This is a genomic window from Streptomyces sp. NPDC005485, from assembly GCF_040606085.1.
In the GTDB taxonomy this organism is placed as follows: domain Bacteria; phylum Actinomycetota; class Actinomycetes; order Streptomycetales; family Streptomycetaceae; genus Streptomyces.
The window spans coordinates 1-55,615 of sequence record NZ_JBEXDZ010000033.1 but is presented as its reverse complement, the minus strand read 5'-3'; the positions used below and the strand labels follow the sequence as shown (position 1 = coordinate 55,615).

Annotated in this window: 54 protein-coding genes and 2 pseudogenes (1 of these 56 cut by a window edge); 24 read left to right on the top strand and 32 right to left on the bottom strand. The window is 72.2% G+C overall.

Going from position 1 to position 55,615, the window contains the following annotated elements:
• From mug to ABZS97_RS14255, 5 genes are all read right to left on the bottom strand, one after another.
• Nucleotides 1-427, bottom strand: the 5' portion of a protein-coding gene (mug, locus tag ABZS97_RS14275) for a G/U mismatch-specific DNA glycosylase (protein ID WP_356137321.1). It extends 71 nt beyond the left edge of the window; the window shows 427 of its 498 coding nt (coding positions 1-427); the start codon lies at nucleotides 425-427; the stop codon falls past the left edge of the window.
• A 44-nt stretch (nucleotides 428-471) separates the two neighbouring features.
• Nucleotides 472-1,914: an adenylosuccinate lyase gene (purB, locus tag ABZS97_RS14270; protein ID WP_356137319.1), complete on the bottom strand. Its 1,443-nt coding sequence runs from the start codon at nucleotides 1,912-1,914 to the stop codon at nucleotides 472-474.
• A gap of 59 nt (nucleotides 1,915-1,973) precedes the next feature.
• A complete protein-coding gene (locus ABZS97_RS14265; protein ID WP_356137317.1) occupies nucleotides 1,974-2,324 on the bottom strand; it encodes a DUF4326 domain-containing protein in 351 nt (116 codons plus the stop codon).
• A gap of 24 nt (nucleotides 2,325-2,348) precedes the next feature.
• Nucleotides 2,349-3,131: an SGNH/GDSL hydrolase family protein gene (locus ABZS97_RS14260; protein WP_356137315.1), complete on the bottom strand. Its 783-nt coding sequence runs from the start codon at nucleotides 3,129-3,131 to the stop codon at nucleotides 2,349-2,351.
• Nucleotides 3,132-3,323: 192 nt separating this feature from the next.
• Entirely contained in the window at nucleotides 3,324-4,343 is a 1,020-nt protein-coding gene (locus ABZS97_RS14255; RefSeq protein ID WP_356137313.1) for a DUF4349 domain-containing protein, read from the bottom strand.
• Between the two features lie 158 nt (nucleotides 4,344-4,501).
• On the opposite strand from ABZS97_RS14255, the gene hemG reads away from it, so the two are divergent.
• Both hemG and hemQ read left to right on the top strand, forming a co-directional pair.
• The gene (gene hemG, locus ABZS97_RS14250; RefSeq protein ID WP_356137311.1) at nucleotides 4,502-5,959 is read left to right on the top strand and encodes a protoporphyrinogen oxidase; all 1,458 of its coding nucleotides are present in this window, start codon (nucleotides 4,502-4,504) and stop codon (nucleotides 5,957-5,959) included.
• A gap of 4 nt (nucleotides 5,960-5,963) precedes the next feature.
• Complete coding sequence (gene hemQ, locus ABZS97_RS14245; RefSeq protein ID WP_356137309.1) at nucleotides 5,964-6,695, top strand: hydrogen peroxide-dependent heme synthase; 732 nt, start codon at nucleotides 5,964-5,966, stop codon at nucleotides 6,693-6,695.
• 11 nt (nucleotides 6,696-6,706) lie between these two features.
• Here hemQ and ABZS97_RS14240 read toward each other — a convergent pair whose 3' ends face one another.
• From ABZS97_RS14240 to ABZS97_RS14205, 8 genes and pseudogenes are all read right to left on the bottom strand, one after another.
• Nucleotides 6,707-8,347 (bottom strand): alpha/beta hydrolase, encoded by a 1,641-nt coding sequence (locus tag ABZS97_RS14240; protein ID WP_356137307.1) that lies wholly within the window; start codon nucleotides 8,345-8,347, stop codon nucleotides 6,707-6,709.
• 128 nt (nucleotides 8,348-8,475) lie between these two features.
• The gene (locus ABZS97_RS14235) at nucleotides 8,476-9,270 is read right to left on the bottom strand and encodes a TIGR04222 domain-containing membrane protein (RefSeq protein ID WP_356137305.1); all 795 of its coding nucleotides are present in this window, start codon (nucleotides 9,268-9,270) and stop codon (nucleotides 8,476-8,478) included.
• A gap of 113 nt (nucleotides 9,271-9,383) precedes the next feature.
• Nucleotides 9,384-10,163, bottom strand: coding sequence for a DUF4142 domain-containing protein (locus ABZS97_RS14230; RefSeq protein WP_356137303.1), 780 nt, complete (start codon nucleotides 10,161-10,163; stop codon nucleotides 9,384-9,386).
• 277 nt (nucleotides 10,164-10,440) lie between these two features.
• Entirely contained in the window at nucleotides 10,441-11,808 is a 1,368-nt protein-coding gene (locus ABZS97_RS14225) for a DUF692 domain-containing protein (protein ID WP_356137344.1), read from the bottom strand.
• A gap of 152 nt (nucleotides 11,809-11,960) precedes the next feature.
• The gene (locus ABZS97_RS14220; protein WP_356137301.1) at nucleotides 11,961-12,626 is read right to left on the bottom strand and encodes a TIGR03086 family metal-binding protein; all 666 of its coding nucleotides are present in this window, start codon (nucleotides 12,624-12,626) and stop codon (nucleotides 11,961-11,963) included.
• Between the two features lie 81 nt (nucleotides 12,627-12,707).
• Entirely contained in the window at nucleotides 12,708-13,352 is a 645-nt protein-coding gene (locus ABZS97_RS14215; RefSeq protein ID WP_356137299.1) for a TetR/AcrR family transcriptional regulator, read from the bottom strand.
• A 171-nt stretch (nucleotides 13,353-13,523) separates the two neighbouring features.
• Nucleotides 13,524-13,642: pseudogene (locus ABZS97_RS14210) on the bottom strand (cupin); the annotation flags it as partial.
• A gap of 114 nt (nucleotides 13,643-13,756) precedes the next feature.
• Complete coding sequence (locus ABZS97_RS14205) at nucleotides 13,757-14,494, bottom strand: peptidyl-tRNA hydrolase (RefSeq protein WP_356137297.1); 738 nt, start codon at nucleotides 14,492-14,494, stop codon at nucleotides 13,757-13,759.
• Between the two features lie 69 nt (nucleotides 14,495-14,563).
• On the opposite strand from ABZS97_RS14205, the gene ABZS97_RS14200 reads away from it, so the two are divergent.
• Both ABZS97_RS14200 and ABZS97_RS14195 read left to right on the top strand, forming a co-directional pair.
• On the top strand, nucleotides 14,564-15,478 hold the full coding sequence (locus ABZS97_RS14200) for an ATP-binding cassette domain-containing protein (protein WP_356137295.1): 915 nt from the start codon (nucleotides 14,564-14,566) through the stop codon (nucleotides 15,476-15,478).
• Entirely contained in the window at nucleotides 15,475-16,146 is a 672-nt protein-coding gene (locus ABZS97_RS14195) for an ABC transporter (RefSeq protein ID WP_356137293.1), read from the top strand. Before ABZS97_RS14200 ends, ABZS97_RS14195 begins: the two co-directional genes overlap by 4 nt.
• Before the next feature lie 11 nt (nucleotides 16,147-16,157).
• Here ABZS97_RS14195 and ABZS97_RS14190 read toward each other — a convergent pair whose 3' ends face one another.
• From ABZS97_RS14190 to thrS, 4 genes are all read right to left on the bottom strand, one after another.
• A complete protein-coding gene (locus ABZS97_RS14190) occupies nucleotides 16,158-16,352 on the bottom strand; it encodes a hypothetical protein (protein WP_356137291.1) in 195 nt (64 codons plus the stop codon).
• Nucleotides 16,353-16,383: 31 nt separating this feature from the next.
• Nucleotides 16,384-17,268, bottom strand: coding sequence for a polysaccharide deacetylase family protein (locus ABZS97_RS14185; protein WP_356137289.1), 885 nt, complete (start codon nucleotides 17,266-17,268; stop codon nucleotides 16,384-16,386).
• Nucleotides 17,269-17,393: 125 nt separating this feature from the next.
• Nucleotides 17,394-18,281 carry a PPK2 family polyphosphate kinase gene (locus ABZS97_RS14180; protein WP_356137287.1) on the bottom strand — a complete coding sequence of 296 codons (888 nt, stop codon included), beginning with the start codon at nucleotides 18,279-18,281 and terminating at the stop codon, nucleotides 17,394-17,396.
• A gap of 135 nt (nucleotides 18,282-18,416) precedes the next feature.
• Nucleotides 18,417-19,694, bottom strand: coding sequence for a threonine--tRNA ligase (gene thrS / locus ABZS97_RS14175; RefSeq protein WP_356137285.1), 1,278 nt, complete (start codon nucleotides 19,692-19,694; stop codon nucleotides 18,417-18,419).
• A gap of 197 nt (nucleotides 19,695-19,891) precedes the next feature.
• Between thrS and ABZS97_RS14170 the strand changes: the two genes are divergently transcribed.
• Nucleotides 19,892-20,368, top strand: a complete 477-nt coding sequence (locus ABZS97_RS14170) for a spore germination protein GerW family protein (protein WP_356137283.1) — start codon at nucleotides 19,892-19,894, stop codon at nucleotides 20,366-20,368.
• Between the two features lie 56 nt (nucleotides 20,369-20,424).
• Here ABZS97_RS14170 and ABZS97_RS14165 read toward each other — a convergent pair whose 3' ends face one another.
• The 6 genes from ABZS97_RS14165 to zapE form a co-directional block, all read right to left on the bottom strand.
• Nucleotides 20,425-21,834, bottom strand: a complete 1,410-nt coding sequence (locus ABZS97_RS14165) for a PhoX family protein (RefSeq protein WP_356137281.1) — start codon at nucleotides 21,832-21,834, stop codon at nucleotides 20,425-20,427.
• An 88-nt stretch (nucleotides 21,835-21,922) separates the two neighbouring features.
• On the bottom strand, nucleotides 21,923-22,825 hold the full coding sequence (locus ABZS97_RS14160) for a slipin family protein (RefSeq protein ID WP_356137279.1): 903 nt from the start codon (nucleotides 22,823-22,825) through the stop codon (nucleotides 21,923-21,925).
• A gap of 139 nt (nucleotides 22,826-22,964) precedes the next feature.
• Nucleotides 22,965-24,458 carry a SulP family inorganic anion transporter gene (locus ABZS97_RS14155; protein ID WP_356137277.1) on the bottom strand — a complete coding sequence of 498 codons (1,494 nt, stop codon included), beginning with the start codon at nucleotides 24,456-24,458 and terminating at the stop codon, nucleotides 22,965-22,967.
• A gap of 8 nt (nucleotides 24,459-24,466) precedes the next feature.
• A complete protein-coding gene (locus ABZS97_RS14150) occupies nucleotides 24,467-25,045 on the bottom strand; it encodes a carbonic anhydrase (RefSeq protein WP_356137275.1) in 579 nt (192 codons plus the stop codon).
• A 146-nt stretch (nucleotides 25,046-25,191) separates the two neighbouring features.
• Complete coding sequence (locus ABZS97_RS14145) at nucleotides 25,192-25,593, bottom strand: hypothetical protein (protein WP_356137273.1); 402 nt, start codon at nucleotides 25,591-25,593, stop codon at nucleotides 25,192-25,194.
• 199 nt (nucleotides 25,594-25,792) lie between these two features.
• On the bottom strand, nucleotides 25,793-26,893 hold the full coding sequence (gene zapE / locus ABZS97_RS14140; RefSeq protein WP_356137271.1) for a cell division protein ZapE: 1,101 nt from the start codon (nucleotides 26,891-26,893) through the stop codon (nucleotides 25,793-25,795).
• Between the two features lie 37 nt (nucleotides 26,894-26,930).
• On the opposite strand from zapE, the gene ABZS97_RS14135 reads away from it, so the two are divergent.
• From ABZS97_RS14135 to msrB, 4 genes are all read left to right on the top strand, one after another.
• Entirely contained in the window at nucleotides 26,931-27,725 is a 795-nt protein-coding gene (locus ABZS97_RS14135) for a pyrimidine reductase family protein (RefSeq protein WP_356137268.1), read from the top strand.
• A gap of 133 nt (nucleotides 27,726-27,858) precedes the next feature.
• A complete protein-coding gene (locus tag ABZS97_RS14130) occupies nucleotides 27,859-28,332 on the top strand; it encodes an indole-3-glycerol phosphate synthase (RefSeq protein ID WP_356137266.1) in 474 nt (157 codons plus the stop codon).
• Between the two features lie 84 nt (nucleotides 28,333-28,416).
• Nucleotides 28,417-29,805, top strand: coding sequence for a UDP-N-acetylmuramate--L-alanine ligase (gene murC, locus ABZS97_RS14125; protein ID WP_356137265.1), 1,389 nt, complete (start codon nucleotides 28,417-28,419; stop codon nucleotides 29,803-29,805).
• 13 nt (nucleotides 29,806-29,818) lie between these two features.
• Nucleotides 29,819-30,226, top strand: a complete 408-nt coding sequence (gene msrB / locus ABZS97_RS14120) for a peptide-methionine (R)-S-oxide reductase MsrB (protein ID WP_356137263.1) — start codon at nucleotides 29,819-29,821, stop codon at nucleotides 30,224-30,226.
• Nucleotides 30,227-30,424: 198 nt separating this feature from the next.
• On the opposite strand, the gene ABZS97_RS14115 is transcribed toward msrB, so the two are convergent.
• From ABZS97_RS14115 to ABZS97_RS14105, 3 genes and pseudogenes are all read right to left on the bottom strand, one after another.
• Nucleotides 30,425-30,568: a hypothetical protein gene (locus ABZS97_RS14115; RefSeq protein ID WP_356137261.1), complete on the bottom strand. Its 144-nt coding sequence runs from the start codon at nucleotides 30,566-30,568 to the stop codon at nucleotides 30,425-30,427.
• 145 nt (nucleotides 30,569-30,713) lie between these two features.
• Nucleotides 30,714-30,936 (bottom strand): annotated as a pseudogene (locus tag ABZS97_RS14110) (transcriptional regulator); the annotation flags it as partial.
• 226 nt (nucleotides 30,937-31,162) lie between these two features.
• Nucleotides 31,163-32,164: a helix-turn-helix domain-containing protein gene (locus ABZS97_RS14105; protein WP_356137259.1), complete on the bottom strand. Its 1,002-nt coding sequence runs from the start codon at nucleotides 32,162-32,164 to the stop codon at nucleotides 31,163-31,165.
• Nucleotides 32,165-32,446: 282 nt separating this feature from the next.
• Between ABZS97_RS14105 and ABZS97_RS14100 the strand changes: the two genes are divergently transcribed.
• Genes ABZS97_RS14100 through ABZS97_RS14080 form a run of 5 tightly spaced genes read left to right on the top strand, consistent with a single transcriptional unit; the run spans nucleotide 32,447 to nucleotide 36,572 of the window.
• A complete protein-coding gene (locus ABZS97_RS14100; protein ID WP_356137257.1) occupies nucleotides 32,447-33,841 on the top strand; it encodes an ATP-binding protein in 1,395 nt (464 codons plus the stop codon).
• On the top strand, nucleotides 33,838-34,251 hold the full coding sequence (locus ABZS97_RS14095; protein WP_356137255.1) for a roadblock/LC7 domain-containing protein: 414 nt from the start codon (nucleotides 33,838-33,840) through the stop codon (nucleotides 34,249-34,251). The genes ABZS97_RS14100 and ABZS97_RS14095 overlap by 4 nt, the downstream gene beginning before the upstream one ends.
• A complete protein-coding gene (locus ABZS97_RS14090; RefSeq protein WP_356137253.1) occupies nucleotides 34,248-34,607 on the top strand; it encodes a DUF742 domain-containing protein in 360 nt (119 codons plus the stop codon). Before ABZS97_RS14095 ends, ABZS97_RS14090 begins: the two co-directional genes overlap by 4 nt.
• Nucleotides 34,585-35,226: an ATP/GTP-binding protein gene (locus ABZS97_RS14085; RefSeq protein ID WP_356137251.1), complete on the top strand. Its 642-nt coding sequence runs from the start codon at nucleotides 34,585-34,587 to the stop codon at nucleotides 35,224-35,226. The genes ABZS97_RS14090 and ABZS97_RS14085 overlap by 23 nt, the downstream gene beginning before the upstream one ends.
• Entirely contained in the window at nucleotides 35,223-36,572 is a 1,350-nt protein-coding gene (locus ABZS97_RS14080; protein ID WP_356137249.1) for a cytochrome P450, read from the top strand. The genes ABZS97_RS14085 and ABZS97_RS14080 overlap by 4 nt, the downstream gene beginning before the upstream one ends.
• 20 nt (nucleotides 36,573-36,592) lie before the next feature.
• On the opposite strand, the gene ABZS97_RS14075 is transcribed toward ABZS97_RS14080, so the two are convergent.
• Nucleotides 36,593-37,837: a cytochrome P450 gene (locus ABZS97_RS14075; protein WP_356137247.1), complete on the bottom strand. Its 1,245-nt coding sequence runs from the start codon at nucleotides 37,835-37,837 to the stop codon at nucleotides 36,593-36,595.
• 347 nt (nucleotides 37,838-38,184) lie between these two features.
• Here ABZS97_RS14075 and ABZS97_RS14070 point away from each other — a divergent pair, with 347 nt between their 5' ends.
• Complete coding sequence (locus ABZS97_RS14070; protein ID WP_356137245.1) at nucleotides 38,185-38,640, top strand: hypothetical protein; 456 nt, start codon at nucleotides 38,185-38,187, stop codon at nucleotides 38,638-38,640.
• 48 nt (nucleotides 38,641-38,688) lie between these two features.
• On the opposite strand, the gene ABZS97_RS14065 is transcribed toward ABZS97_RS14070, so the two are convergent.
• Genes ABZS97_RS14065 through ABZS97_RS14055 form a run of 3 tightly spaced genes read right to left on the bottom strand, consistent with a single transcriptional unit; the run spans nucleotide 38,689 to nucleotide 43,474 of the window.
• Nucleotides 38,689-39,966 (bottom strand): alpha-glucoside ABC transporter substrate-binding protein, encoded by a 1,278-nt coding sequence (locus tag ABZS97_RS14065; RefSeq protein ID WP_356137243.1) that lies wholly within the window; start codon nucleotides 39,964-39,966, stop codon nucleotides 38,689-38,691.
• Complete coding sequence (locus tag ABZS97_RS14060; RefSeq protein ID WP_356137241.1) at nucleotides 39,963-41,126, bottom strand: hypothetical protein; 1,164 nt, start codon at nucleotides 41,124-41,126, stop codon at nucleotides 39,963-39,965. The genes ABZS97_RS14065 and ABZS97_RS14060 overlap by 4 nt, the downstream gene beginning before the upstream one ends.
• A 47-nt stretch (nucleotides 41,127-41,173) precedes the next feature.
• Nucleotides 41,174-43,474 carry a tetratricopeptide repeat protein gene (locus ABZS97_RS14055; RefSeq protein ID WP_356137239.1) on the bottom strand — a complete coding sequence of 767 codons (2,301 nt, stop codon included), beginning with the start codon at nucleotides 43,472-43,474 and terminating at the stop codon, nucleotides 41,174-41,176.
• A 139-nt stretch (nucleotides 43,475-43,613) separates the two neighbouring features.
• Here ABZS97_RS14055 and ABZS97_RS14050 point away from each other — a divergent pair, with 139 nt between their 5' ends.
• From ABZS97_RS14050 to ABZS97_RS14030, 5 genes are all read left to right on the top strand, one after another.
• Entirely contained in the window at nucleotides 43,614-43,952 is a 339-nt protein-coding gene (locus ABZS97_RS14050) for a nuclear transport factor 2 family protein (protein WP_356137237.1), read from the top strand.
• A 184-nt stretch (nucleotides 43,953-44,136) separates the two neighbouring features.
• Nucleotides 44,137-44,913, top strand: a complete 777-nt coding sequence (locus tag ABZS97_RS14045) for an NPP1 family protein (RefSeq protein ID WP_356137235.1) — start codon at nucleotides 44,137-44,139, stop codon at nucleotides 44,911-44,913.
• A gap of 252 nt (nucleotides 44,914-45,165) precedes the next feature.
• The gene (locus tag ABZS97_RS14040) at nucleotides 45,166-46,362 is read left to right on the top strand and encodes an MFS transporter (RefSeq protein WP_356137233.1); all 1,197 of its coding nucleotides are present in this window, start codon (nucleotides 45,166-45,168) and stop codon (nucleotides 46,360-46,362) included.
• A 65-nt stretch (nucleotides 46,363-46,427) separates the two neighbouring features.
• Complete coding sequence (locus ABZS97_RS14035; RefSeq protein ID WP_356137231.1) at nucleotides 46,428-48,863, top strand: beta-galactosidase; 2,436 nt, start codon at nucleotides 46,428-46,430, stop codon at nucleotides 48,861-48,863.
• A gap of 110 nt (nucleotides 48,864-48,973) precedes the next feature.
• Nucleotides 48,974-50,056: a LacI family DNA-binding transcriptional regulator gene (locus tag ABZS97_RS14030; protein WP_356137229.1), complete on the top strand. Its 1,083-nt coding sequence runs from the start codon at nucleotides 48,974-48,976 to the stop codon at nucleotides 50,054-50,056.
• Nucleotides 50,057-50,062: 6 nt separating this feature from the next.
• Here the strand turns inward: ABZS97_RS14030 and ABZS97_RS14025 are convergent, their stop codons facing one another.
• The gene (locus tag ABZS97_RS14025) at nucleotides 50,063-51,550 is read right to left on the bottom strand and encodes a HAMP domain-containing sensor histidine kinase (protein ID WP_356137227.1); all 1,488 of its coding nucleotides are present in this window, start codon (nucleotides 51,548-51,550) and stop codon (nucleotides 50,063-50,065) included.
• Nucleotides 51,547-52,245 carry a response regulator transcription factor gene (locus ABZS97_RS14020; RefSeq protein WP_356137225.1) on the bottom strand — a complete coding sequence of 233 codons (699 nt, stop codon included), beginning with the start codon at nucleotides 52,243-52,245 and terminating at the stop codon, nucleotides 51,547-51,549. The genes ABZS97_RS14025 and ABZS97_RS14020 overlap by 4 nt, the downstream gene beginning before the upstream one ends.
• 152 nt (nucleotides 52,246-52,397) lie before the next feature.
• On the opposite strand from ABZS97_RS14020, the gene ABZS97_RS14015 reads away from it, so the two are divergent.
• From ABZS97_RS14015 to ABZS97_RS14000, 4 genes are all read left to right on the top strand, one after another.
• Complete coding sequence (locus tag ABZS97_RS14015; RefSeq protein WP_356137223.1) at nucleotides 52,398-53,735, top strand: ferredoxin reductase family protein; 1,338 nt, start codon at nucleotides 52,398-52,400, stop codon at nucleotides 53,733-53,735.
• Nucleotides 53,736-53,745: 10 nt separating this feature from the next.
• The gene (locus tag ABZS97_RS14010; protein ID WP_356137221.1) at nucleotides 53,746-54,441 is read left to right on the top strand and encodes an FMN-binding protein; all 696 of its coding nucleotides are present in this window, start codon (nucleotides 53,746-53,748) and stop codon (nucleotides 54,439-54,441) included.
• Nucleotide 54,442: 1 nt separating this feature from the next.
• Nucleotides 54,443-55,204, top strand: coding sequence for an FAD:protein FMN transferase (locus tag ABZS97_RS14005; RefSeq protein WP_356137219.1), 762 nt, complete (start codon nucleotides 54,443-54,445; stop codon nucleotides 55,202-55,204).
• The coding region (locus ABZS97_RS14000) for a DUF6086 family protein (protein ID WP_356137217.1) at nucleotides 55,201-55,615 on the top strand (415 nt) is incomplete at its 3' end. The genes ABZS97_RS14005 and ABZS97_RS14000, both read left to right, overlap by 4 nt.

The window sequence follows — 55,615 nt, the reverse complement described above, 5'->3', positions numbered from 1 at the left end:
GCCCACTGGGGTTGGGCAGCACCCACACCCGGGTGGCGCCGATCGTCCGCTCCTGCGGGCCGACCTGGGCCTTGCGGTCACCGAAGGCCGCACGGTACGCCGTCACGCCCACCACGGCCAGCCACCGCGGCCGCAGCCGCTCCACCTTGGCGCTCAGCAGCCGCCCGCCCTCCAGGTACTCCTCGGAGGTCAGCTCGTCGGCGCGCGCCGAGGCCCGCGCGACCACGTTCGTGATGCCCAGCCCGTACGAGAGCAACTCGCCCTGCTCCGACGGCTTCAGCAGCCGCGGCGTGAACCCGGACAGATGCAGCACCGGCCAGAACCGGTTGCCCGGACGGGCGAAGTGATGGCCCGTGGCCGCCGTCATCAGCCCCGGATTGATGCCGCAGAACAGAACATGGAGACCGTCCGCGACGACATCCGGCACGAGCCGGTCGCGAGCGGCCTCCAGGTCCGCCGGGGTGAACCGGGTCAGAGGATCGCCCCCGGCGTGTAACCCGCCGCCACCGGGTGCTGCTTGACGATCTCCTCGATACGACCGACGACGACGGCGACCTGGTCGGCGGCGGCACCGGTGAAGGACAGCTTGTCGGCCATCAGCTCGTCGAGCTGAGCCCGGTCGAGCGGGATGCGCTCGTCCGCGGCGAGCTTGTCGAGCAGCTCGTTGCGCTCGGTGCCCTGCTCGCGCATGGCGAGGGCCGAGGCGACGGCGTTCTCCTTGATGGCCTCGTGCGCGACCTCGCGGCCCACACCCGCACGCACCGCGCCCATCAGCACCTTGGTGGTGGCGAGGAACGGCAGGTAGCGATCCAGCTCACGGGCGACCACGGCAGGGAAGGCGCCGAACTCGTCGAGCACGGTCAGGAAGGTCTCCAGCAGCCCGTCCAGCGCGAAGAAGGCGTCCGGCAGCGCGACGCGGCGCACCACCGAGCACGACACGTCGCCCTCGTTCCACTGGTCGCCCGCCAGCTCGCCGGTCATCGACGCGTAGCCGCGCAGGATCACCATCAGGCCGTTGACGCGCTCGCAGGAGCGGGTGTTCATCTTGTGCGGCATCGCGGAGGAACCGACCTGGCCCGGCTTGAAGCCCTCGGTGACCAGCTCGTGTCCGGCCATCAGCCGGACCGTCTTGGCGAGCGAGGACGGCGCGGCGGCGAGCTGCACCAGCGCGGTCACGACCTCGTAGTCCAGCGAGCGCGGGTAGACCTGGCCGACGGAGGTGAACGCCTGCGAGAAGCCCAGGTGCCCGGCGATCCGCTGCTCCAGCTCCGCGAGCTTCGCCGCGTCCCCGCCCAGCAGGTCGAGCATGTCCTGCGCGGTGCCGACCGGGCCCTTGATGCCGCGCAGCGGGTAGCGGCCGAGCAGCTCCTCGACGCGGCCGTACGCGACGAGCAGCTCGTCGGCGGTGGTCGCGAAGCGCTTGCCGAGGGTGGTGGCCTGCGCGGCCACGTTGTGCGAGCGGCCGGCCATGACCAGCTCGGCGTACTCACCCGCCAGCTTGCCCAGCCGCGCCAGCACTGCCACCGTACGGTCGCGCATCAGCTCCAGGGAGAGCCGGATCTGCAACTGCTCGACGTTCTCGGTGAGGTCCCGGGACGTCATGCCCTTGTGCACCTGCTCGTGCCCGGCGAGGTCGTTGAACTCCTCGATCCGCGCCTTCACGTCATGCCGCGTGACCTTCTCGCGCTCGGCGATCGAGGCCAGGTCGACCTGGTCGAGCACTCGCTCGTAGTCGGCGAGGGCGGCGTCCGGCACCTCGATCCCCAGGTCCTTCTGGGCCCGCAGCACGGCGAGCCACAGCTGACGCTCCAGCTTCACCTTCTGCTCGGGGGACCAGAGCAGGGCGAGCTCGGTGGAGGCGTAACGTCCGGCGAGGACGTTCGGGATACGGGGCTTTGCAGGCGCGGCAGTCACGTGTACGGATTCTACTGGCGATTCGTGCAGGCCAGCGCCGCAGGGTTCTTCGTCGGAACCTACGAGCCCGGCCCCGAGCCGTCCGCGATCTCGGCCAGGATGTCGCCGTGGCACAGCTCGGGTGCGCACCAGCAGGCCAGCGTCATCCCTCGCAGGGCGGGCACCTCGGCCAGCAGTTCCGGGCGTTCCAGCAGGTACGCCCGGTACTTCCGCATGACCTCGGCACGCGTGCCGTCGCGCTTCTTCGTCGCCGTGTCCGGGGCGAAGGGGTTGTACAGCGCGTGCTGCGGCAGATCCCAGTGGCCCATGGTCCAGCGGCGGCCGACGTAGACGAGGTCGGCGGGGGCGTTTTCCAGCCGGGGGCCGAATTCGCGGATGTGGCCCTTGAGGTTGATCACGGTCGTGGTCATGCGGGGCTCCCTCGGCCTCAGGACCTATGCGACAGGCCCGTCGTACGGCAGCAGGTCCGGGCGCTTCGCCGGGAGTCCGTCGCCCGACGAGCGCCCCGTCAGCCGCCGTCCTATCCACGGCAGCAGGTACTGCCGGGCGAAGCGGGCGTCCGCGGTCCGGCGCGCGACCCAGCGCGGCGGCAGGGTGGCGGGCGGCGCCGTACGCCACTCCGTATCCTCCGCCTCGTACCCCAGCGTCTGCCACACGGCCTCGGCGACGCGGCGGTGTCCCTCGCCCGTGAGGTGCAGCCGGTCGACGTCCCACAGGCGGGGGTCGGCCAGCGAGGGTGCGCCGTACAGGTCGACGACGAGCGCTTCGTGCCGCTGCGCGAGGTTGTCCACGTGCTCGAAGAGCTCCTCCATGCGCGGCCGGAACCGCTCAAGGACCGGACCGGTGCGGCCCGGGCTGCGCATCAACACCAGCTGCTTGCAGGCCGGGGCGAGCTGCTCGACGGCCTCCTCCAGGAGCCCGCGGACGCGGCCCATGTCGCACTTGGGACGCAGTGTGTCGTTCAGGCCGCCGACCAGCGTGATCACGTCGGCCTCCATGGCGGCCGCGACGCTGACCTGTTCCTCGACGATCTGTCCGATCAGCTTGCCCCGCACCGCGAGGTTGGCGTACCGGAAACCGGGCGTGTGCGCGGCCATCCGGGCCGCGAGGAGATCGGCCCAGCCCCGGTAGGAGCCGTCGGGCAGGAGGTCCGACATGCCCTCGGTGAAGGAGTCGCCGATCGCGACGAGGCTGGTGTACGTGGCATTTGTCTGCATGGCGAAAGCGATGGTAACCCGGCCGCATACCCAGCGGTGGGGGGGGCGGGGGCCCCCCGCCCCCCCCCGGCGGCCCGGCGGCCCGGCGCCCCCCCCCCCGGCCCCCCCCCCGCCGATGACGACCAGCCGCTCTTTCGTCCCGCCCGTTCCGCTGCTCATGCTCATGCGAACACGCTACGGGGGCAGGGCATTTCAGTCCTGTTCGCCACTCTCCGGCCGTACGGGAGGAGCGACCGGAAGCCCGGCGGTCGCCGGTGCCGCCGGGGCCGGGCGGCGCGGCAGACGGGGCCGCACGAGCCGCAGCCACACCAGGACGAGCAGCGCCAGGCCCGCCGCGAACGGGAGCACCGCGCCGACCGCCAGCGCGAGCCAGCGCAGCATGGTGACCAGTACATGCCAGCCGCCCGCGAGCGCGTCCACGAAGCCGGGGTCCTCGTCCTTCTTCTCGGCCTTCTTCACCGGCGTCTCGGACAGGGACAGGGTGATCGTCGCCAGGCTGGTGCGGTCCTTCAGGGACGCCTGCTGGGCGAGCAGCGCCTCCAGGTCGGACTCACGGGTGCTCAACTCGCCTTCCAGGGTGACCACATCGCTCAGCTTGGTCGCCTTGTCCATCAGCTCGCGGACCCGGGCCACGCTGGCGCGCTGCGACTTGATCCGGCTGTCCACGTCCACCACCTGGTCGGTGACGTCCTGCGCCTTGGCCGTACGTTCGAGGATCTTCCCGGTGCCCTCCAGGCCGGCGAGCACCTCGTCGTACTGGTCGGTGGGCACGCGCAGGACGACCCGGGTGCGTTCATGGCCCCCGTCGTCGCGGGTGGTCGTCTCGTTGCCGACGAATCCGCCCGCGTTCTCGGTGGTGGTGCGGGCGTCGTCCAGCGCCTTGGGCACGTCCTTGACCTGCACGGTCAGTGAGGCGGTGCGGATGATGTGGCTCGCGGTGACCTTGGGAGGGGCGGTCGCCTTCGCGCCCGCGGCCCCGCCCCGGCTGCTGTCCGCGGCGCCGTCGCCGTCCGCCTGCGCGGCGCCCGAGTCGGCCTTCGCCGCGCTCTGGGGGGCCGCCTTGTCGTCGGAACCGCTGCCGGAGTCCGCCGAGTCGCCCGCGCCGCAGCCCGCCACCGCGAGGGCGGCGGCGAGGAGGACACCGGCCAGGGCCCGGCCCTGTCGTACGGAGCGTCGTCGTGGGCGCGCTTGCGTCCGGACCGTCTGTGCCATGTGGGCCTACCCCCGGGGAGTCGTCGTGACTGACGCTCCTTCGACGCCCGGCCGGGCCGGGACGTTGGCGGGATCCGGTCCCGATGCGGTCACGGTCGGGACTCGGCGGGGCCACATGCCCCGGCGGGTGTTTCAGCGGGCTCTGAGACAGTGGAGCCATGCGCGCACACAGCACTCGTACGGGTAACGGACACGTCGTCGTCATCGGAGGGGGGATCGCGGGTCTGGCCGCCGCCCACCGCCTCCTGGAGCAGGGCGCGCGCGTGACCGTCCTGGAGGCGTCCGGCCGACTCGGCGGCAAGTTGCTGCCCGGCGAGATCGCGGGCGCGCGGGTCGACCTGGGCGCCGAGTCGATGCTCGCGCGGCGCCCCGAGGCGGTGGGACTGGCCCGAGAAGTGGGCCTCACCGACCGCCTCCAGCCCCCCGCCACGGCGACGGCCTCGATCTGGACCCGCGGCGCCCTGCGGCCCATGCCCAAGGGCCACGTCATGGGTGTCCCAGGCACCGCCGCCGCGCTCTCCGGCGTCCTGTCCGCGGACGGACTGCACCGCATCGAGCGGGAGGCGGACCTGCCGCGCACCGAGGTCGGCGACGACGTGGCGGTGGGGGAGTACGTGGCGGCCCGCCTCGGCCGAGAGGTCGTCGACCGCCTCGTCGAGCCCCTCCTCGGCGGCGTCTACGCGGGCGACGCGTACCGCATCTCGATGCGCGCCGCCGTCCCCCAGCTCTTCGAGGCAGCCCGCACCCACGCCTCCCTCACGGAAGCGGTCCGCGCCATCCAGGCCCGCGCGGCCGCCGCCCAGCAGACCGGCCCGGTCTTCACGGGCATCGAGGGCGGCATCGGCCAACTCCCGCTCGCGGTCGCGGAGTCGGTGCGGGCGCGCGGCGGCGAGATCGTCCTGAACAGTCCGGTCCAGGGGCTGCGCTGCACTCCCGAGGGCTGGGAGGTGACGGTCGGCGACCGCCAGGTGGCGGCCGACGGCGTCGTCGTCGCCGTACCCGCCGCCCAGGCCGCCGCGCTGCTGCGGGCCGAGGTGCCCGCCGCGGCGGCGGAGCTGGGCTTGGTCGAGTACGCGTCCATGGCGCTCATCACGCTCGCCTACCGCCGCGCCGACACCGACCTCCCCGAAGGCAGTGGCTTCCTCGTGCCGCCGGTGGACGGGCACACGATCAAGGCGTCGACCTTCGCGAGCCGGAAGTGGGGCTGGATCGGCGCCGAGAACCCCGACCTGCTGGTGCTGCGGACCTCGGTGGGGCGCTACGGGGAGACCGAGGTCCTCGGCCGGGACGACGAGGACCTCGTGAACGTCTCGCGCCACGACCTGCGCGCGGCCGTCGGGCTGGCCGCCACCCCCGTCGCCTCCCGCGTCACCCGGTGGACCGACGGGCTGCCGCAGTACCCCGTCGGACACCACGCGCGCGTGGCCCGCATCCGCGAGCACGTCGGCAAGCTGCCGGGCCTCGCCGTGTGCGGCGCCGCCTACGACGGCGTCGGGATCCCGGCGTGCATCGCGAGCGCGAACGCCGCCGTGGACCAGCTGCGCGGTGACCGCGGCGCACTGGACGCCCTCGTCGCGAACCCGGTGCAGAGTCTGCACGGCGGCGCGGGAGAATAGCCCCATGAGTGACGACGCCCCCACCACCGAGTCCGGCAGGGTCCCCAACAAGGGCAAGCTGGCCAAGGACCTCAACGAGGTCATCCGCTACACGCTGTGGTCCGTCTTCAAGCTGCGCGACGTGCTGCCGGAGGACCGCGCGGGCTACGCCGACGAGGTCCAGGACCTGTTCGACCAGCTCGCCGCGAAGGACGTGACGGTCCGCGGCACGTACGACGTGTCGGGGCTGCGTGCCGACGCCGACCTCATGATCTGGTGGCACGCCGAGACCGCCGACCAGCTCCAGGAGGCGTACAACCTCTTCCGCCGCACGAAGCTGGGCCGCGCCCTGGAGCCGGTCTGGTCGAACATGGCGCTGCACCGCCCCGCCGAGTTCAACCGCTCGCACATCCCGGCGTTCCTCGCCGACGAGACGCCGCGCAACTACATCAGCGTCTACCCCTTCGTGCGCTCCTACGACTGGTACCTGCTGCCCGACGAGGACCGTCGCCGCATGCTCGCCGACCACGGCAAGATGGCCCGCGGTTACCCGGACGTGCGCGCCAACACGGTCGCCTCGTTCTCGCTCGGCGACTACGAGTGGCTCCTCGCGTTCGAGGCCGACGAGCTCTACCGCATCGTCGACCTCATGCGCCACCTGCGCGCCTCCGAGGCCCGCATGCATGTCCGCGAAGAAGTCCCGTTCTACACGGGGCGCCGCAAGGACATCGCCGAGCTGGTCGCCGGGCTCGCCTGACCGGCGACTGATCAGCGGGTGGGCCGGGCGGCCTTGTCCGAGGCGCTGTCCGGCGCCGCGGACTTGGCTGCCGCCGGCTTCGGCTCCTCGTGCGGTGCGCAGTCGGCGCTCCGCACCGGGAGCCTGCCCTCCAGGACGTATGCGTCCAGGTAGCCGTTGACGCACCGGTTGGGCCCGCCGCCGATGCCGTGCGTGCCGGCGCCGTTCTCGGTGACCAGGACCGAGCCGGACAGCCGCCGCTGCAGCTCGACCGCGCCGTCGTAGGGCGTCGCCGCGTCCCGCTCGGCGGCCAGGATCAGGGTGGGCGGCAGGGCGCCAGGAAGCGTCCGTACGTCGAGCGGCTGCTGCCGGGGCACCGGCCAGTACGCGCACGGCAGGTTCATCCAGGCGTTGCCCCACGTCTCGAACGGCGCGCTGCGGGCGAGCCGCGTGTTGTCGCGGTCCCAGGTGCGCCAGTCGGTCGGCCAGGGCGCGTCGTTGCACTCGACGGCCGTGTAGACCGCGGTGCCGTTCTCCTGCTCGACGGCCGCCTCCGGGTGCGGCTCGGCCTGCTGGATCAGCGGCTTCGGGTCACCCTTCAGATACGCCGAGAGGGCCAGCGCGCGCTGCGGCCAGTAGTCGTCGTAGTACCCGGCCTGCAGGAACGCGCCCTGCAACTGCCCCGGGCCGACCTTGCCGCCCGCGGGCTCGGCGGCGAGCTGGGCCCGCGCCTTGTCGTAGCTGTGCAGGACCGCTTCGGGCGTGGTGCCGAGGCCGTACACCTTGTCGTGCCGGGCGATCCAGGTGCGGAAGTCCGCCCAGCGGGCCTCGAACGCGGCCGACTGGTCGAGGTTGTTCTGGTACCAGATCTGCTCGGGGTCCGGGTTCACCGCCGAGTCGAAGACCATGCGCCGTACGTGCGAAGGGAAGAGGGTGGCGTAGAGGGCACCGAAGTAGGTGCCGTAGGAAGCGCCCATGAAGGTCAGCCGCCGCTCGCCGAGCGCGGCGCGCAGCACGTCCAGGTCGCGGGCGTTGTTCAGCGACGAGTAGTACCGCACGGCGCGGCCCGAGCGCCGGACACAACCGCGCGCGTACGCCTTCGCCTCGGCGATCCGCTCCTTCTTGTACGACTCCGAGGGGAACGTCGGCGCCGGCGAGGGCCCCTTCACGAAGTGCTTCGGGTCCTGGCAGGAGAGGGGCGCCGAGCGGCCGACGCCGCGCGGGGCGTAGCCGACGAGGTCGTACGCCGCCGCGATGCGCTTCCACTCGGGAAGGAAGCCGATCAGCGGGAAGTACATGCCGGAGGCGCCGGGTCCGCCGGGGTTGTAGACGAAGGCGCCCTGCCGGGGCACCTTGCGCTTGGAGTTGTGGGGGTCGCGGCCGGTGGCCCGGACACGGCTGACGGTCAGTTTGATCTGCTTGCCGTCGGGGTGCGCGTAGTCGAGGGGCACGGTGACCGTGCCGCACTGGAGCTTGCCCGGCACGTCCTGCTTCTTGGCGCACGTTCCGAAGCGGATCCCGGTGGTCGCGGCGCGCGCGGCGGCCACGGCGGTGCCGAGCGTCTCGGGGGAGCCCGTGGAGTCCGGCCAGGCGGGCCGGCCGTCCGCGGGGGCGGCGACGAGGGCGGTCAGGAGCAGGGCTCCGGCGGTTCCATGGAGGACGGCAGCTCTCATCGCAGATCCCTTCGGCGCGCGGCAGCGACAAAAAGGATGTTTCGTTTGACGGTTGGCGAAGTAAAGCACCGGCCCCCGGTGTCGGGTCCAATGACCCCGATGCGCCCCCTCGCGCGCCGGTCAGCCGGTCAGCCGTGCCGCTCGCGGCCCTGCGGCCCGTACTGCCGGTCGCGGTGCGCGAAGGCCGCCCGCAGCTCCGGCTCGCCGATCGCGCGGACGCCGCGCACGGCCACCGAGGTGAGGTACGTACGGTCGTCGCCGCTGCCGTCGGGGCGCCGGGCGAGCGTGCCGAGCAGCTGCTGCCCGGCCGGTGAGGCCCAGCGCGTGTAGGGGTGCACCTCGATACGGGCGATGGCGAGACAGCTCAGCGTGAGGATCAGCGGGAGCGCGAACCAGAGCGCGACCGGCACCTCGTCGGCGGTGGTCTGCGACGGCAGCAGCAGCGCTACGGTGCCCAGCGCGAGGACGGCCGCCGAGGCCGCCTGGACCTGGCGGACGGCGCCCGCGACGGTGGTGCGCGCCCCGTCGGGCACGGCGAGGCCCGCGGCGACGAGACGGTCGGCGAGTGTACGTACGCAGTCGGCGGCCGCCGCGGTGGCCCGTACCGGCGCTATCCGCGACTGGCCCTCCGGGCCGATGGCCCCTATGACCGAACGCTCCATGTCGTCGCGCCCGCGCGGGTCCACCACGGTCGCCCAGCCGGTGTGCGCGAGCAGCAGCCGGCGTTGCCGGGCCATCGACACCAGGGTCAGCTCGGCGACCCGGGCCGGACCACCGGACAGGAACGCGGCCTCGTACAGCGTGAGATCGTGCCCGCGCACGCCGTCCGCATCGGCGGCGGCGCGTACGGCGGCCAGGCACAGCCGCGTGCACGAGACACCGGCTGCGGCCCAGGCCAGGAGCAGAAGAAGGACCCAGAACATGGCGTGTTTGTATGCGACCGAAACGGGGGAGCGCCATGCCTTGTTCACGATATGGACGGAGTGTTGTGAGTATGTGACGTTCCGGTTGGCCCTCGCGTCGCGGCCCAGGAGTCCTAGGAGGCCTCGCCCTGCCCGGGCGGTGGGCTGGACTCGGCCGGCGGCAGCGTGTAGCTCGGCTCCGGCGACGGGCTCACGGGGACGGGTGTCCGGGGTGAGGTCTGGGGGCCGGGCGGGGCGGGCGAGTTGGTGAGCGGCGGCGGGCTCGCGGTAGCCGCGTCCCGGGCGAGCGCGTCGAAGTCGACGTTCCCGGTGGCCTCCAGGACCTTGATGTGGTCGAGGACGGTGGTGTTCGCGTCGTCGGCGAGGTCGCGGACCAGCGAGTTGCGGGTGTTCGCGCGGACGAGGGCGACGACGGAGAAGACCTTGCCGTGTGCCTTGCGCAGGATGTTGGCGAACTGGACGTCGAAGTCCTGGCCGTGCGCCGCGCCGAGCGTCGCGAGCCACTGACGCTGCTGCGGGTTGGGCTGGTTGGGCAGGTCCAGGCCGAGCCGGGCCGCCACGTTGCGGACCCTGGCGTCCAGGAACATGTGCCCCTCGACGAGGTGCTGTCCGGCGGTCCGTACGGCCTGTGTGGTGCCGCGTTCCTCGGCCTCCTGCCCCGCGGGCAGCTCCCACAGCCCGGCCAGCCGGACCTTGGTGATGAACTCCCGGTCCAGCCCGGACAGCGGCCCGAACTTCGTCGACACGGTCTCCGCGTTCAGGGTGTCCAGGCCGGTGCCGGAGCGGTCCGCGTACGACCAGATCGGAAAGACCAGGGCGATGAGGGTCGCCGTGAGACCGGTGATGATGAGCCCGGTCCCGCTGATCAGTCCGGTTCGGTTGATGGATCGCATGGTGCCTCCTGTTGCGGCACCGCACGCTAGTGCGCTTCGGGTGCGGCTTGGCATATTACCGAGGGTCCTACGCCAACTGCCGTACGAGCTAGGAGGGTCGGGAGGGCGGTAACGGGCGCCCGGATGCGGTACCGGTGAGGAGGGATGAATCATCAGATACAGTCGCAAAGTGAATGCGGTCCGTGTGGAGACCGGGGCATCTTGTTAACCGCAGCACATCAGGGCGTTTAAGCCCGTCCGGCGTTTGAGGACGAGCGCGTCAGCGCGATTCAACCCCTCAGTGCCGCAGCAACACGCGCCGCGTGACCCGGGCCAGCCGCGCCGCGGGCCGCTGGGACCGCGGCGCCGGCCCCGACCGCTCCAGCCACCACTCCCGCAGCGCCCGCCGCGCATCCGCGTCCTGCGGCCGCCCCGCGAGCAGCAGATGCTCCGCGAAGTCCAGCGCGTCGCGCCGGTACCCCCCACCCATCGGATGCCCCTGGGCGTACGCGAGGAACGCGGGCCGGTAGTCCGACGCGAGGATCTCCGGCAGCTCCGGGGCCACCTTCGCCACGACGTCCGCGCGCTTGGCGGCAAGCGCCCGCGCCTGCACGCCGAGGCGTACCCGGTCGAACCCCTCCGGCAACGGCGTCCCGGCGACCAGCGCGGAGAGCAGCGCGGCCTGAGCGAGGGCGACCCGCTGCCGGGCGGGCACGGGGTCGGAGGCCGATGCGTCGCCGGCACTCCCGGATCCCCCGGTGTCCCCGGCGCCATCGGGAGAGGAGGAGGCGGCTTCCCGTCCCCCCGTCGCCCTCTCCAGCGTCTCCCGAATGGCGTCCACCTCGCGCTCCAGCTCCCCGGCCTCCGGGAAGTTGTCGTCCCGCTCCAGCAGAACGCCCGGCGGGGTCACCCGGGACGCGAGGTCCGCGAGGATGTCGAGGACCGGCCGGGGCACGGGGTGGGCGTGGCTGTCGTGCCAGACGCCGTCGCGCTCGAAACCGCCGGCCACGTGGACGTAGGCGATGGCCTCGACGGGCAGTTCGTCGAGGGCCTTGGCGGGGTTCTCGCCGCGGTTGACGTGGTTGGTGTGCAGGTTGGCGACATCGATCAGCAGCCGTACGCCGGTGCGGTCGACCAGGTCGTACAGGAACTGCCCCTCGGTCATCTCCTCGCCGGGCCAGGAGATCAGCGCGGCGATGTTCTCCACGGCGAGCGGCACCGGCAGCGCCGCCTGAGCGATGCGGACGTTCTCGCACAGGACGTCCAGGGCGTCCCGGGTGCGCGGCACGGGCAGCAGGTGTCCCGCCTCCAGCAACGGCGACGCGGTGAGAGGGCCACCGGCCCGCACGAACGCGATGTGCTCCGTGACGAGCGGCGAGCCGAGCGCCTCGGCCCGCTCGGCCAGCGCCGTGAGCCGTGCCTGGTCGGGGCGGTCGGCGCCGCCGAGGCCGAGCGAGACGCCGTGCGGGACGACCGTGACACCGCGCTCCCGCAGTCGCAGCAGCGACTCGGGGAGATGTCCGGGGCACAGGTTCTCCGCCACGGCCTCGACCCAGTCGATGCCGGGCATGCGCTCCACGGCGTCGGCGATCTCCGGCCGCCACCCGATCCCGGTCCCCAGTCGCCCCGCCCGCCCGAGTAGCCCGGTCCGCTCCAGCCGCGTCATGCTCGTCATGGCCCCTCCTCCGTCACCGCTGCCCTACCGACCCTGCGTGTCGTCTCCTCACGACGGACCTGTGTTCCGGCGTGACGGAGTCATGGCCCCGGCAGCCGGGGCCGAACCCAGGGGAGCGGACGTTCAGAGCAACATTTGAGGTTTCAGCCCAGGGGCCACTTGTCCGGATCGCGGCCCAGCAGTCGTAGCGACTCGTGCAGCGGGTCCGCGCCCGCCGGTACGTCCAGCACCGGCGCGAAGGCGAATCCCTCGCCGCGTCCCGCCGGGTCCGTGGGCACGAACCGGGCGACGGCGAGCGCCGCGCGAAGGACGTGGTCCGGCAGGTGGAGCCCTACGCCCAGACAGGCCGCGACGTCCCAGGAGTGCACCACGTAGTCGACGAAGTGAAAGCTGACGGCGAGCCGCCCGGGGAACCCGCCGCCGAGTTCCGGCAGCGCGAACTCCCGCTCCGTGACGCCCGGTTCGTCGAAGGCGGCGAGCACGGTCGTCGCCGCCGCCCGATACGTCGGCCCGGGCGCGGTCATGTCCGCCGGCTCCTGCCAGTACGCCATCCGGTGCCCTGCCCCGCGCGCGGCCGCCGCGAATCCGTGGTGCTGCGCGGCCATGTGCGCCACCAGTTCGCGCAGCGTCCACCCCGTGCAGGGGGTGTCCCGCTCCCAGTCCGCGTCCCGCGCCAGAGCGACGAGCCGTAACGACTCGTGCACGGCGATCCGGTCGAGGGTGACGAAGTCCCGTTCGGTGGCGCCCGCTTGGGCCGCTCCCGATGAGGTGATGTCCGATGGGGTGATGTCCGATGGGGTGATGTCCATGGGCCGAGCATAAAACTAAGCGAACGGTCGTGCTACTTGTTTGGGAGGGTCAATCGACGTCGAGGCCGACATCCGGACGCATCAGGGGACTTCGGGCACCCAGGAGGGATCCGTTGCCGCTGCCCGCAGCCGGGACGCGATCGCGACGCGGGCCCTGCGGTACGCGGTGGTCTCGTCGTGCAGGACGGAGACGGCGTTGGCGGTCTCCATCAACGCGATGAGTTCGAAGGCGAGTTGGGGTGCGTCCGTACCGGGCAGCAGGTCGCCGGCGGCACGGGCGTCCTCGACGGTGCGCTCCACATGGGCGGTCCAGTCCCGCTGGGCGCGGGCGACGGCGTCGTGCACGGGGCCGGAACGGGCGTCGAACTCGGCGATCACCTCGTAGAAGAAGCAGCCGCCCGGGAAGACGCGGCCCTCGGAGTACTCCAGCCACAGGTCGCACAGCCGCCACACCCGGGCGACCCCGGCCGGGGTCTGTGCCGTCGGCCGGACCACCCGCTCCAGGTAGATGCGGGACGCCTCCCGCACCGTCGCCAACTGCAGTTCCTGCTTGGAGCCGAAGAGGGCGAAGACGCCGCTCTTGCTGAGGTTCAGTTCGGTGGCCAGCCGCCCCACCGACAACGCCTCAAGTCCTTCGACCGAGGCGATGGCGACGGTACGGCCCAGGACCGACTGCCGCGTACGGTTGCCGCGTTCGACCCTGCCGTCCAGCCGGGTCCCGGCCATCGTGACCTCCACAGATCCACAGATCCACACTTCCGCGTGTCCGGACATCCGGTCCGGGAGCATCCGTCAAGCCTAGCCTTCGCGGCCCGCGTGGCCGGTGCCGCTCAGCGGCGGTTGCCCCAGGCCGCGCTCTGCTCGCAGTACGTGTCGTACCGCGAAGGCGTGTGACTGCCCGCCCGTCGCGCTGCTGTCGGCGAGCAGCCGAAGCGTGGTGGGGCGAGGCCGATCACCTCGGCCTCGGCGGAGCGGACGATCACGGACTCGTCGAAGTCCGGCACGATCAACGACATCTCATGCCTGCTGTGGTGAGGACGGCTGTCTGCCCTGTGGAGCGGCCTTCTCGCCCCGATGCGCGGCGGTCAGGAGGGCGTCTCGGTGCCGGCGCCGGCCGCGCGGTATGGACGTCAGTGGCGCAGTGCCGGGTGGTCCGCGACGACCGTGCAGGAACCCGGCGCGATCTCCGTGAAGCCCGCGTCGCGGACCAACGGCAGGCCGCCGGAGGTGAGTTCGGGCCAGCGGGCGGGGTCGGCGGTGCGCACGGCGAGGGGGAAGCCGGCCTCGCGCCAGGCCCTGCGCTCCTCGTCCGAGAGCTCCCACCAGGCCAGTTGGGCGCCGTGGCCCGTCTGGGCCATCGTCTTGCCCGCCGACATGTCGAGCTCGGGGTTCAGCCACAGCACCGGCGCCGTCGCGTCGGCAGCCACGGGCGGCTCGGGGTCCTCGAGGTCGGTGCCGGAGACCTGGAGCCGGGCCAGGTCCTTGGGCCAGCCGTCCAGCGGGACGGGTGGGAAGACCCGTACCTCCGCGGACTTGCCCGCGACCGTGATGCCGGGCAGCGCCTCGGCCCGCCGCCACTCGGCGCCGCGCGCCCGCCGGACGACCTTCCGGATCCGGGCGTCCTGCCAGTCCCGCATCGCCGGTGCCCATGCGCCGTCCCCGAGCGAGCGCTCGTCGCTCAGAATCGTGAGGACGGCGCGGGCAGCCGTCTCCAGCGCGTCGGTACGGGCCGGGGGAGCATCCCGCTCGATGCGCACGACCAGAGGCAGTACGAACTGGGGTGCCTCGTCGCGCGCCGTGCGCTCGGAGCGGAAGGGGCTGTCGGAGTTGTCGGAGCCCTCGGTGGGAACGGCCGCATCGCTGATCACGTCCTCCAGTCTGCCAGGGGGAGGATTCGTTCTTCCGCGCACGGTCGTAGGGACGAGAGGATGCGGTGCATGCGAGGGGATCTGCGGCTGGAGGGCGTCGGCCGCCGCTACGGGCTACGCGGCCCCTGGGTGCTGCGCGGAGTCGACCTCACGCTCACCCCCGGCACGCTGACCCGCATCGAGGGCGCCAACGGCACGGGAAAATCAACCCTGTTGCGGCTTCTGGCCGGGATCGACGCGCCCACCGAAGGCCGGATCGGCGGGCGCCCGCGCACGGCGTACGTCCCGGAGCGGTTCCCGGCGGCGCTCCCCTTCACCGCCTCCGGCTACCTCACCCACCTCGGTGCCGTCCAGGGGCTCTCCCGTCCGGCCGCCGCCCGTGCGGCCGACGAGTGGCTGGAGCGCTTCGGCGCCGCCGCCTACGCCCGTACCCCCCTGTCCGAGCTCTCCAAGGGCAGCAGCCAGAAGGTCGCCGTCGCTCAGGCCCTGCTCGCGCAGCCGGAACTCCTCGTCCTCGACGAGGCCTGGACCGGCCTCGACACCGCCGCCCGCGCGGAACTCGAACGCGTCGTCGCGGAGCGCACGGCCGCCGGTGCCGCCGTCGTCTTCGTCGACCATGACCCGCGCCGCCTGGCGGGGGCACCCGACGCGACGTACGCCGTCGTCGAGGGCGCGCTCCGACTCCGTACGACGCCCGAGGCCGGACCGGTCGTCGCGCCGGACGCGCCGCACGTCGTCGTCGAGGTCGAGGGCCCGCCGGGGAGCGAACCGCCCGCCGACGCGGGGAAGTTCGCCACGGCCGTCGACGAGTCCGCGCCGGGCACCTACCGGCTGACCGTCCCGGGGACCCACTCGGACGTCGTGCTCCGCGCGCTGCTGGGCGCGCACCCGCCATGGCACGTGGTGAGCGTGCGCCAGGTCCCCGCGGACACCATCGCCGCCGCGGACGACGTAAAGCCCCTCGAAGCCGAAAGCCGCCGATGACCGCCCTCTTCCGCTATCAGGCCGACCTCCTCCTGCGCTCCCAGCGCTGGCTGCCTCCCTTCATCCTGTACGCCGCGTTCCTCGCCATCGGTGTGCAGGGCGGCCAGCCGGTGCTCGACTCGCTCGGCTACGCTGCCGCCGCCGTGCTCCCCGTGGCCGCCTGGCTCGTCCGTATCTGCGCCACCAACGAGCCGCCCGCTGCCCGGAGTTGCGTAGGGGCGGCGGCCGGTCCCGGACGGGCGCACCTGGCCTGTCTGCTCGTCGCGCTGTCGGCGTCCGCACTCATCGGCACGGCGTCGACCCTGGTCGTCACGGTGATCAGCGACCCGAGGAGCACCGACCACCAGACGCGGCTGCCCGTGTTCGAGGCGGGCGCCGCCGGACTTCTGGCCGTGCTCGCGTGCGCCCTGCTCGGCACGGCGGTCGGCGCCCTCACGACCTGGCCGCTGCTGAACTCGCCCGGCCGCGCGATCCCCGCCATGCTGCTCGCCGTACTGCTGGGCCTGGTGGTGACGGGCTCGCCCGCCCAGGCGGCGATCACCGGCCTGATCACCGGCTCGCAGGAGGGCAGGGTGCCCGTGCCGCTTCTGCCCCTGGCCGCGGCCGCACTCCTGGCGGCCGCCGCGACCGCCGCGGCCTGCGCACTCACCACCCGCAGATCGCCCTGACCGGCCGCTGCTCAGCCCGAGCAGGCCGTGCGCTGCGCCTCCTGCCACTCACAGACGGGGCACAACGTGACGCCCTTGTGGGACTCCGGGTACTCGGTCGGCTTCCGGCACAGCACGCACTCGGCGAACGGCGGCCCGTCCGCCGCGGGGCCCGGGGCCGCCGCGGGCTGCGGGGCCGCCGTCTCCGTACCGCAGTAATCGCTCATGCTCCCCAGGGTAGGGCGAGCCCCGCAGGAGTCAGCGGTGGCTGCCCGCCGCCCCGATCAGCTCGGACACCTTCACCAACCGGTAGCCCTTTCTGCGCAGCTCGGGAACGATCGTGCGCACCGCACGCTCGGTCGCGGGAGCCGCGCTCCGCGTGCAGTGCATGACGACGACGGACCCCGGCCGCACCCCGTCGAGAACCTGCTGGGCCACCGCATCCGCATCCGTCGCGAACGCGTCCCCGCTCACCACGTCCCACTGCACGGCGGTGACCCCGACCGCGCTCAGTGCGCGCAGCGCCCGCTGGTCGTAGCACCCGCCGGGGAAGCGGAAGTACGGCATCGCATCGGGCACTCCCGCCTTCTTGAAGGCGGCGTACGCCCGCTCCACGTCGGTCCGCATCCGGCCCGCGGGGACGGTCGGCAGGCCGTAGCAGTCCTTGGTGAAGGCGTAGTGGCTGTAGGAGTGGTTGGCGACCTCGAAGAGCGGGTCCCGCCCGATGGCCCTGGCCTCCTGCGGATACTCGTCGGCCCACCGCCCCGTCATGAACACCGTGGCCGGCACCTTCAGCCCGCGCAGGGTCGCGATGAGCCGCGGATTGTCGAAGTGTTCCCCGGCCGCGGCCCGCGGCCCCTGGTCCGCGGTCATGTCCGCGTCGAAGGTCAGCGCGACGGCCTTGCCCGCCGCGCGCGAGCCGTTCGTCCGGGGGCTGCTCGTGCGCGGGCCGTTCTTGAAGACCGGAGTCAGGCCGGCGGGACCGGGGGCGAGGGTCGGGGGCGCGGGGGATTTCGAGGGGGCCGCGGCAGTGGGCGCCGGGCGGGTGGGGTGCTGGGCGGCCGGGGCGCCGCAGGCGGCGAGCGCGGTCCCGAGGGCCCCCAGGGCGCAGGCGGCGACGACACGGCGTACAAGAATGATCACCGGATGAAGGTATCCAGACAAATGTGACTAATCGCCCGTCGTGGGTGTGCGTCGGGTGAATCCAGGGCCGAAGTCACCCGCCCAGCGTCCCGGCGCCGCCCGGTACCTCTCGGCGAGGTCGCCCCTCAGGCGTTCCGCAGCATCCGCCGGCTCTCCTCGACGTCGAAGTCCGCCTTCGGGTACTGCGGGTCCAGCGCCTCCAGGTGCTCCAGGAGGAGCGTGCTGATCGCCCAGTTGCGGTACCACTTGCGGTCGGCGGGGACCAGGTACCAGGGGGCTTGTGGGGTGGAGCAGCGGGCGAGCGCGATCTCGTACGCCTCCTGGTAGGCGGGCCACAGGGCGCGGTCCTCGATGTCCCCGGTGTTGAACTTCCAGTGCTTGGCGGGGTTGTCGAGCCGTTTGAGCAGGCGGCGCCGCTGCTGTTCGTAGGAGATGTGGAGGAAGCACTTGACCACGGTGAAGCCGTCGTCGGTGAGGGACTTCTCGAAGCGGTTGATCCGGCCGTAGCGGTTGCCGAGGTCCTTGTGCGGGACGAGTGCGCGGACGCGGGCGATCAGGACGTCCTCGTAGTGCGAACGGTCGAAGATGCCGATCTCGCCGGGCAGCGGCAGCGCCTTCTTGATGCGCCAGAGGAAGTCGTGCCGCAGTTCCTCGGGGGTCGGGGCCTTGAACGCCCGGATCCGGCAGCCGGAGGGGTTGAACAGGCCGATGACGTGTCTGACCGTGCCGCCCTTGCCGCTGGTGTCCATGCCCTGCAGGATCAGCAGGATCCGGCGCTGGTCACCCGCCGTGCTGGCGGCCCACAGGCGCTCCTGGAGGTCGCCGAGGCGCTCGCTCGTGCGGGCGATGGCCTCCAGCCCGGCGACCTTGTCCCGGGGGCCGCCGGGGGTGGCGTCCGTGGGGTACGAGGAGAGGTCGACCGGCTTGCCGTCGGACGGCAGGCGAAGCAGGTCGCCGAGCGCGGCGTGCGGCTCGCTCCTCCGGCCCCTCGTGTTCTTCTCGGCCTTGGCCACCGCGTACCCCTTCCGGCTCCCCGGGTGTGTCCCTCGATCCTGCGCCGGGAGCCGGGCGGCCGCTACCCGCCCGGGCGGACCGCACGCAAGCGTGCCCGCGGTGATGTCCGGGTCGTCCCTCCCGCGCGCCCGCCCTTACCCGTGTGCCACCACCGGATCGGATTCCCACAGCGCGGTGCCCTGTCCGGCGACCACCGCGCCGATGCGGGCCAGTACCTCCGCCACCGGCCGTGCGTCCAGACGGCGGCCGTCGCGCAGCCGCAGGGCGACCTCACCTGCCGAGGACTCCCGGGCGCCGATCACCGCCTGGTAGGGCACGAGCCGAGCGGCCCGGACGCGGGCGCCGAGGGTGCCCTGATCCGCGGCGGCGAGCTCGGCGCGCAGCCCCTGGTCGCGGCAGCGTCGCAGCAGCCGCAGGGCGTCGTCGCTCTCCGCGTCGGAGACCGGCAGGACCACCACCTGGGTGGGGGCGAGCCAGGCCGGGAAGGCACCGCCGTGCGCCTCGATGAGATGGGCGACGGCCCGCTCCAGGCTGCCGATCACGCTGCGGTGGACCATGACCGGGCGGTGCCGGGCGCCGTCGGCACCGATGTAGTGCAGATCGAACCGCTCGGGCTGGTGGAAGTCGACCTGCACGGTGGAGAGGGTCGACTCACGTCCTGCCGGGTCGGCGATCTGCACGTCGATCTTGGGGCCGTAGAACGCCGCCTCGCCCTCGACGGCCTCGTACGCCACCCCGGAGCGGTCGAGGACGTCCCGCAGCAGCGCGGCGGACCGGCGCCACAGCTCGGGACCGGGGACGTACTTCCCGCCGGGGCCGGGCAGCGAGAGGCGGTAGCGGGCGGGTTCGATGCCGAGTGCGCCATAGGCGCGGCGGATCAACTCCAGTGCGTCGTACGCCTCTTCGGCGACCTGGTCCAGGGTGCAGAAGATGTGCGCGTCGTTGAGCTGGATCGCGCGCACCCGGGTCAGACCGCCGAGGACGCCCGACATCTCGGAGCGGTACATGCCGCCCAACTCGGCCATGCGAAGCGGCAGTTCGCGGTAACTGTGGGAGCGGGCGCGGTAGATGAGCGCGTGGTGGGGACAGAGGCTGGGGCGCAGGACGACCTGCTCGCCGCCGAGATCCATGGGCGGGAACATGTCCTCGCTGTAGTGCGACCAGTGGCCGGAGATCTCGTACAGCTCGCGCTTGCCCAACACCGGTGAGTACACGTGCCGGTAGCCCGCCCGGCGCTCGGCGTCGCGCACGTACTCCTCCAGCGCGTGCCGTACGGCCGCGCCGTCCGGCAGCCAGTACGGCAGGCCCGCGCCCATCAGCGGGTCGGTGTCGAACAGGTCCAGCTCGCGGCCGAGTCGGCGGTGGTCGTGCATGGCGGTCTCCTCGTTCGGGGGAGGGACGAGTGACCACACACGGCGAAGCCCCGGGGCACTCGCCCCGGGGCTTCGGACTCAAGACAACAGTCAGCGCGCCGGGACACTCTCCGGCGTCGTCGTGTTCACGGCGGCACGCTTCATGGCCGTGACGGTAGCAGGGGGTCTCACGGCAGGCACCGGAATTAATCTGCGCCTACCGGTACGCGCCGCACCCCGTCCAAGGAGGCACCGCCATGACAGCACCGCAGGACACCTCGCCCTCGTCCGCCGATCCCACGGACCCGGCCGTCGGCACCCCGGCCCTCGACGCCGCCGTCGCGGCCACGGCCGCCACGGACGGGATCGCCGCCCGTCTGCTGGAGGGGCTCGCCGAGCGGTTCGGCGGGCGGGCCTCCGTCGCTGCCGTGTTCGGTGAGCCGGTCACCCGCGAGGGGGTCACCGTGATCCCCGTCGCCAGGGCGGCCTTCGGCTTCGGCGGCGGCACCGCGCGCGGGGTGCGCCGGTTTGCGAGCGGCGAGGGCGGCGGGGGAGGGGGCGGCTGTGAGACCCGGCCGCTCGGTTTCATCGAACTCCGCGACGGCAGCGCCACCTACCACCGCATCCGCGACCCGTGGACCGACGTCGTCGCCCCCTTGGCGACGCTGCTTCTGGGCACCACCGCCCCCTTGCTGGCCCGCGCCCTCACCGCGCGGCGCGGGCGGAGCCACTGAGGACCCGCCGGGCGCGGGCGGATCCTCCGGCGACCCGCCCGGCGCCGCTGGAACGGCTAACGGCGCCAGGGCCCCGTCACCGCGAACGTGGTCCCCGGCGTATAGCAGTTCACGTACATCGTCCTGCCGTCCGGCGAGAACGTGACGCCCGCGAACTCGCCCCACTCCGGGGCCTGCTGGGTGCCGATGTTCTGGGCGCCGCGCGCCATCGCGTACACCTCGCCGCGGCGCGTCACGCCGAAGACGTGCTGGGCGCCGTTGCCGTCCTCGCAGACCATGAGGCCGCCGCTGGGGGCGAGGCAGATGTTGTCCGGGGACTCGCCCGGGAGTTGTACGTCGGTGTCCGGACCGAAGACGATCACGAGGGTGAGACGGCGCGCCGACGGGTCGTAGCGCCAGACCTGGCCGTAGTGGTCGGCGGCCGAGCCATCGGCGCTGTGGGCGAAGGAGGAGACGAAGTACACGCACGAGCCGCCCCAGTAGCAGCCCTCCAGTTTCTGGGCGTGCGTGATGCCCTTCGGGCCGAAGTCCTGGAGCCGGACGGGTGTCTGGGCCGCGAGCGGGTCCGGTACGTTCACCCACTCGATGCCGTCGAAGGTCGCACCGGTCTCCTGGATCGAGGAGAGGTCCGGCACGCCGGGCACCCGCATCGCCTGGAGTCTGCCTCCCGCGCGCAGTGAACCCACCCCGCCCTCGGGCCTGTTGGGCAGGAAGCGGTAGAAGAGGCCGAACGGCTTGAGGAACGCGTCCTCGGTCTCGTAGACGATGCCCCGCTTCGGATCGACGGCGATCGCCTCGTGCTGGAAGCGGCCCATCGCGGTCAGGGGGACCGCTCCGGTGCGGTGCGGGTCGACCGGGTCCACCTCGAAGATGAAGCCGTGGTCCTTGGTGTAGCCGTTGGTGCCCGCCCTGTCCTCGGTCTCCTCGCAGGTCAGCCAGGTGCCCCAAGGGGTGGGCCCGCCCGCGCAGTTGACCGCGGTACCGGCGATCGCGACCCGCTCCGACAGGACGTCGCCGTCGTGGTCGAGCGTGAACGCCGTACAGCCGCCCTTGCCCATCGGGTCGTAGGTGAGGCCGTCGACGGTCGGAACGGCGAACTTCGCGGTCACACGGTTCTCGTGGTTGCGCACGAGGTGCACCCGGCCGTGCCGGCCGGCGAAGGCGGACATGCCGTCGTGGTTGCTCGGGACGGGGCCTTCGCCGGAGCGCAACGGGTCGCCCTCGCGGGAGAGGACCCGGTAGCGGAAACCTTCCGGCAGGTCGAGGAGTCCGTTCGGGTCGGGGACCAGCGGGCCGTACCCGTGGTGCCCCAGGTCCTGCGCGGCGGCGGTGCCCGCGAAGAGATCGGTGAGGGATCCGGCGAAGGCGATCGAGACGCCCAGCGCCCCGGTGCGGGCGAGCAACTGACGGCGTGTCGCGGAGCTGCTGTTCTCTGGCACGGCGGGCGTGGCAGGCGTGAGGGACATGGGAGACCTTCCTGTTGGCGGACAGGACTGTGACCCAGCTGTGTGTATCACGCGTCAGGGGCCGCAGGAACCACGCGCGTAGCACGTGTCACCCGTCGGCCTCGGGCGGGACAGGCGTGTCGGCCTCGGGCAGGGCGGGCGTGTCGGCCTCGGGTCGCGGGGGTGTGACGGCCTCAGGCCCCGGGGGTGTGACGGCCGCGGGCGGCGCAGGTGTGGCGGGCGGCCCCTGCTGTGTCTGTGCGCGCTCCAGGAAGCGCAGCAGCTCCACCGGGAAGGGCAGGACGAGGGTGGAGTTCTTCTCGGCGGCGACCGCCACCACCGTCTGCAGCAGCCGCAGTTGCAGGGCCGCGGGCTGCTCGGCCATCACCTCGGCGGCCTCCGCGAGCTTCTTGGAGGCCTGGAGCTCGGCGTCGGCGTTGATGATCCGGGCGCGGCGTTCGCGGTCGGCCTCGGCCTGCCGTGCCATCGACCGCTTCATCGTCTCGGGCAGCGACACGTCCTTGATCTCGACGCGGTCGATCTGCACACCCCAGCCCACGGCCGGACTGTCGATCATCAGCTCCAGGCCCTGGTTGAGCATCTCCCGGTTGGACAGCAGATCGTCGAGATCGCTCTTGCCGATGATCGACCGCAATGAAGTCTGCGCCATCTGGGAGACCGCGAAGCGGTAGTCCTCGACCTGGATGATCGCGTCCGACGGGTTCACCACCTTGAAGTACACGACCGCGTCGACCCGCACCGTGACGTTGTCGCGTGTGATGCCCTCCTGTGCGGGCACCGGCATCGTCACGATCTGCATGTTGACCTTGCGCAGCCGGTCGACCCCGGGGATCACCAGGGTGAAGCCCGGCGGGCGGGCGTCGCCGGTCAGCCGCCCGAGCCGGAAGACCACCCCGCGCTCGTACTGCTTGACGACCCGGCCGGCCGCCGCGAGGTACACCAGCGCCGCGGAACCGACCGCCACGCCCGCGACCAGGAGTTCCTGGAGCATGACGACCCCCTTTCGGGCCCCCTTCCGAGGGCTTCCTTCGAGGCGTCGCAAAAATATTGGGTTAAGTAACGATATGCCCGACTCGGGCCTGCGGTCGACATTCCTCGACCGCGGGCCCGAGTGGAGGGAACGGTGCAGGTCAGCCGGTCGTGACCTGCACCGGTTCGATACCCTCGGCGCTGTGCCGCTCCGACCAGTTCTCCAGCGCGGTACGGCACGCGTGGTCCAGGTGGTGCAGGCCGGACAGGTCCAGCTCGACCGGCCGGTCCTGCGGCAGCGCCTCCAGGCTGTCGAGGATCTTCGGCAGCCGCAGGAAGGTCGCGTTGCCGGACAGGTACGCCTGGACGGGACCGGCGCCCTTGTCGATGACCTCCAGCCGCACGTGCGAGGCCTCCCACGCCGTCTTGACGACGGCCAGCGCGAGCCCGATCAGCACGCCCTCGAACATGCTCACCGCGACGATCGACACCGCCGTGACGACGAGTATCAGCGCCTCGCCGCGGTGCTCGCGCCACAGCCCGGTGAGCTCCCGTACGGGAATGAGCTTGGCGCCCGCGTGCACCAGGATGCCCGCGAGGGCCGGTATCGGGATGTAGGCGAGCACGGACGGCAGCAGCGCCGCGAACAGCAGCAGCCACACCCCGTGCAGCACCCGGGACGCCTTGGTCCGTGCGCCCGCCTGGACATTGGCCGCGCTGCGCACGATCACCGCGGTCATCGGCAGCGCGCCGAGCAGCCCGCACACCGCGTTGCCCGCGCCCTGCGCCATCAGCTCCTTGTCGTACGCGGTACGCGGCCCGTCGTGCAGCCGGTCCACGGCCGCCGCGCTGAACAGTGACTCGGCGGACGCGATCAGCGTGAACGCGACGATCGTGCCGAGCAGGCCGATCCCCGCGAGCTCGCCGAAGGCGTCCATGGGCGGCGGCTGGATCGAGTCGAGCAGGCCCTTGACCTCGACCGTCGCCACCGGCAGATCGAGGACGAGGGCGGCGAGCGTGGCCAGCCCGACCGCGGCCAGCGGCCCCGGCACCGTACGCACCCGGCGCGGCAGTCGCTTCCACAGCACGAGTACGGCGATGGTGCCCGCGCCGAGTGCCAGCGAGGCGAGCGCCGTGGTGTTCCCGGCCGCCTCGACGAGCGCCTCGGGCAGCCCGGTGATCTTGTCCAGGCCGGAGGCCGGGGCCTTGGCGCCGGCGACCGAGTAGAGCTGCCCGGCGATCAGGACGAGCCCGATGCCGGCCAGCATGCCCTCGACGACGGATATCGAGATGGCCCGGAAGTAGCGCCCCAGTTTGAGGGCACCCATGAGGAGTTGGAGCACGCCCGAGACCAGCACGATGACCCCGAGGACGGGCAGTCCGAACTCCCGCACCGCCTCGTAGACCAGCACGGTCAGGCCCGCGGCGGGGCCCGAGACCTGGAGGCTGCTGCCGCGCATCAGGCCGGTGACGAGACCGCCCACGATGCCGGTGACGAGCCCGAGTTCGGCCGGGACGCCGGACGCGACGGCCACGCCGACGCACAGCGGCAGGGCGACCAGGAACACGACGAGCGAGGCGGCGAAGTCCTGCCGCAGGTAGGGCAGTCGGGGCGGCTTCGTCGACTTCGACGGATTGGCCTTCAAGATATTCATCCCGGCGCTCACAGGGCGTCGAAGGTGTCGGACTGCGGGCGGTGGGCCAGCACGGAGCCGGTGTGCACCTCGTAGAACCAGGCGTGCAGACGCAGTTGACCGCTCGTCAGCTTCGTCGCGATGCCGGGGTACGAGCGCAGGCGCAGCAGCTGGGTCAGGACGTGGCTCTGCACGGCCTCGGTGACGGTGGGGTCCTCGACGGCCCCTTCGGGGCGGGGAGTCGCGTGCGCCAGCCAGTCGCGCACGGCGGGTACGGCGTCCAGGTCGTCGCCGCGCACCAGTGCGCCCACGGCGCCGCAGTGCGAGTGACCGCAGACGATGACGTCCGAGACGCCGAGTACTTCGACGGCGTACTCGATGGTGGCCGCCTCGCCGGTGGGGTGCTGCGAGACGTACGGGGGGACGATGTTGCCGGCGGTGCGCAGTTCGAAGAGTTCACCGGGCCGGGCACCGGTGATCAGGGCGGGGACGACCCGGGAGTCCGAGCAGGTGATGAACAGGACCTGCGGAGACTGGCCCTCGGCCAGCCTGGCGAACTGCTCGGGGCGCTGTCCGTGCGCGCGGGCATGATCGATGAGGGGCTGCATTGTCAGTTCCTCCTGGCGCGCCTCTGTCGGCGCGTCGGCTTACGAGAACGTGGCAGATGCGGGTACGAGGACATGACCCCACGTCGACGCGCTCGGCGGACGTGGCGTGGTGAGGGTGGGTCGTGTGCTCGTGCCCGTGGAGCAGCTCAGCAGCGGAACACCTGAAGTGCCGCCGCGGAGTGGGCGGTTGTAGATCTTGAGAGGTGATGCGCGGTGACGCCGGCCCGCGGCGGGGCCGGGGGCGTGTCGGCGTATGCCGGCAGGACGCGGGTGGGTGGCTCGGGTGCGGAGTCCGCCGCGGTGCGGTGGCGGTCGCGGGTGCGCAGCGGCGCGGTGGGCGCCGCCGAGTGCCCGAGGTGTCCGCTCGTGACGACCTCGTCCGCCTCGTCCGCGCGCTTGGCGAGGACGTTGCCCGTGGCCTTGGGGGTGGACACGTGGGTGGCGCTGTGCGTCGACGCGAAGGGCGCGGTGGGAGTGAGGAGTTGCAGGGCCAGCAGGACGGCGGAGAGGATCGTCAGAGCGAACCGGACCGTCGTACCTCGCGCCATGCGCCCCTCCCTCCTGGCTGCGTCCACTCGGCACGCGGCCCCACTCGGGCCGCGTCTCCAAATACGTTAACGCGCCTAAGTTGTTTGCAGGGTTAACTTTACGTTTCGGGTAAAGAAAAGCCCAAAACGCGAGGTGGGAATGGCTTGAACTGGTCCGTGTTCCCCGGATGTTCGAATCTGCTACGCCTCTACGGACCTGCTACGCCTCGACGAGCCCCTTGGCGTCCCGTGCGAGGGCGGTCAGCCGGGAGATCGCGCGGAAGTACTTCTTGCGGTAGCCGCCGTTCAGCATCTCGTCGCTGAAGAGCTTGTCGAAAGCCATCCCGGAGGCGAGGACCGGCACTTCGCGGTCGTACAGCCGGTCCGCGAGCACGACGAGCCGCAGTGCCGTCGACTGGTCCGGTATCGGCTGGACGTCGGTCAGGCACACCGCCCTGAGGTGGTCGGTCAGGGCTCCGTACCGGCTGGGGTGCACCTTCGCGAGGTGGTCGAGCAGATGCGGGAAGTCGTCGAGCGACGCGCCCGCGGTGGCGTACGCGGCCTTGGTGACCTGCTCGTCGGAGAACGGCGCGGGCGCCTCGGGCAGTCCGCGGTGGCGGTAGTCCTGGCCGTCGATGCGCAGCGGACGGAAGTGTGCCGACAGGCCCTGGATCTCGCGCAGGAAGTCGGCGGACGCGAACCGGCCCTCACCGAGCTTGCCCGGCAGTGTGTTCGAGGTGGCGGCGAGGGCCACGCCCGCGTCGACCAGCTTGCCGAGCAGCGTCGAGACGAGGACGGTGTCGCCGGGGTCGTCGAGCTCGAACTCGTCGATGCACAGGAGCCGGTGTCCGCTCAGCGTCTGCACGGTCTTCTGGAAGCCGAGCGCGCCGACCAGGTTCGTCAGCTCCACGAACGTGCCGAAGGCCTTGAGCGCGGGCTCGGCCGCGGTCGCGTGCCACAGGGAGGCCAGCAGATGGGTCTTGCCGACGCCGTACCCGCCGTCGAGGTAGACGCCGCGGGGGCCGACGGGGGTCTGCTTCACGGCCTTGCCGAAACCGAACAGCCGCCGCTTGCCGCCGCCGCTCGCGTGGGCGCCGCCGAGACCGGCCGCGAAACCGGCGAGGACCCGCACGGCCTCGGTCTGGCTGGCCTGGGTGGGGTCCGGGATGTACGTATCGAAGCGGACCGAGTCGAAGCGCGGCGGCGGCACCATCTCGGCGACGAGCCGGTCGGCGGGGACGTGCGGCTCGCGGGCGCACAGGGACAGCGGGGCCGCGTCGGCTATCTGATCGATACCGGTTGTGGCAGTGGAGGACGACACGGTTCCCCACTCTAAGCGCCGTGCCACACTGCACGACATGCGACGCCTGTTCCCTGTGACCGAAGAAACAGCAGCCCAGGCCTCGGGAGAGGCCTCCGGGACGGATGTGACGGACCGCGCATGGGGGCTCCTGGACCTGGCGGAGGCGTACGCCTACCCCTCCACGGACGGCCCCTGGCTGCGCGCCAACATGGTCTCCACGCTCGACGGCGCGGGCCAGCACGAGGGACGCTCCCATCCCATCTCCGGCGCCGCCGACATGCGGATCTTCGGTGTGCTGCGGGCTCTCGCGGACGTCGTGGTGGTCGGTGCGGAAACGGTACGCCAGGAGGGTTACCGCCCGGCACGCGCGCGTGAGGACTTCGCGGCGCTGCGGGAGGGGGCCGGTCAGGGCCCCGCGCCCGCGATCGCGGTGGTGACCGCGAGCCTCGACCTGGACTTCTCGCTTCCGCTCTTCACCTCCCCGCTGGTGCCCACGCTCGTGCTGACGGGCGCCGCCGCGGCCCCGGACCGGGTCGCGGCCGCCGAGAAGGCGGGCGCCAAAGTGCTGGTAGCCGGGGACGGCATGGGTGTGGAGCCCGCCCGGGCCGTCGCCGCCCTCGCCGAGCAGGGCCTGACGCGGCTGCTGACCGAGGGCGGCCCGCGCCTGCTGGGCCAGCTGGTCGCGGCCGAGGTGCTCGACGAGCTCTGCCTGACCGTCTCCCCGATGCTCACCGCGGGGGACGCGCAACGCATCGCCGGAGGGCCCGCGGTGACGGTCCCGCAGCGCTTCGAACTGACGTCCCTGCTGGAAGAGGCCGGGTTCCTGTTCAGCCGATACCGTCGGTCCTGACAAGTCAGCGGAATACTCCGTTCCGCTTTTCTTCCACTGGGCACGCTAAATCTCGCAGTCCCCGTGCGGTCACGGGGCAGGATGGTTTCCGCAGGGGCCTGGAAACGGCCCACGGAGGAGAAGGGCGCCTGTCGTGTTCACAAGCGTATTGATGATCGAGAAGGCCCTGACGTCCGCCGATGTGGAGTTCGTCACCACCTTGCACGGTGACGAGCCGGTCGGCTTCCACGTGCTGCTCCAGCCGCGCGGAGACCAGGCGGACCGGCTGCTGCGGGCCATCGACGACGTCGCGCTCGGGGAACTGGACGAGGCGGCCCACGAGAACGAGACGCCACAGGGCGAGGCGGCGGCGGGGCAGGGCCAGCAGGCCCTCGACGTGTCGCTGAAGGCGCTGCGCGTCTCCGGGAGCGAGGCCGAGGGCCGGCTCATCGAGGACCATCCGCTGGACGCGCTCAAGGCCCTGGTCGAGGAGATCGGCGCCGACGAGGTCATCGTGCTGACCGACCCGCACTACGTCGAGGAGTTCTTCCACCGCGACTGGGCCTCCCGGGCCCGTCACAAGGTCGGCGTACCGGTGCTGAAGCTGTTCTCGCACAGCAAGGCGTGAGGCCCGGCCGCCGGGCCATGACGTGTGCCGTGGCCATTAGGGTGGGGCGCTGAACGTTCGCCGCACCACTCCAGGGAGACGCACATGGCACCCGGCCTTCCCACCGCCATGGACCGACCGCACTTCATCGGCATCGGCGGCGCCGGAATGTCGGGTATCGCCAAGATCCTCGCCCAGCGCGGGGCCGTGGTGGCCGGCAGCGACGCGAAGGAGTCCGCCACCGCCGAGGCCCTGCGCGCGCTGGGCGCGACGGTGCACATCGGACACGCGGCCGACCACCTGGCCTCCGACGCCACCTGCGTCGTCGTCTCCTCGGCGATCCGCGCGGACAACCCGGAGCTGGCCCGCGCGGCCGAGCTGGGCATCCCGGTGGTCCACCGCTCGGACGCGCTCGCCCGCCTGATGGACGGCCTGCGCCCGATCGCGGTCGCGGGCACCCACGGCAAGACGACGACCACGTCGATGCTGGCGGTGTCCCTGTCCTCCCTCGGCCTCGCCCCCTCCTACGCCATCGGCGGCGACCTCGACGCCCCCGGCTCCAACGCCCTGCACGGCGAGGGCGACATCTTCGTCGCCGAGGCCGACGAATCGGACCGCAGCTTCCACAAGTACGCGCCCGAGGTCGCCATCGTCCTGAACGTGGAACTCGACCACCACGCCAACTACGCCTCCATGGACGAGATCTACGAGTCCTTCGAGACATTCGCCGGAAAGATCGTGCCGGGCGGCACGCTGGTGATCTCCTCCGACCACGAGGGCGCGCGGGAACTGACCCGGCGGCTGGCCGGTTCGGTGCGGACGGTGACGTACGGCGAGGCGCAGGACGCCGACGTACGGGTCCTGTCCGTGGTGGCCCAGGGGCTGAAGAGCGAGGTGACCGTCCTGCTCGACGGCGCCGAACTGACCTTCGGGGTCTCGGTCCCCGGCCGGCACTACGCGCACAACGCGGTGGCGGCACTGGCGGCGGGCGTGGCCCTCGGCATCCCCGCCGCGGAGCTCGCTCCCGCCCTGGCCAGCTACACGGGCGTCAAGCGGCGCCTGCAGCTCAAGGGCGAGCAGGCGGGCGTCCAGGTCATCGACTCCTACGCGCACCACCCGACGGAGATGACGGCGGACCTGGACGCGATGCGCGCCGCGGCGGGCGACTCCCGCATCCTGGTCCTCTTCCAGCCGCACCTCTTCTCCCGCACGCAGGAGCTGGGCAAGGAGATGGGCCAGGCCCTGGCCCTGGCGGACGCTTCGGTGGTGCTGGACATCTACCCGGCCCGCGAGGACCCGATCCCCGGCGTCACCAGCGAGCTGATCATGGAGGCGGCCCGGGCGGCCGGAGCCGACGTGACCCCCGTCCACGACAAGGCCGAGGCCCCCGCCGTCATCGCGGGAATGGCCAAGCCCGGTGATCTCGTTCTCACCATGGGCGCGGGCGACGTCACCGACCTCGGCCCGCTGATCCTGGACCGTCTGTCGAAGTAAGGGGCTGAGGCTCATGTCGTACGACATCGAAAAGCCGGACGAGCAGTGGCGCGAGGAGCTGACGCCGGCCGAGTACGCGGTCCTGCGCAAGGCCGGCACGGAGCCCGCGTTCACGGGTGAGTACACCGACACCAAGACCAAGGGCGTCTACTCCTGCCGCGCCTGCGGCGCCGAGCTCTTCACGTCCACGGAGAAGTTCGAGTCGCACTGCGGGTGGCCGAGCTTCTTCGACCCGAAGGACTCCGACGCCGTGGAGCTGATCGACGACCGTACGCACGGCATGGTCCGCACGGAGGTGCGGTGCGCACGGTGCGGGTCGCACCTCGGGCACGTGTTCGAGGGTGAGGGGTATGCCACGCCTACCGACCAGCGGTACTGCATCAACAGCATCTCGCTCAGGCTGACGGCTGACGAGAACTGATCCGACAGCCGCAGGTTCGAGTCCTGGGTGGGAGGACGGCCGCTCGTCGCACGTCGTACGCCTGTCCATCCACCCCCGACTGCCGCTGACCACAGCCGCCCAGCTGGGTCGATCGATGCCTCACGGCGGTGGTCTGTCACGCCTCGGGGGCGCCGGGCTCTTCGGTCTGCTGCTCACGACGTGGCACGAGCAGTGCGGTCAGCGCCGGGACGGCGGCGACTCGGGGTGGAGGCGGTGAGTGCGGGTGCTGTCCTCGGCTCGGGCGCGGCCGCTGCCGGGCCGGGCCGGATCGAACGGCACGGCGTTGTACATCGCCGTGTCACGCACGACGGCGTACCGCACGACCTGAGCCGGTTCGGCTGTGTCAGACGTTTTCGCAGCGGGTGGGGCCGAGGTCGGCGGCGAGCGCCCGCTGCCTCCAGGTCCCGTGATGCCACCGGCCACGGTCATCACGGCCGTGGTTGGGGGCGTCCTTTCGTCTCCCGGGTCAGTGCAGCGCGTCGATGACCTTCACGATCAGGCCCGCGCCTCGGCACGTACACGGCCATGCTCCGCAACTCCTCGAAAGCCTTCAGGCAGAGCGCGATCTCCGATGGCTGGGTGATCCTCACTCGCGCCGACACCAGCTTTACCGACACAAGCTTGTCGTCGTAGACGTGGAAGGTCTCGCGCGGCCAGTGCAGCCGGTCGCTCGCCCCCATAGGGATGATGGGGGATCGGGGCGGTTTGTCCGTGTTGCGCGTCGGCGGCGCCTCCGCGCACTGCGCCGCAAGAAGCGGCGCGCGGTGACCGCTCGGCCGGTCGGATCGCCGAAAGCTTCGTCCTGACCGGGACGGTGGTGCGGCTGTGGGTCAGTCAGGTCGAGGTCGACGCGGGCGAGCGAGATGGTCCGGCCAGAAATGAACGCGTTGACAGTGCCGGGGCACTTGCGCCGCGTCAAGCGGACGGGAAGTCCCCGTCGGCCCCCCTCGGGCCGGGCTGCCGGCGGCGGCCGTGGCGCATCTCGCGAGGGCTGACGTCGAAGCGCTGGCGGAAGGCCGTACTCATGGCGCTGGCCGAGGAGAAGCCCGAGGCGTACGCCAGTTCGGTGATCGTCATGTGTTCGCAGTCGGCGCACCGGAGGCGGTCGCGGACCAGGCGCAGGCGTTCCTCGCGGATCAGCTCGCGAGGGGTGGTGCCCACGCGTTGGAGGGCCAGTTGGATCTGGCGCAGGGACCAGCCCAGGTCGCGGGCCATGGACGCGCCGGTCAGGCCGGGGTCGGCAGCGTTGTCGCGCACATGGCGGCGGACCATCGCCTCGACCTCGGTGAGATGGCCCGGGACGTCCGGCCGGTCGTCGCCGGACGCCAGCATGCACAGGAGCTCGACGACGCGGTCCGAGACGGCGTCGAACTGGGGGTCGGTCAGGTTGTCGCGTTCCTCGTGCAGGCTCTGCAGCATGGTGCTCACCACGCGCCCCAGCCCCGTCGTCAGGTCCAGCCCGGCGGCCAGCGGTGACTTCCGGTTCAGCGGACCGTCGATCTCGCGGGAGGGGATGGTGAGGATGAACGCCAGGGTGGACGCCGTCTGCGCGCACTGGAACGGGGATCCGAAGGTGACCAGGGCGCCCGCCCCCGGTGCGAGCCGCGCCACCTGGTCCTGTTGGGACAGCGTGATCTGCCCGGTGAGCGGCATCAGCAGGCGGTAGTCGTCGTCAGGGTCCTGCCGCACTTGATGGGCGGTCCGGCTGTACTCGATCGTGTCGGACCGGAACCTGACGAGCTGGTAGGTGTCGCTGCGCTGGCGGACCGTCTCGCCGCGGAAGTTGTCGGTGCGCGCGTAGGCGTACCCCATGCGGGACTGATAGGACGCGATGTGTTCGCTCCAGAAGTCGGCCCGCTCGTGCGGGTCCACCTCACCCGTGGTCTGCGACTCCACGATGTAGCGTCCCGCGGGCAACGTGGCTCCTCCGCTGCGACGGGTCGGACGACTCCATCTCGGCAGCCCTGAACTTCCGTTCGTTCACGGGCTGTTACTCGCGGTCAGACTAGGGCAGCACGCGGTTTCCGTAGTAGGCCACGGGCTCATTGGCATATGCCGAAGGTAAGCGGACGGCCTCGGCCCGGCGCCCCGGCGCGCTTGCGTTTCCGAGCAACTTCCTTGCGCACACGGACAAGTACGGATGCGGAACCGTCGCTACCGTCGAGCGCTCGTCAACCATCGCCCGCTTTTGAGGACTTCATGACCGAACAGATACCGGAGGCGGTGTTCTGGTGCCTGGCCGTGGGCCTGTTCGCCGTCACCGTGCTGCTGGTGCGTCAGCACGGGATCACCGCACGGCAGCGCGGACACAACGCCGAACTGGCGGACGGCCTGCGGGCCCGGGACGAGGAACTGCGCCACCTCGTCTCCGTCCGGCTGCCGGCCCTGGAGGACGCGACCCCACAACTCGCGACGGCCGCCGGTCTGCTGGACACACGGCTCGTCGACACGGACTTCGCCAAGTGCCTCGACAGTGTCCTGGAGCGATTCGCCGGGGCCGTCGAGCACGCCCAGTCCCGGTCCGACCAGTCCGCGAAGGCCGCATTGAAGGCGTCGATGCGCTCCATCCAGGCCCTGGCCAACGAACAGCAGGTGGCCATCGCGGAGATGCAGGACCGGCACGACCACCCGGACGTGCTGCGCGACCTGCTCGAAGTCGACCACACCAACGCCCAGTTCGGCCGCCGCGCCCAGGCCATCGCCGTGCTCTGCGGTTCCTGGCCGGGGCGCCAGCGTTCCGTCGCCGCGCTCATCGAGGTCGTACGCGGCGCCACCTCCCGCATCCGCGACTACCGGCGCATCCGTATCCACGGCGAGGTCGACATCGCCGTGGAGAGCCGGGCCGTGGAACCGGTCGTGCTCGCGGTCGCCGAACTGCTCGACAACGCGGCACGCCACTCGCAGCCCAACACGACCGTCGAAGTCACCATCCAGGCGGTGCACAACGGCGCCTGCGTGGTGATCGACGACGCCGGCGTCGGCATGGACGGGCAGGCGGCCGAGCACGCCGCCGGGCTCCTGTCCGCAGGGCGCACCGTGGACGTCACCCGGCTCGGCGACCCGCCCCGCTTCGGCTTCGCCGTCATGGGGGTGCTCGCCGAGCGCTACGGCTTCAACGTCTCCGTCGGCACGGTCTCGCCGTACGGCGGTGTGCGCGCCGTGGTCTTCCTGCCGACCTCCCTGCTCACGCACCCGGAAGCCCTCCAGGAGCGTCCGCCCGTGGCCGAACCGCCCGCGCGTGTCCCCGAAGCCGTCCCCGGACGCGCCTCGGCGCCGGATCCCGTATCGCCGACGGCGTCCGTCGCCGCACCGGCCCCGGACGTTCGCCCCGATCCCGAACCTGACCACGGCCACAGGGAGCCGACCACGCCCGGAGGGCTGCCCCAACGACGACGCCGCGCCCTGCGGGACACGGCCGCGCAGACCCCGGCCCCGCCCGCCGAGGAGGTCGGCGGCCGCTCGGCCGAGGAGAACGCCCGGCGCATGGGGGCGTTCGCGCGCGGCACCCGCTTCGGCCGGGCCGCCCAGGACACCTCGCAGGACGACGACAGCCGGCACACCTCGCACGAAGACGAAGGGAACAGCCAAGAATGACCGGGCCCACCAACAACGAGTTGGGCTGGATGCTGGACGAGGTGCTGAAGGTTCCTGAGGCGCGCCACGCGATCCTGCTCTCCGCCGACGGCATGCTCCGCGCCCACTCCAAGGACATCGGCCGGGACGACGCCGAACGGCTGGCCGCGGGCCTGTCCGGCGTCCAGTCGATCAGCCGCAGCACGGCCGAGTTCTGCGGCACCCCGAACACCCCGTGGCGGCAGACCCTGATCGAGTTCGCGCACGGCTACGTGTTCCTCGTCGCCGCCGGCGAAGGCGCCTACCTGGCCGTCTCCACCAGCGAGGAAGTGGACATGGAGGCCGTGACGTACCGCATGCACAAACTCGTCGACCGGCTCGGCAAGGAGCTGACCAGTCCGGCCCGGCAGGACACCGGCAGCCCGGCATGACGGCCCGGCGCCGTCCCGCGGACCGGCTGGTGCGGTCGTACGTCGTCACGGACGGCCGCGCCCACCCCTCCCGCAACACCCTGGACCTGGTCACGCTGCTGATCGCCGCCGACGATCTGCCGCTGGCCGGACTCAACCCGGAAAAACGCAGGCTCATGGAGCTGTGCCGGCCCGGAGCCCTGTCCGTCGCCGAGGTGGCCGGCCATCTCGCGCTGCCGGTCAGCGTCACCAAGGTGCTGATCGCCGACCTCATGGACAGCGGCCACATCGTCACCCGCGCACCGGTCCCGGCCGCCCGGCCAACCGACGCCCGAATACTTCAGGAGGTGCTCGATGGGCTCCGCGCCCGCCTCTGAACCCGCCGGATCCACCGCCGAACCGGCCTTGGCCGACGTCTATCTGCGGCCCACCGTGCAGACCGCGGTCAAGCTGCTGGTCGTGGGCCACTTCGCGGTCGGCAAGACGACCTTCGTCGGCGCGCTCTCCGAGATCCGGCCGTTGCGCACCGAGGAGGTCATGACCGAGGCAGGCGCCCTCGTCGACGACCTGGCCGGCATGAAGGACAAGACCACCACCACCGTCGCCCTCGACTTCGGCCGCCTCACCCTCAACGACCGCCTGGTGCTGTATCTGTTCGGCACGCCCGGCCAGCAGCGCTTCACCCAGCTGTGGCAGGACATGACGCGCGGCGCGCTCGGCGCCCTCGTCCTCGCCGACACCCGGCGCCTGGGCCAGTCCTTCGAGGTGATGGGCGTACTGGAGGAGCTCGGACTGCCCTACGCCGTTGCCCTCAACCAGTTCGACGGCGCGCCCGAGTACGGCACCGACGAGGTGCGCGCGGCCCTCGACCTGCTTCCCGAAACCCCCCTCGTCCACTGCGACGCCCGCGACCGGGCCTCCTCGACGCGGGCCCTGATCTCCCTCGTCGAGTACCTGCTGACCCGCACTCCCACCGGCCAACTGGAGCACGCGTGACCGCCGTACCACCACCGGGCTGCCCGGCCCACGAGTCCCTGTACGGCCCCGAGTTCGCCGCCGACCCGGCGTCCTTCTACCGGCGGCTGCGCGGCGTCGGCCCGATCGCTCCGGTCGAACTGGCGCCCGGCGTACGGGCGTCGCTGGTTCTCGGATACGACGCCGCCCTGCACGTACTGCGCAGCCCCGAGACCTTCTCCAAGGACCCCCGCCGCTGGACGGACCTCGCGGACGGCACCGTCCCCCCGGACAGCCCGGTCGTCCCGATGATGATGTACCGGCCGAACGCCCTGTTCACCGACGGCGAGGAGCACCGGCGGCTGCGCGGCGTCATCACGGACAGCCTGGACCGGGTGGATCCGAACACGCTGCGCGGCTACATCGAGGCGAGCGCCGACACGCTCATCGACCGCATAGCGCCGCGGGGCGGGGCCGACCTGCTCGGCGAGTACGCCCAGGTCCTGCCGCTCTTGGTGTTCAACCGCCTCTTCGGCTGCCCGGCCGACTACGGTGAGCGGCTGGTCGAGGGGATGTCCGGGATCTTCGACGGCGTGGACGCCGAGAAGGCGAACGAGCTGCTCGCCACGACCCTGCTGGACCTTGTCGCGCTGAAGCGTGCCAGGCCCGGCCAGGACGTGACCTCCTGGATGCTGGCCCACCCCGCCGCTCTCACCGACGAGGAGATGGTCCACAGTCTCGTCGTGCTCATGGGCGCGGGCACCGAGCCCCAGCAGAACCTGATCGCCAACGGGCTGCGGCTGCTGCTGTCCGACGACCGTTTCGCGGGCACCCTGTCGGGCGGCAGCCTGCCCGTGGAGGACGCCCTCGACGAGGTGCTGTGGACCGACCCGCCCATGGCCAACTACGCCGTGCACTACCCGGTCCACGACGTCGTGTACGAAGGCGTGACCCTGCGGGCGGGCCGTCCACTGGTGGTCAGTCTCGCCGCGGCGAACACCGACCCCGCCCTGACGACGAATCAGCGCGCGGGCAACCGGGCCCACTTGGCGTGGAGCGCGGGCCCGCACAGCTGCCCGGCGCAGAGTCCGGCCCGGCTGATCGCGGCGGTGGCGGTGGAGAAGCTGCTCGACCGCCTTCCCGACATCGAACTGGCCGTGCCGGTGGGTGAGTTGCAGTGGCGGCCGGGTCCCTTCCACCGGGCACTGGCCGCGCTGCCCGTGACCTTCCCGACCGCGCAGCGCGAGCGGGTCGCCGCGGTGGCGCTGCCCGCCGCGGTCGCGGTACCCGCACCGGAGCCGGTGCGAGTACCGGATCCGGTGCCGGTGCCTGAGCGTGCGCCACGCGGGTGGGCCGCGAAGCTGCGGTCCTGGTGGCGCGGGGAGTGATGAGCCCGGGGCGCGGGTGATCAGGCCGACCGCACCGGAAGGGTGCGGTGGCCGTTCGAGATGAAGGAGTCGACCGGCTCCGACTCGCCTTGTTCCGCGGCGAGTCGGAGCCCGGGGAGACGCTCGAAGAGCGCCGGAAGCGCGATCCGGGCCTCCAGCCGCCCCAGCGGGGCACCGAGGCAGTGGTGCACGCCGTACCCGAAGGCGAGGTGCTCCTTGTTCGCGCGGGTGACGTCGAACCGGTCGGCATCCGCGCCGTACGTCTCGAGGTGGCGCCCGGCGGCGGCGTACGCGGCGAGGATCGCCTCGCCCTTGCCGATCACCACGCCCTCCGGGCCGCCGAACTCGGCGACGGCAAGGTCCTCCACGGCGTACCGCAACGGCAGGGACGCGACCGGCGCCTCCACGCGCAGCGCCTCCTCGATCACGTCGTCCCAGCCGGCGCGGCCCGAGCGCACCTGGGCGAGCTGGTCCGGGTGGGTGAGCAGGAGATGGATGGCGTTGTCGATGAGGTTGACCGTGGTCTCGTGCCCGGCGCTGACCATGAGTACGAGGGTGTCGAGCAACTCCTGCTCGCTGAGCCGGGTGTCGTCCTCGTCGTCGCGCGCCGCGATGAGGGCCGACGTCAGGTCGTCACCCGGTGACTTCCGCTTCAGGGCCACGAGTTCGCCCATGGCCGCGTAGAAACGGGTGTAGATGTCGGTGACTTCCTCCGGGGTGGCGGAGGTGTGGAAGATGCCGTCCACGACGGCCCGCAGTTCCGCGCCCTGCTCCTCGGGCAGCCCGAACAGCTCGCTGATCACCTGGATCGGCAGCGGATAGCAGAACTGCTCCCGCAGGTCCACCGGTTGGCCGCTCCGCCCGGCCTCCTCGACCCGGTCCAGCAGCGACTCGGTGATCTCCTCGATACGGGGCTGCAGCGCCGCCGTGCGACGGGCGGTGAACGCCTTGGAGACCAGGGTGCGCAGCCGCTTGTGGTCGCCGCCGTACGCGGTGAACATGTTCTGCACCGCGACCCAGGTGAACAGTGGCCACTCCGGGGAGATCTCGCCGTTGATCCACTTCGGCCAGTGCTGTCGCGGGTCCTTGGACACCCGTGGGTCGGTGAGCAGGCGCTTGAGCAGGTCGGGGCTGCTGACGGCCCATGCCTCGACACCGCCGGGGAGTTCGACCAGGGTCACCGGTCCCCGTGCGCGGATCCGGGCGGCCTCGCCGTGGATGTCACGGCCGGTCGCGTCGATGACTAAGGGCTGGGGATCTCCCATGGCGGCCTCCGGGGCGCTCGGACGTCAGTACGACCGATCAAGCTACTGCGCGGCGCCGCGCCCTCACGAGACCGCACCGTATGCGCTGCGTATGGGCACAACTTCCCTGCGCGTGGCCGCAAGTCGACACATCGCCACCGTCCTAGGGGGTGTTTGAAAGTCCTGTGCGGTGCCCGCGGTGTTCGGTGCGTGCCCTCGGCGTGCCGGACGAAGGCCCTCGTACTGGACGTACTTGGGTCTTCGGCCGGTGCGGCGAGGGTGCGTGCCGGGCGCCGTGGGTGCTGTGCGGGGCTTTCAAAACACCCCCTAGGGTCGGGATGTCGTATCGGAGAGCTGGTGAGAGCGCGATGTCAGTCAGCAGAGCCCGGCGGTGGATGCAGCCGAGCACTCACCAGGTGCGGCTGATGGCCGCCGGTGAGTGGTGGGACGCCGTACGCGTGCCGCTCACCCTCGGGAACACGGCGCTGGAACACCTCGGGGATCAGACGGGAGCCGTGATCAAGGACGGCTACGGCAGCTGCCTGTACTGGCTGATCAGCCCGGGCGACCCAGCCGAATGGCACCTCGCGCAGGTGAAGGTCCTGGGCCCGGGCAGCCATGTGGCCGTGCCCCCGCTGCACCGCGTTACGGGCCCGGGCCTGTACTGGCAGGTCCCCCGTCACCCGCCCGCGAGTGGACGAGTGCCGCCCTCCTGCACGCCGAGCTCCGCACCTCCCTCCCGCCCGAGACGCGCCACCATGAGCCGGAGGCGTGCCCCCACGAGATGCGCCCCATCCCCTGAACGCCTGCCCCGGCCGACCTGAGCCCGGCCGGGGCGGGACCCCTCGTACGGTGTTGACCACCAGCCGGGGTCACCCGCCGGGGCTCGCGCAGATGTCCTCGGGCGGCCGGAACGAGCGGTCGTCGGCCGGATCCTCGGTCACCTGGGTGCGTACGGTGTCCAACTGCTGGAGCAGTGGGGTGAGACGGCGGTCCGTGGGGTCCCGGAAGAACTCCAGGACCGCGCGGTGGAAGGCGTCCCGGAGTTCGGGCGGCATCACGTCCGAGGCGTCGAAGCAGAGCGTGCGGGCGCGTGAGTTGAGCAGGGTGTCGATCTCCCGCTCGGCCGGGCTCGCGGGGGCCATCGGCGTGAGGCCCGTCGTGTTCGGGAACAGCGGGCGCACGTCCGGGTCCGCCTGTGCCCGCCAGCGCTCCCGGCCGGCCGGGCTGGAGAGCCGCTCCACCAGTTCCTGGGCCGCCGGGTCGTCGCTGAAGACGGCGGCCATGTCACCGGCGACCTCGAACGCGTCGCGGTTCTCGGCCGGCCCGCCCAGGAACCCGGCCGACGGCTCCACCCGGACGTCGTCGCCCGCGTACACGTACCGGATGAAGGCGCTCTGGTGCTCGTGGGTGCAGCCGAACCCGGGGGAGTCCAGCAGACCCCGCGGCCCGGCGGGCCCGGACGTGCCCTCGTACGACGTGCTGAGGGACCGCTCGATCGACGTCGCCGAGCGCCCGCCGAGCAGCCGCGCCCAGGTCGTCCAGGCCCGCCGGACGGCCGGGTCGCGCCAACTGAGCCTGCTCGTCGCCCAGTTCGTGTAGATCGCCGGGCCCGCCTGATGGAGCAGGATGTCCTCGATCCAGTCGGTGCCGGGCCAGCCGGAGGTGGCCTGGGAGGCGAGTCCCACACACCACTTCGGGTCGCTGTCCGACGTTCCCCGCTTGCTCCACACCAGGCTCTTCAGGTCGACCTTCAGCGGCACCCAGTAGGTCCGGCGCCTGCCGTCCACCAGCAGTGTCGGCGCCCACGGCGGGTACGCCCGCTCGGCGGTCTCCTCCGCGAGGGGCGTCAAACGGTCCCGGCGGGCGTACTCCGTGAGTTCCCCGATGCTGTTGAGGATCGCCACGTCCGGCGGGTCGCCGGCCTCCAGCTGTGAGACGAGCGTCTCACGGAGCGAGCGGGTGCCCTCGTACGTGTAAGTCCTGCCGCTTCCGTCGTCCAGCCGTTCCAGGGCGGCTTCGAAGGCCTGGCCCTCCGCCCCGGTCCACGGGCCCAGGACGACAAGGGGGGCGGGCGTGTCCGTCGCGCAACCGGGCACGAGGGCGAGCAGACAGGCCGCGACGACCAGGGCGCGCACGACACGGCTCATGAGACGGCTCCCGTGCGGGTCACCGCGAGGTACTCGCGGCGGTAGGTGTGCAGCGCGGCGCCGATGATCCCTGCGGCGACCAGGCCCGTGGGGAACACGAAGGGCGCGGCCCCGTCCAGGAAGGCGAGCCGCCCTTCGGCGAGACCGACGTCGAGGCGGTCCGCCAGTACCTCGACGGCCCGCGGGTCCGGGCCGTCGAAGGGGCGTTCCTCGGTGATCGTCTCGGTCTCGGGCGAGGTCCGCTCGGCGAGCGCGTACGCCACCGGGACGGCCGCGGCCTGGGCGTGCTGGGCGAGCAGTGCGTCGAGCGTCAGGAGCGGTACGGCGAGCAGCGGCAGTGCGGCGGCCACCAGCGGAACGCTGAGCCGGATCCGGAAGCGGTGGTGCAGGAAGGACACGGTCCGCCAGAGCCCGGCGGCCAGCAGCAGAAGGGCGACCCCGGAGACGACGGCGGCGGCGAGCACACCCGCGCCCCAGCCGGCCCGGTCCGCGAGCCGCTCGCGCAGCCGCCGCTCCAGGCCCGACACCCGGTCCACGATCGAGGTCGCACCCGCGTCGGTCGTGGGCGGACAGGGAGGGTAGCGGTCACCCTTGTCCGCGGCCGCGACCGGCGCCGAACAGAGCATGCTGCGCGCGTACGTCAGCTCGGCGGCCCGCAGGACCGGATCGGCCGCGTCCCCCTGGGCCCGGCCGATCCAGCCCGTGTAGTCCACGACCAGCGCGGACACGACCCGCAGTTCCTGCTCCTCCGCCACGGTCAGCGCCCCGCTGCGGGTGACCGCGTTCAGGCTCTGGGTCGCCCGCGCCACCCGTGTCCGGTACCGCTCGCTGAGCCCGCTGAGCTCCGCCGCCCGGCCCTCGGCGAGGTTCTGCTCCGCCTCGCCCTGCGCGATGAACAGCGACGCCTTGGTGTGGGCGAGACCGACGAGCGCGGGCGTCAGCCGGTCGCGCACATACGCCGAGTCGCCCCGCACGTCCGCGTAGGCCCAGCCGAACGCCCCGAAGGCCACGACGGCGAGCAGCGGCAGCGCGACGAGCCGGTCCCGCAGATACCCGCGGTTGCGCCGGCCCGCCGCCGACGGCCACGCGTAGCGCCGGAGGCGGCGGGCGAGTTCGGCGGCCACGGCGCCGACGGCCCGGGCCCCGCGCAGAAGGCGCACGGGCCGTCGGGTGACGGCACCCGCGCCCCTCGGCCTGCCGGCGCGGTTCACCCGCGGGCCGTCCGGGTGTTGCCCCCCGACGACGCCGGACGGGCGATCGTGCGGAGCCAGTTGGTGACGCGCCTTCCGAACCAGGGGCTGTCCCTGTGGTGTCGGAAGGCGAGCGGACGGACCTCGTAGGCGCGGTCCAGAAGGGTCTCGGCGACGGCCGCGTCCGCGAGGGCGGCGGACCGGGCGGCCTGGTGGGCGAGGGAGAGATAGAGGCGGGAGAGATCCTTGCGGAGGCCGGGTTCGTCGGACGGCAGCGCGAGCCGTACGTCGGCGCCCGCGGCCAGCGCGGCAAGGCCCGGCGCGTCGAGGGCACCTCGCGTGAGCGCGCCCCGCACGGCCTCCCACACCTCCGTCGTCATCCGCACCCTGGCCTGCTCGTCGGTGAGCCCGTGCGCGTGGAACAGCCGGGCCAGCCGCTCCAGCACCTCGCGGAGCCGCTCGGTCACCTCCTCCGGCTGCGCGGCGGTGCGCACGTGCTCGACTCCGATGCGCACGGCGGCCGTCCGCGCGGCGGTCCGGTGCCGCGAGTGCTGCGGGACCGCGTCGAGCGCCCGTACCGCCTCGTCCAGTGCCCGTTCGCCGCCCAGCGCGAGGTGGGCCCGCGCCGCACCGAACGCGGCGCTGCCCAGCGACGGGTTGCGCAGCCGCACCGCCTCGTGGAACGTCAGCGCCTCCTGCCACCGGCCCAGCCGCTCGGCGCAGTACCCGAGCGCGAGCTTCGGCGCGTACTCGCCCGGGATCGCCGCGAACACCTCGTCGAAGTGCCCCCGTGCCGACGCCACTTGATCCCGGCCGAGCGCGAGCAGCCCGCGGTGCCAGTCGAGCCGCCAGTCGTACGGAGCGCGCCGCGGCCCGATCAGTGCCTCGGCGGACCGCAGTTCCCGTTCGGCCGCCGCGGTTCCGCCGCCGCGCACCCTCAACCGCAGGCGGCAGCGCAGCAGATGGACCTCGGGCGAGTCCCGCCAGTCCCCGGTGTGCTGGAGCAGTGCCTCCGGGGCGGCGTCGGCCAGCCTGCTCAACTGCGCGTGGTGGTCGTCGTACGGATCGGGCCGCGGGACGGGCAGCCGCTGGGCGACCTCGGCGGGCGAGGGCGGCGCGTACACCGTGGGGGCGTCCGGCGCTGCCCAGCGGGCCAGGGGCGGCGCGGATCCGAGTGCGCCGTCGAGGGCGTACGACGACTGGAGGAAGAGCGGTGACGGTTCGAAGGTCTCCGTTCCGGTGCGCAGTGAGCGCAACTCGCGGAACACACCCCTCAGTTGCTCCTCCATCTCGCGGGCGGAGGCGAACCGCTCGGCCCGCTTGTCACGGGTCGCCCGGTGCAGCACACGTGCCAGGGAGAGGAGGCCGAGCCCGCGGGGAGGCGGAGCCGTCATCCGGTCGGCCTCCGGGAAGGCGCCCGGGGTGTCCAGCCGCCCGAGCACGTCCAAACAGCCCAGCTCCCCGAGATCCTCCGGCGACCGGCCAAGGCCGCTCAGCCGGCGCAGGGTCTCGCCGAGGCTGAACAGGTCGTCCTGGCCGGTGGATTCGCCGTTCGGGCCCACGGTCGGGGCGCAGAAGCCCTCGGTGGTGTGGCCGGGCAGGTTCGCCGGGCGCACACTCCCCACGTCGATGATCTTTGTCGTGGTGCCGTCGTGCATGACGTTGTCGGGTTTCAGGTCGCCGTAGACCTTGCCGGGCCGGTGGGTGTGCAGATAGCCGAGCGCGGACAGGACCCGCACTCCGTAGGCGAGCACGAACTCGTGGAAGCGGCCGCCGCCGAACTCGTCCGGGTTCACCTGGGCCCGCGCCCGCACCTCCTCCAGGGTGAGCCCGTCGACGTACTGCAGGACGAGGAAGTCCCCGACCTCGGGATGGTGCCCGTAGTTGAAGACGCGGATGATGTCGTCGTGGCCCAGGTCGACCAGGGCGCGCCGCTCCCGGGCCAGGGCGCCCGCCGCGGCCGCGGCCTGCTGGGGGTGCAGGATCTTGACGGCGACCTCGCGGTTGTCGACCTTGGTGTCGAGCGCGAGGTGGACCTCGCCCATTCCGCCGTAGCCGAGCGGCCGGATCAACCGGTACTGCCCGGCGAGGAGTTCTCCCTCCGGCAGGGGCAGCGCGTCCGGGTCACCGCCGAGCGCCGCGGCGCGCTCCAGCAGGGTGATCGTGGGCAGCAGGACCGGATCGGGGCTCTCCTCGGGCAGTTCCACCTGTGCGGCCCGCAGGAAGACGGGCGGCTGCCCGGCGACGACGAGCGGACCGAACGACCCACCGGAGTCCGGGAGTTCACCGGATCCGCCCATGCCCGAAGCCCCCTCCATGCGACCTCAGGATAGACGCGCGGGCCAGGAATGACCCCCGTGTCGCATGGGGAGGTGATGTGCCCGAGGAGACGGGGTCCCGGTCCTATGGTGGGGGCCGGGGGCACGGGGGAGCAGTCGTCCGGCCTAGGAGATCAGCATGATGGACAGCCCGACCAGCGTCGTCGAAGCGGCGTTTCGCCACTACAGGTCACAGGACCGCGATGCGGCGCTCCCGCTGTACGCCGCCGACTTCACGTTCACCAGCCCACGGGACGACCACATCGACAAGGCCGCGTTCTTCGAGCGGTGCTTCCCGACGGCGGACCGCTTCAAGGAGCAGCGGTTGCTGCACGTCACCCCCGTGGACCGGGAACTCGTCCTCGTCCACTACGAGTACGAGCTCATGACGGGCGGCCGCTACCGCAACGTCGAGGCGATCACGGTCCGGGACGGACTCATCCGCGAGGTGCAGGTCTTCTTCGGCGGCGCCGTGTGAGCCGACCGGCCCCGATGACCTGATACCGACGCCCGCCGGACCACCCGGCGGGCGTTGATCAGTTCGGTGAAAAGCCGCCGCGAGTTTGGTAGAAAGCCCTTCCATCGCTCGCTCGACTTGCCAGTCTCGGTCCCGCACCCGGATGTCATGTCCGGAACGAGCGGACCGTCGACTGGAGCCCCCCATGCCCCGAGCAGTCAGCAGCAGAAGGACCTTCCGCCTCGCGAGGGCCGCCGCCGTCACCGGCAGCGTCACCGCCCTGACCGTCGCCCTGTCGGGCAGCGCCTCCGCGGGCGTCCTGCAGAACCTGCCCGAGAACGCGACCGCCTTCCAGAAGAACTTCGAGCCCGTGTACGACTACGACTCGGACAGCTGCTACCCGGCCGCCGCGATCGACCCGAGCGGCAACCTCAACGGCGGCCTCAAGCCGACCGGTTCGGTCACCGGCGAGTGCCGCAGCGGCCACCTGGGCAAGGCCAACACCTACTCGCGGGCCAAGTGCAACAACGGCTGGTGCGGGATCGTCTACGCCAGCTACTTCGAGAAGGACGAGGCCTCGCCCGGCATCGGCCACCGGCACGACTGGGAGTGCATGGTCGTCTGGGTCAAGCAGGGCGCCGACACCCCGTCCTACCTGTCGGCCTCCGCACACGGCGGCTTCAGCACCCATCCGATCGCCGACGTCCCGATGAGCGGGCAGCGTGTCGAGGCCGTCTACCACAAGGACGGTGCGAGCACCCACGCCTTCCGGTTCGCCAAATGGGGCGAGACCCCGGAGAACGACACCGGCGCCTGGCACCAGGAGAACCTGCTCACCTGGGACAACATGGCGTCCAACCTGCGGAACATCCTCAACGCCTCCGACTGGGGCAGCGCCAACTTCCCGCTCCAGGACTCGAAGTTCGCCGACCACCTGAACAAGGCCAAGCCGGGCGACATCACGTTCGACCCGTACGCCTGACGGACGAGTCGGGCCGGGAGCCGATCGCCCTCGCGAAAGAGGGCCTGCCGGTCGACTCCCGGCTTGCCGCTCTCCGCGGCGCGCCGCCCGATTCCCGCCCGCCACCCCAACTCACGCTGCCCACAGACCCGCAGGGGATCTTGACGCCGATGATGTTACCGGTAACATCATCGGCGTCCGGGGATCAGCCCGGGAGTCAGCCCGGGAGTCAGTCCGGGAATCACCGTCCCCTTCTCCTCACCTGGAGACCGCGTGACCGATCAACCGACCGCACAGCGGGTCACGGCGGAGCGGGGCGCGCCGGACGCACCGGTGTTCAGCCCGGCCGCAGTGGTCGCGTCCTGCGTGGGCTTCGTGCTCATCGGCGCGCTCCAGGCGCTCTACGGCCCCGCGATCCCCGCCCTGCGCGAGGAGTTCGGGCTCTCCCCGTCGGCCGCGGGGCTCGGGCTGAGCGCCCACTTCGTCGGCGGTGTGGCCGGTGTGCTGCTCTTCGACCGGCTCTACGGGCGTCTCGGCAACCGGCAGATCCTCGGGGCCTCGTACTTGCTCATGGCCGTCGGCGCGGCGGGCTTCGCGCTCGCGCCCGGCTGGCCCGCCGCTCTGGCGTCGGCGCTGCTCGCGGGGCTCGGTTTCGGCGGGATCGACTACGGCCTCAACCAGCTGTTCGCCGTCGGGTTCGGGCGCCGGTCGGCCGCGATGCTGAACATCCTCAACGCGCACTTCGGCGTCGGCGCGATCCTCGGTCCCGCCCTGATCGCGGCGGTGGGCGCCGAGCACTACCCGGCCCTCTTCCTCGGCTTCGCGCTCGTCGACCTGCCGCTGTTGCTGTGCCTGAAGGGCGTACGGGACAAGGCGCCGCAGCCGGCCGATGCGGCGCCCGAGGGCGGCGGGCCGGCGCTCGGCCGCAGCCTCGGCTCGGTGCTCGGCGTGTTCGTCGCCCTCTACGTCCTGCACGTGGGCATCGAGGCGGGCGTCGGCGGCTGGGAGCCCACGCACCTGGAGACGGTCGGCTACGGCGCGGGTGTCGCCGCCACCGCCACCTCCGTCTACTGGCTGATGATGACCGTCGGCCGCTTCCTGGTCGCCCCGGTCGCGCTGCGCTTCTCCGCCCCGGCCATCATCACCGTCTCGTGCGCGGGCATGACGGTCTGCCTGCTGCTGGCCGCGGTGCCGGGCCTCGCGCCGTACGCGTACGCCGGTGTCGGTCTGTTCATCGCGCCGATCTTCCCGACAGGCCTGCCCTGGCTGCACCGGGCCGCCCCACGGGCCCGCCGGGCGGGCGCGGTCGTCATCGCCGCGTCCATGGTCGGCGGCGTCGCGGCGGGACCGGCGCTCGGCAAGGCCATCGAGTGGTCCGGCGTCCGAACGGTCCCGCTCCTGCTGTGCGCCCTGTCGGCGCTGTGCCTGACAGCCACCCTTTGGCTCGTCCGCACCACCCGGCCTGACTGAAACACACCTCCGTACGGCCCCGTTGAAGAACGCCCGCGTACGCCCCAGCGAAGGGAAGACTCCGCATGTCGGCCCGGTCCCCGCACCGCCTGAAACTGCCCGCGCCCGCCGCACCCCCGCTGACCGGGCACCTCCCCTTCGCCGACGCCCCCGGTGTGCCCGACCCGATCGCGGTGACCAGCCGTTGGCTCACGCGCGGCGGCCGCCCCTGGTTCCCGGTCTCGGGAGAATTCCACTACTCCCGCTACCCGGCCCGGGACTGGCAGGAGGAGCTGCTGAAGATGAAGGCGGGCGGGGTGACGGCCGTGGCGAGCTACGTCATCTGGATCCACCACGAGGAGGTGGAGGGACAGGTCCGCTTCGACGGCGACCGCGACCTGCGGCGCTTCGCCGAACTCTGCGCCCGCCACGGCCTCGACTTCATCCCCCGCATCGGCCCCTGGTCCCACGCCGAGGTACGGGGCGGCGGCCTGCCCGACTGGCTGCTCGCCCGCGCCTGCACGCCCCGCACCGACGATCCCGCCTATCTGGAGCCCGTACGCCGCTGGTTCGGGGCCGTCGCCGAGCAGCTGAGCGGTCTCGACCGGACCCACGGCGGCCCGATCGTCGCCATCCAGATCGAGAACGAGCTGTACGACCAGCCCGGCCATCTCCTCACCCTGAAGCGGATGGCGCAGGAAGCCGGACTGAGCGCGCCGCTGTGGACGTCGACGGCCTGGGGCGGGGTCCGACTCCCGCCCGACGAACTGCTTCCGCTGTACGGCGGCTACACCGAGGCGTTCTGGACGGAGGCCGCCGGCGGCTGGCCCGACACCTGCCGCAAACACTTCTTCTTCACCCACCAGCGCGACGACGAGGGCATCGGCGCCGATCTGCGCCCGACCTCCGTACGCGGGGGCGAACCGGACGCCTTCGCCGACCGATTTCCCTGGGCCACCTGCGAGTTGGGCGGCGGCATGGCCGTGGCCTACCACCGACGCCCCCGCGTCGAGCCCGACGACGTGGGCGCGCTCGGCCTCACCAAGATCGGCTGCGGCTCGGTGTGGCAGGGGTTCTACATGTTCCACGGCGGCACCAACCCCGCCGGTGAACTCGGCACGCTCCAGGAGTCCCACGCCACCGGCTACCCGAACGACCTGCCTGTTCTGACCTACGACTTCCAGGCGCCGCTCGGCGAGTACGGCCAGTACCGGGCCTCGTATCACCAACTGCGCCTGCAGCACCTCCTGTTGGCCGACTTCGGACACCTTCTCGCGCCCATGACATCGGTGCTTCCCGAGCGGCAGCCCGTGGGGCAGCGGGACCGCGACACCCTGCGCTGGGCCGTCCGCGCCGACGGCACATCCGGCTTCCTCTTCGTCAACAACCACCAGCCGCACGAGCAGTTGCCCGCCCACCCGGACACGTCGTTCACGGTGGAGTTCCCGGGCGCCACCGCCATGACCCTGCCCAGCACGCCCGTCACCGTCCCCGAAGGGGCCTATTTCTGCTGGCCGTTGCGGCTCGACATCGCCGGGCTGCGGCTCGAGTGGGCCACCGCGCAGCCCGTGTGCACGGTCGACGACCACGGGCGTACCGTCCTCGTCCTCGCCGCCACCGACGGCATCGCCCCCGAACTCGCCCTGGACGCCCGCACGGTGACCTCCGTCGAAGCACCCTCAGGTGAGACCGCACTCCTCGGGGACCAGATCCTCGTCACCGGGCTGCGCCCCGGCACCGACGCCCTCGTGGAGGTGCGGACGGCCGACGGCGGACGGGTCGGCCTGCTCGTCCTGGACGCGGCCACGGCACGCACCGTCTACCGGGGCGTCGCCTGGGGCGCCGAACGGCTGGTGCTCAGCGGCGACGGCGTCGTCTTCGACCATGACGAGGTCCGGCTGCACAGCCTCTCCGAGCAGCCCTCGTTCGCGGTGTTCCCGGCTCCGGAGCGGGCGCCGGTGGTGGCGGGCACGCCCGTGCGGGAGACCGCGGACGGCGTACTGACCCGCTGTACCGTGCCCGCCGACCCCGAGGACCGGGCCGGCGACCCGGGCGTCCGCCTGGTGCGAGCGGCGGGTCCGGCACCCGAGCCCGCGACGGGCGTACAGGACCGGGCGAGCGTGCCCGCCGACAAGTACTTCGACACCGTGGCCGCGGAGTACCGCATCGACCTCGGCGACATCATCGGCGTACCACCCCAAGGCCCTGCGGACGACCACCGGGACGGGGCACCGGAGCGGCGGACGCTGCTGCGCGTCCACTGGACCGGAGACGTGGCACGCGCGTACGTGGGCGACACCCTCGTCGCCGACCAGTTCTACTCCGGGCGCCGCTGGGACATCGGCCTCGACCGGCTGCCCGCCGAGGCGCTGCGCGCCCACGGGCTGCGGCTGCGGATTCTGCCGCTGCACGCGGACGCCCCGGTGTACGTACCCGAGGAGGCGGCCGGCGCGGCGGGCACGGCCGCGGTCGGGCACGCGGAGTGGGTCATCACCCGTCGCTGGGCGGTCCGGGAAGGCTGAAGGGGCCCACAGGGTCCACGGAATGAACCGGGCCCGCCCGGCCTATCCTGTGGACCGGACCGCCGGGACGAAGCGGCGGCCGCGGCAGCGGTGGTGAGGAAGCAGGCGTCATGACCCGAAGTGCCACCGGCGGCCCCGCTCCCAAGGGGCGCAGCCGACGCAACTTCGCGGGCGCACGCCCCGTGATGGACGACGTGGCGCGACTGGCCGGCGTCTCCAAACAGACCGTCTCCCGGGTGCTCAACGACCACCCGGCCGTCCGCCCCGAGACCCGCGAGACCGTACGGGAGGCCATGCGCTCGCTCGGCTACCGCCCCAGCCGCAGCGCGCGTTCGCTGGCCAGCGGGCGGACCCGGATGCTCGGCGTGATCTCCTTCGACGCGGCACGCTACGGGCCCGCCTCCGTCCTGACCGCGATCAACACCGCGGCCCAGCAGGCCGGTTACCTGGTCAGCTCCATTGCCCTCGACTCGGCGGACCGGAACACGGTGGTGGACGCCGTGCACCGGCTGTCGGGCGAGGGCGCGGACGGGGTCATCGCCATCGCCCCGCAGCGCCGGGTCGGGCGCGCGCTGGCCGAGGCCCGCCCCGACAGTCCCGACACCCCGCTGGTGGTACTGGAGAGCGACCTGGGAGACGGCACGCCGCTGGTCACCGCGGACTCCCGGGAGGGGGCCCGCAAGGCCACCGAGCACCTCCTCGGCCTCGGCCACGCCACCGTCTGGCACATCGCGGGCCCGACGGGATGGATCTCCGCCGACCAGCGCGCGGCCAGTTGGCGGGCCTGCCTGGAAGCGGCCGGCGCGGAGGTGCCCGAACCCCTCGTCGGCGACTGGAGTGCCGACTCCGGCTACGAACTGGGCCGCCGGCTGGCCCAGCGTCCCGAGGTCACGGCCGTCTTCGCCTCCAACGACCAGATGGCGCTGGGCGTGCTGCGCGCCTTCCACGAGGCCGGGCGCCAGGTCCCCGCCGACGTCAGCGTGGTGGGCTACGACGACATCCCCGAGGCCGCACATCTGCTGCCCCCGCTGACCACCGTCCGCACCGACTTCGCCGAGATCGGCACACGCGCGCTGCGCCTCCTGCTCGACCGGATCGACGGCCCGGACACCCCCCGACAGGGGGAGTCCTTCGTCCCCGTCGAACTCGTCGTCCGCCGCAGCACGGGCCCGGTACCGCACCGCACGCCCTGAGGGCCCTCAGGGCCGCCCGGAGAGCGGGATACCGATGACGAAGACCGTCGCGCCCGGTGCGCCGGTCAGCTCCAGGGTGCCGCCGTGGGCCCGCACCAGCGAGCGGGCGACCGCGAGGCCCAGGCCGCTGCCGCCGCGGTCGCGGCTGCGGGCCTTGTCGACGCGGTAGAAGCGGTCGAAGACCCGCTCCCGGTCGGCGGCGGCAATGCCCGGGCCCGCGTCGGCGATCCGCACCCGGGCGATGCCGGTCGACGGCGAACCCCCCACCGGCTCCTGCGCCGGCACATCGACCGACACATCGACCGACACCGCCGTCCCGGCCGGCGTGTGCACCGCGGCGTTGGTGAGCAGGTTGTCCAGTACCTGGCGGATACGCAGTGGATCGAGGCGCAGCCGCACGGGGCCGGGAGACGCGGGCAGCGTCACCGTCAGCGGATGGCCGGGATGGCCCGCACGGAAGGCGTCCGCCGCCTGGCGCACCAGCTCCACCAGATCGGTGTCCTCCCACCGCAGCGGCGCCTCCACCTCGGCGGCGTCGAGGCGCGCGAGCAGCAGCAGGTCGTCCAGCAGGACGCCCATCCGGGCGGCCTCCGCACGCAGCCGGGCCAGGTGCCTGTCGCGCTCCTCGGGGGCGTTGGCGGCGGCGTACTGGAAGAGGTCCGCGTAGCCCCGTACGGACATCAGTGGTGTGCGCAGTTCGTGCGAGGCGTCCGCCACGAAACGGCGCAGCCGCTGCTCGGCCTCCGCCCGTACGGCGAGGGAGTCGTCGATGTGCTCCAGCATCGTGTTGAAGGCGGTGCGCAGTTCCTCGACCTCCGGGCCGCCGCCCCGCTTGTCGGCACGCAGCGGCAGCCGGGCCGCCGACTCGGTGAGGTCGTGCGAGGCGATGCCGTGGGCGGTGTGCGCCATGTCGCTCAGCGGGTTCAGACCGCGCTTGAGCATCCTGCGGCCGAACACCACCAGCGCCGCCAGCGCCAGCCCGAAGGCCACCACCTGCACCGTGATCAGCCGCCGTACCGTATCGTCGATGTCGTCCGTCGGCGCCCCGCTGACCAGCACCACACCCGGCTCGACCTCGCAGGCGCGCAGCCGGTACTCGCCCTCGCCGGTGATGTGCGCGGTGCGAAGCATCTCGGTGTCCGCGGCTGTCTGCGCCCTGGCCAGGGAGGTCAGGGGGGCGATGTCCTCGGGAAGGTCGCCGGCCTCCTCGGGCTTGCGGAGCACGGCGGTGCTTCCCGACACGTCGTACACCGCGTAGTACCAGCGGTAGTACTTCTTGCCCTGCAGCGTGCCGTTCTCCGCGATGCTCTTGGACTGGGCGACCTGGGCGAGCCCCAGCTGATCGTCGAGCTGGTTCGACAGGTAGTCCCGCATGTAGGTCGTCAGGGCCGTGCCGACGACGGCGAACACGGCCAGGGCCAGCGCCCCGAGACCCAGCGTCAGCCGGGTGCCGAGCCGCAGCCTGCGGTACGTCCGGCGCAGCCGCCCGATCACTCGGCCGCCTGCCGGATCACGTAACCGAAGCCTCGAACCGTCTGGATCAGCGGCTCGGCCGTGGTGTCGGCGGTGTCGAGCTTGCGGCGCAGCCGGCTGACGACCAGCTCGACGACGTTCGAGCGGCCCCCGAAGCCGTACTCCCAGACATGGTCGAGGATCTGCGCCTTGGTCATCACGGTCGGCGACTTGCGCATCAGGAAGCGCAGCACCTCGTACTCGGTGGGGGTGAGGGTGAACAGCCTGTCGCCGCGGCGCACCTCGCGGGTGTCCTCGTCCATGGTCAGGTCCGCGATCCGCAGCACCGACCGCTGGAAGGCGGGCCCGGCGCTGCGCCGCAGCACGGTCCGCAGCCGGGCCATCAGCTCCTCCACCGCGAACGGCTTGACCAGGTAGTCGTCACCGCCCCGGGTCAGCCCCGCCACCCGGTCGGCGACGCCGTCCCGCGCGGTGAGGAACACCACGGGCACCATCGTCCCGGAGCCGCGCAGCCGGTCCAGGACCCCGAAGCCGTCCACGTCCGGCAGCATCAGGTCGAGCACCACGATGTCCGGACGGAACTCGCCGGCCAGCCGCAGCGCCTCCTCACCGGAATTCGCGGTCACGGCGTCCCAGCCCTCGTAGCGGGCGACGGTCGCGACGAGATCGGCGATGGGCGGGTCGTCGTCCACGACGAGGAGGCGTACTTTTTCCACCCGCTCATAGTGCTTCACATGTCGGGTCAGGCCATATCGTCCGGCTCACAGCGGGCACATCGATAAGTACTTGAAAGTTGTCCGACAGCTTTTCGACAGCTCCGACCGGCCAAGCTCGGTTACCCAGGACCCGATCAAGGAGCTGCCGACCCGTGACGACCGTCCAATCGCCCCCCGCGCCCCCCACGGCGATACGGCCCAGGGTGGTGGCCCGTACGGGCCTGTACGCCGTTCTGGCCGCGAACGCGGCCGTGGTCGCCTACTTCTTCGCCGAAGCGGGCTTCGCCTCCAACGCCCTGATCGTGATCGGCCGCCTCGCCGGCCTCTACGGCGCCCTCGTCATGGCCTTCCAGCTGGTGCTGGTGGCCCGGCTGCCCTGGCTCGACCGGCGCATCGGCATGGACCGGCTGACCTCGTGGCACCGCTGGACCGGCTTCGCCCTGCTGTGGACGCTGCTCGCGCACGTCGTCTTCATCGTCTTCGGTTACGCCGACGGGACCGGTGTCGGCCCGGTCAGCGAGCTCGTCGACCTCGCCGAGACCACCGAAGGCGTGCTCCGCGCCATCGTCGCGCTCGGCATCATCCTCGTGGTCGGCGCCGTCTCGGCCCGCTACGCCCGCCGCCGCCTCGCCTACGAGACCTGGCACTTCATCCACCTGTACACCTACGTCGCCGTGGTGCTCGCCTTCACGCACCAGGTCGCGGTCGGTACGACGTTCACCTCGTCGTCCGCCGCGAAGACGTACTGGTACGGGGTGTGGGGCGTGGCCCTCGGCGCGGTGGCCCTGGGACGCCTCGTCCTGCCGCTGTGGCGCAACACCCGCCACCAGTTCCGTGTCTCCGCGGTCGTCCCCGAGTCCGACAACGTCGTCTCGATCCACATCACCGGCAAGGACCTGGACAAGCTGCCCGCGCAGGCCGGCCAGTTCTTCCTCTGGCGGTTCCTGACCCCCGACCGCTGGTGGCAGGCCAACCCCTTCTCCCTCTCCGCCGCCCCCGACGGCCGCACCCTGCGCCTCACGGCCAAGGCGGCCGGCGAGGGCAGCTCCGCGCTGCGGCACGTGAAGGTCGGCACGCGCGTCTTCGCCGAGGGCCCCTACGGCGCCTTCACCACCCTGCACCGCACGAAGCCGGAGGCCGTGCTCATCGCAGGCGGCGTGGGCGTCACCCCCATCCGGGCGCTGCTGGAGGACCTGCACGGCCACGCGGTCGTCATCTACCGGGTCGCCACCGAACGGGACGCCGTCCTCTACGACGAGCTGCGCGAACTCGCCCACGCCAAGGGCGCGGAGCTGCACCTGGTCACCGGCCCGGCCGTACCCGACAAGCTGGCGCCGCGCGAACTGGCCCGGCTGGTGCCGGACATCGGAGAACGTGACGTGTTCCTGTGCGGACCGCCGCCGATGATGAACGCGCTGCTGCGCACCCTCGGTGACCTGGGCGTGCCCAAGCCGCAGATCCACTTCGAGCGTTTCAGCCTGGCGGGATGAGAGAGACATCGTGAAGCGAGCCATACCTGTACTGGTCCTGAGCATCGCGGGCCTGATCCCCGTCTGGCGCTACGAGGCGTCGACGGGCACGACATCCACCGCCGCGCCCGCCCCGACGCCCTCCACGTCCTCGTCGGGCACCTCCGGCACCGTCGTCAAGGGAACGACGATCAAGACCGAGAAGGGCCCCGTGCAGGTCGAGGTGACTTTCGACGGGGACAGGATCGGCTCCGTGCGGATGTTGCAGCAGCCGAATCATCCGCAGACTACGGCGGCGGTGCCGAAGCTGGTCGCGGAGACGTTGTCGGCGCAGAGTGCGGACATCGACACGGTGTCCGGTGCGACGATCACGAGCGGCGCCTACAGGAAGTCCCTCCAGGCCGCGATCGACGCGAACGACAAGTCGGACTCCGCGTCCTCTCCCTCGGCTTCCGCCTCCGCGTCCTCGCAGACCGTGGCGGGTCCGACGGTCGACACCTCCAAGGGCCCCGTGCAGGTCGAGGTGTCCTTCGACGGGGACAGGATCGGCTCGGTGCGGATGTTGCAGCAGCCGAACCATCCGCAGACGACCGCGGCGGTGCCGAAGCTCGTCGCGGAGACGTTGTCGGCGCAGAGTGCGGACATCGACACGGTGTCCGGTGCGACGATCACGAGCGGCGCCTACAGGAAGTCCCTCCAGGCCGCCATCGACGCGAAGGGCGCCTGACGTGCGGCGCGTCGAGCACGTGATGGGTTTCCCCGTGTCGCTGCGGATCGACGACGAGGGGTTCCCGCAGGCGGCGGTGGACGAACTGTTCACCTGGCTGCGCGAGGTCGACGCCCGCTTCAGCCCGTTCAAGCCCGACAGCGAGGTGTCCCGGCTGGACCGGGGCGAGCTGTCGGACCCCAGTGAGGACCTCACCGAGGTCCTCGACCTGTGCGAGCACTACCGGGCGGCGACCGGCGGCGCCTTCGACGTACGTCTGCCCGGGCGCGGCCTCGACCCCTGCGCGGTGGTGAAGGGCTGGTCGGTGCAGCGGGGCGCGGAGCTGCTGACGGCGGCAGGCGCCCGGCGGTTCTGTCTGAACGCCGGTGGGGACGTGGTCGTTTCGGGCGGCCCCTGGCGGGTGGGCGTACGGCATCCCGAACACGCCGACCAGCTCTGTACGGTTCTGGAGCTCACCGACGCAGCCGTCGCGACCTCCGCGCGATACGAACGCGGCGACCACATCCTCGACGGCCGCACCGGGCGCCCGGCCACCGGGCTCCTCAGCCTCACCGTCGTCGCCCCGACCCTGACCGAGGCGGACTCCACGGCGACGGCGGCGTTCGCGATGGGGTCGGAAGGCGTCGAGTGGGCCGCCGGCCGGCAGGGCTGCGAGGTGTTCGCCGTGGACGCCGAGCGGCGCGTGCTGCGTACGTCTGGGTTCCCGGTGGCCGACGACTCCGCCACGACCGGGCGTGGCCGCGGTGCGATCATGGCGTCGTGAGCCAGTACTACGACCTGGGCGACCGGACGCTGTGGAACCCGTCCAACGGTGCCTCGCGACTGTTTCTTCGCCAAGTAGCCGTTCATGAGGCCGAGTTGGGCATGTCGTCCGGGATCGGCCCGATGGAGAACGACGAGTCCTTCCTCGACGCCGCCGCCTTCGCGGCCTTCGCCGACGCCCTGCTGGCGCGGCACCGGGCCACGACCCACGGCGTGGTGATCGCCCTGTCCGAGGGTTTCGTCGCCACGGTGCTGGTCCTCGCGGAGCGGGCGGACATCGAGGTGCGCTGGCCGACGAGCGACCCCGCCGCGAGCCCTGCACGCAGGGACGTCCAGGTGCCCGCGCCGCCCGCCCCCGACGCGGACGCGTGGACGGCGGCGCTGCGTGAGAAGGCGCGGGAGCTGGGCCGGT

Excerpts from the sequence above, each read along its gene's own strand:
- msrB (WP_356137263.1), top strand. The coding sequence starts at position 29,819 with ATGTCGTACGACATCGAAAAGCCGGACGAGCAGTGGCGCGAGGAGCTG.
- ABZS97_RS14100 (WP_356137257.1), top strand. The coding sequence starts at position 32,447 with ATGACCGAACAGATACCGGAGGCGGTGTTCTGGTGCCTGGCCGTGGGC.
- ABZS97_RS14235 (WP_356137305.1), bottom strand. The coding sequence starts at position 9,270 with ATGTTCTGGGTCCTTCTTCTGCTCCTGGCCTGGGCCGCAGCCGGTGTC.
- ABZS97_RS14165 (WP_356137281.1), bottom strand. The coding sequence starts at position 21,834 with ATGTCCCTCACGCCTGCCACGCCCGCCGTGCCAGAGAACAGCAGCTCC.
- ABZS97_RS14155 (WP_356137277.1), bottom strand. The coding sequence starts at position 24,458 with ATGAATATCTTGAAGGCCAATCCGTCGAAGTCGACGAAGCCGCCCCGA.
- ABZS97_RS14090 (WP_356137253.1), top strand. The coding sequence starts at position 34,248 with ATGACGGCCCGGCGCCGTCCCGCGGACCGGCTGGTGCGGTCGTACGTC.
- ABZS97_RS14230 (WP_356137303.1), bottom strand. The coding sequence starts at position 10,163 with ATGCGATCCATCAACCGAACCGGACTGATCAGCGGGACCGGGCTCATC.
- ABZS97_RS14265 (WP_356137317.1), bottom strand. The coding sequence starts at position 2,324 with ATGACCACGACCGTGATCAACCTCAAGGGCCACATCCGCGAATTCGGC.
- ABZS97_RS14200 (WP_356137295.1), top strand. The coding sequence starts at position 14,564 with ATGCGAGGGGATCTGCGGCTGGAGGGCGTCGGCCGCCGCTACGGGCTA.
- ABZS97_RS14255 (WP_356137313.1), bottom strand. The coding sequence starts at position 4,343 with ATGGCACAGACGGTCCGGACGCAAGCGCGCCCACGACGACGCTCCGTA.
- ABZS97_RS14150 (WP_356137275.1), bottom strand. The coding sequence starts at position 25,045 with ATGCAGCCCCTCATCGATCATGCCCGCGCGCACGGACAGCGCCCCGAG.
- ABZS97_RS14070 (WP_356137245.1), top strand. The coding sequence starts at position 38,185 with ATGTCAGTCAGCAGAGCCCGGCGGTGGATGCAGCCGAGCACTCACCAG.
- ABZS97_RS14215 (WP_356137299.1), bottom strand. The coding sequence starts at position 13,352 with ATGGCCGGGACCCGGCTGGACGGCAGGGTCGAACGCGGCAACCGTACG.
- ABZS97_RS14170 (WP_356137283.1), top strand. The coding sequence starts at position 19,892 with ATGACAGCACCGCAGGACACCTCGCCCTCGTCCGCCGATCCCACGGAC.
- ABZS97_RS14085 (WP_356137251.1), top strand. The coding sequence starts at position 34,585 with ATGGGCTCCGCGCCCGCCTCTGAACCCGCCGGATCCACCGCCGAACCG.
- ABZS97_RS14065 (WP_356137243.1), bottom strand. The coding sequence starts at position 39,966 with ATGAGCCGTGTCGTGCGCGCCCTGGTCGTCGCGGCCTGTCTGCTCGCC.
- ABZS97_RS14225 (WP_356137344.1), bottom strand. The coding sequence starts at position 11,808 with ATGACGCGGCTGGAGCGGACCGGGCTACTCGGGCGGGCGGGGCGACTG.
- ABZS97_RS14145 (WP_356137273.1), bottom strand. The coding sequence starts at position 25,593 with ATGGCGCGAGGTACGACGGTCCGGTTCGCTCTGACGATCCTCTCCGCC.
- hemQ (WP_356137309.1), top strand. The coding sequence starts at position 5,964 with ATGAGTGACGACGCCCCCACCACCGAGTCCGGCAGGGTCCCCAACAAG.
- ABZS97_RS14135 (WP_356137268.1), top strand. The coding sequence starts at position 26,931 with ATGCGACGCCTGTTCCCTGTGACCGAAGAAACAGCAGCCCAGGCCTCG.
- murC (WP_356137265.1), top strand. The coding sequence starts at position 28,417 with ATGGCACCCGGCCTTCCCACCGCCATGGACCGACCGCACTTCATCGGC.
- ABZS97_RS14075 (WP_356137247.1), bottom strand. The coding sequence starts at position 37,837 with ATGGGAGATCCCCAGCCCTTAGTCATCGACGCGACCGGCCGTGACATC.
- ABZS97_RS14240 (WP_356137307.1), bottom strand. The coding sequence starts at position 8,347 with ATGAGAGCTGCCGTCCTCCATGGAACCGCCGGAGCCCTGCTCCTGACC.
- ABZS97_RS14045 (WP_356137235.1), top strand. The coding sequence starts at position 44,137 with ATGCCCCGAGCAGTCAGCAGCAGAAGGACCTTCCGCCTCGCGAGGGCC.
- ABZS97_RS14190 (WP_356137291.1), bottom strand. The coding sequence starts at position 16,352 with ATGAGCGATTACTGCGGTACGGAGACGGCGGCCCCGCAGCCCGCGGCG.
- ABZS97_RS14160 (WP_356137279.1), bottom strand. The coding sequence starts at position 22,825 with ATGCTCCAGGAACTCCTGGTCGCGGGCGTGGCGGTCGGTTCCGCGGCG.
- ABZS97_RS14095 (WP_356137255.1), top strand. The coding sequence starts at position 33,838 with ATGACCGGGCCCACCAACAACGAGTTGGGCTGGATGCTGGACGAGGTG.
- ABZS97_RS14030 (WP_356137229.1), top strand. The coding sequence starts at position 48,974 with ATGACCCGAAGTGCCACCGGCGGCCCCGCTCCCAAGGGGCGCAGCCGA.
- ABZS97_RS14195 (WP_356137293.1), top strand. The coding sequence starts at position 15,475 with ATGACCGCCCTCTTCCGCTATCAGGCCGACCTCCTCCTGCGCTCCCAG.
- ABZS97_RS14055 (WP_356137239.1), bottom strand. The coding sequence starts at position 43,474 with ATGGAGGGGGCTTCGGGCATGGGCGGATCCGGTGAACTCCCGGACTCC.
- hemG (WP_356137311.1), top strand. The coding sequence starts at position 4,502 with ATGCGCGCACACAGCACTCGTACGGGTAACGGACACGTCGTCGTCATC.
- ABZS97_RS14260 (WP_356137315.1), bottom strand. The coding sequence starts at position 3,131 with ATGCAGACAAATGCCACGTACACCAGCCTCGTCGCGATCGGCGACTCC.
- ABZS97_RS14220 (WP_356137301.1), bottom strand. The coding sequence starts at position 12,626 with ATGGACATCACCCCATCGGACATCACCCCATCGGACATCACCTCATCG.
- ABZS97_RS14035 (WP_356137231.1), top strand. The coding sequence starts at position 46,428 with ATGTCGGCCCGGTCCCCGCACCGCCTGAAACTGCCCGCGCCCGCCGCA.
- ABZS97_RS14050 (WP_356137237.1), top strand. The coding sequence starts at position 43,614 with ATGATGGACAGCCCGACCAGCGTCGTCGAAGCGGCGTTTCGCCACTAC.